The 56495-nt window shown below is 66.2% G+C and carries 53 protein-coding genes, 2 tRNA genes and 1 pseudogene (1 of these 56 running past the window's edge); 35 read left to right on the top strand and 21 right to left on the bottom strand.

The annotated features are described in order from the left end of the window. Window positions 1–585: the beginning of a chromosomal replication initiator protein DnaA gene (dnaA, locus tag ACNQQL_RS27540; RefSeq protein ID WP_347067086.1), read on the bottom strand. Its footprint begins 993 nt before the window's first position; only the first 585 of its 1578 coding nucleotides appear in the window; it begins with the start codon at window positions 583–585; its stop codon lies off the left edge, out of view. Between the two features lie 421 nt (window positions 586–1006). Here dnaA and rpmH point away from each other — a divergent pair, with 421 nt between their 5' ends. The 4 genes from rpmH (at window position 1007) to yidC (ending at window position 3633) form a co-directional block, all read left to right on the top strand. Next, on the top strand, window positions 1007–1141 hold the full coding sequence (gene rpmH, locus ACNQQL_RS27535) for a 50S ribosomal protein L34 (RefSeq protein WP_004198824.1): 135 nt from the start codon (window positions 1007–1009) through the stop codon (window positions 1139–1141). Between the two features lie 15 nt (window positions 1142–1156). Then, the gene (gene rnpA, locus ACNQQL_RS27530) at window positions 1157–1618 is read left to right on the top strand and encodes a ribonuclease P protein component (protein ID WP_021157986.1); all 462 of its coding nucleotides are present in this window, start codon (window positions 1157–1159) and stop codon (window positions 1616–1618) included. Between the two features lie 75 nt (window positions 1619–1693). Then, complete coding sequence (yidD, locus tag ACNQQL_RS27525) at window positions 1694–1960, top strand: membrane protein insertion efficiency factor YidD (protein WP_009694594.1); 267 nt, start codon at window positions 1694–1696, stop codon at window positions 1958–1960. 8 nt (window positions 1961–1968) lie between these two features. Then, entirely contained in the window at window positions 1969–3633 is a 1665-nt protein-coding gene (yidC, locus tag ACNQQL_RS27520; protein ID WP_072437638.1) for a membrane protein insertase YidC, read from the top strand. Window positions 3634–3763: 130 nt separating this feature from the next. On the opposite strand, the gene ACNQQL_RS27515 is transcribed toward yidC, so the two are convergent. After that, entirely contained in the window at window positions 3764–4198 is a 435-nt protein-coding gene (locus ACNQQL_RS27515) for a transcriptional regulator (RefSeq protein ID WP_347067111.1), read from the bottom strand. A 338-nt stretch (window positions 4199–4536) separates the two neighbouring features. On the opposite strand from ACNQQL_RS27515, the gene mnmE reads away from it, so the two are divergent. After that, window positions 4537–5931 carry a tRNA uridine-5-carboxymethylaminomethyl(34) synthesis GTPase MnmE gene (gene mnmE / locus ACNQQL_RS27510; RefSeq protein ID WP_347067083.1) on the top strand — a complete coding sequence of 465 codons (1395 nt, stop codon included), beginning with the start codon at window positions 4537–4539 and terminating at the stop codon, window positions 5929–5931. Between the two features lie 495 nt (window positions 5932–6426). Here mnmE and ACNQQL_RS27505 read toward each other — a convergent pair whose 3' ends face one another. Both ACNQQL_RS27505 and ACNQQL_RS27500 read right to left on the bottom strand, forming a co-directional pair. Then, complete coding sequence (locus ACNQQL_RS27505; protein WP_347067081.1) at window positions 6427–7344, bottom strand: DUF6402 family protein; 918 nt, start codon at window positions 7342–7344, stop codon at window positions 6427–6429. Beyond that, complete coding sequence (locus ACNQQL_RS27500; protein WP_347067079.1) at window positions 7341–7646, bottom strand: hypothetical protein; 306 nt, start codon at window positions 7644–7646, stop codon at window positions 7341–7343. The genes ACNQQL_RS27505 and ACNQQL_RS27500 overlap by 4 nt, the downstream gene beginning before the upstream one ends. Before the next feature lie 472 nt (window positions 7647–8118). On the opposite strand from ACNQQL_RS27500, the gene ACNQQL_RS27495 reads away from it, so the two are divergent. Next, the gene (locus ACNQQL_RS27495; RefSeq protein WP_204425118.1) at window positions 8119–8646 is read left to right on the top strand and encodes a hypothetical protein; all 528 of its coding nucleotides are present in this window, start codon (window positions 8119–8121) and stop codon (window positions 8644–8646) included. A gap of 489 nt (window positions 8647–9135) precedes the next feature. On the opposite strand, the gene ACNQQL_RS27490 is transcribed toward ACNQQL_RS27495, so the two are convergent. The 3 genes from ACNQQL_RS27490 to ACNQQL_RS27480 form a co-directional block, all read right to left on the bottom strand. Beyond that, window positions 9136–10494: a sensor domain-containing diguanylate cyclase gene (locus ACNQQL_RS27490; RefSeq protein WP_347067077.1), complete on the bottom strand. Its 1359-nt coding sequence runs from the start codon at window positions 10492–10494 to the stop codon at window positions 9136–9138. 110 nt (window positions 10495–10604) lie between these two features. Beyond that, complete coding sequence (locus ACNQQL_RS27485; protein ID WP_034179394.1) at window positions 10605–10853, bottom strand: DUF2795 domain-containing protein; 249 nt, start codon at window positions 10851–10853, stop codon at window positions 10605–10607. Between the two features lie 115 nt (window positions 10854–10968). Continuing rightward, window positions 10969–11139, bottom strand: a complete 171-nt coding sequence (locus tag ACNQQL_RS27480; RefSeq protein WP_034179470.1) for a hypothetical protein — start codon at window positions 11137–11139, stop codon at window positions 10969–10971. A 151-nt stretch (window positions 11140–11290) separates the two neighbouring features. On the opposite strand from ACNQQL_RS27480, the gene speG reads away from it, so the two are divergent. The 3 genes from speG to ACNQQL_RS27465 all read left to right on the top strand — a co-directional run bounded on the left by speG (window position 11291) and on the right by ACNQQL_RS27465 (window position 13417). Continuing rightward, on the top strand, window positions 11291–11833 hold the full coding sequence (speG, locus tag ACNQQL_RS27475) for a spermidine N1-acetyltransferase (protein WP_034179469.1): 543 nt from the start codon (window positions 11291–11293) through the stop codon (window positions 11831–11833). 491 nt (window positions 11834–12324) lie between these two features. After that, a complete protein-coding gene (gene sap1, locus ACNQQL_RS27470) occupies window positions 12325–12672 on the top strand; it encodes a surface attachment protein Sap1 (RefSeq protein WP_072437634.1) in 348 nt (115 codons plus the stop codon). 190 nt (window positions 12673–12862) lie between these two features. Beyond that, window positions 12863–13417 carry a YaeQ family protein gene (locus tag ACNQQL_RS27465; RefSeq protein WP_072437633.1) on the top strand — a complete coding sequence of 185 codons (555 nt, stop codon included), beginning with the start codon at window positions 12863–12865 and terminating at the stop codon, window positions 13415–13417. Window positions 13418–13438: 21 nt separating this feature from the next. On the opposite strand, the gene ACNQQL_RS27460 is transcribed toward ACNQQL_RS27465, so the two are convergent. Next, entirely contained in the window at window positions 13439–13852 is a 414-nt protein-coding gene (locus ACNQQL_RS27460) for a VOC family protein (RefSeq protein WP_034179392.1), read from the bottom strand. A gap of 431 nt (window positions 13853–14283) precedes the next feature. On the opposite strand from ACNQQL_RS27460, the gene ada reads away from it, so the two are divergent. The 3 genes from ada (at window position 14284) to gshA (ending at window position 18240) form a co-directional block, all read left to right on the top strand. Beyond that, a complete protein-coding gene (ada, locus tag ACNQQL_RS27455; RefSeq protein WP_347067073.1) occupies window positions 14284–15375 on the top strand; it encodes a bifunctional DNA-binding transcriptional regulator/O6-methylguanine-DNA methyltransferase Ada in 1092 nt (363 codons plus the stop codon). Continuing rightward, entirely contained in the window at window positions 15372–16331 is a 960-nt protein-coding gene (locus ACNQQL_RS27450) for a DNA-3-methyladenine glycosylase family protein (RefSeq protein WP_347067071.1), read from the top strand. Before ada ends, ACNQQL_RS27450 begins: the two co-directional genes overlap by 4 nt. Before the next feature lie 295 nt (window positions 16332–16626). Continuing rightward, window positions 16627–18240 carry a glutamate--cysteine ligase gene (gene gshA / locus ACNQQL_RS27445; RefSeq protein ID WP_347067069.1) on the top strand — a complete coding sequence of 538 codons (1614 nt, stop codon included), beginning with the start codon at window positions 16627–16629 and terminating at the stop codon, window positions 18238–18240. Window positions 18241–18344: 104 nt separating this feature from the next. Here gshA and ACNQQL_RS27440 read toward each other — a convergent pair whose 3' ends face one another. Beyond that, a complete protein-coding gene (locus ACNQQL_RS27440) occupies window positions 18345–18656 on the bottom strand; it encodes a DUF4148 domain-containing protein (RefSeq protein ID WP_204425106.1) in 312 nt (103 codons plus the stop codon). Window positions 18657–19094: 438 nt separating this feature from the next. Here ACNQQL_RS27440 and ACNQQL_RS27435 point away from each other — a divergent pair, with 438 nt between their 5' ends. Then, window positions 19095–20735, top strand: a complete 1641-nt coding sequence (locus tag ACNQQL_RS27435) for an L-lactate permease (protein ID WP_347067067.1) — start codon at window positions 19095–19097, stop codon at window positions 20733–20735. Window positions 20736–20835: 100 nt separating this feature from the next. Here the strand turns inward: ACNQQL_RS27435 and ACNQQL_RS27430 are convergent, their stop codons facing one another. Continuing rightward, a complete protein-coding gene (locus ACNQQL_RS27430) occupies window positions 20836–21735 on the bottom strand; it encodes a LysR family transcriptional regulator (RefSeq protein WP_347067065.1) in 900 nt (299 codons plus the stop codon). A 229-nt stretch (window positions 21736–21964) separates the two neighbouring features. Between ACNQQL_RS27430 and ACNQQL_RS27425 the strand changes: the two genes are divergently transcribed. Beyond that, a complete protein-coding gene (locus ACNQQL_RS27425) occupies window positions 21965–24136 on the top strand; it encodes a phosphocholine-specific phospholipase C (protein WP_347067063.1) in 2172 nt (723 codons plus the stop codon). 195 nt (window positions 24137–24331) lie between these two features. Continuing rightward, window positions 24332–25060, top strand: coding sequence for a phosphonate utilization associated transcriptional regulator (locus tag ACNQQL_RS27420; RefSeq protein WP_072437625.1), 729 nt, complete (start codon window positions 24332–24334; stop codon window positions 25058–25060). Between the two features lie 94 nt (window positions 25061–25154). Here ACNQQL_RS27420 and ACNQQL_RS27415 read toward each other — a convergent pair whose 3' ends face one another. Both ACNQQL_RS27415 and ACNQQL_RS27410 read right to left on the bottom strand, forming a co-directional pair. Continuing rightward, window positions 25155–26543: an FAD-dependent oxidoreductase gene (locus tag ACNQQL_RS27415; protein WP_347067061.1), complete on the bottom strand. Its 1389-nt coding sequence runs from the start codon at window positions 26541–26543 to the stop codon at window positions 25155–25157. A 113-nt stretch (window positions 26544–26656) separates the two neighbouring features. Then, a pseudogene (locus ACNQQL_RS27410) lies at window positions 26657–26869 on the bottom strand (2-aminoethylphosphonate--pyruvate transaminase); the annotation flags it as partial. 205 nt (window positions 26870–27074) lie between these two features. Between ACNQQL_RS27410 and phnA the strand changes: the two are divergent. Further along, window positions 27075–28313 (top strand): phosphonoacetate hydrolase, encoded by a 1239-nt coding sequence (gene phnA, locus ACNQQL_RS27405; protein WP_347067060.1) that lies wholly within the window; start codon window positions 27075–27077, stop codon window positions 28311–28313. 29 nt (window positions 28314–28342) lie between these two features. Next, on the top strand, window positions 28343–29797 hold the full coding sequence (gene phnY / locus ACNQQL_RS27400) for a phosphonoacetaldehyde dehydrogenase (RefSeq protein WP_347067058.1): 1455 nt from the start codon (window positions 28343–28345) through the stop codon (window positions 29795–29797). 89 nt (window positions 29798–29886) lie between these two features. Here phnY and ACNQQL_RS27395 read toward each other — a convergent pair whose 3' ends face one another. Next, window positions 29887–30165: a hypothetical protein gene (locus ACNQQL_RS27395; RefSeq protein WP_072437623.1), complete on the bottom strand. Its 279-nt coding sequence runs from the start codon at window positions 30163–30165 to the stop codon at window positions 29887–29889. Window positions 30166–30525: 360 nt separating this feature from the next. Further along, entirely contained in the window at window positions 30526–31341 is an 816-nt protein-coding gene (locus tag ACNQQL_RS27390) for an alpha/beta hydrolase (protein WP_347067055.1), read from the bottom strand. Window positions 31342–31422: 81 nt separating this feature from the next. Between ACNQQL_RS27390 and ACNQQL_RS27385 the strand changes: the two genes are divergently transcribed. Beyond that, the gene (locus tag ACNQQL_RS27385) at window positions 31423–32037 is read left to right on the top strand and encodes a CGNR zinc finger domain-containing protein (RefSeq protein ID WP_347067053.1); all 615 of its coding nucleotides are present in this window, start codon (window positions 31423–31425) and stop codon (window positions 32035–32037) included. A 49-nt stretch (window positions 32038–32086) separates the two neighbouring features. Here the strand turns inward: ACNQQL_RS27385 and ACNQQL_RS27380 are convergent, their stop codons facing one another. Beyond that, a complete protein-coding gene (locus ACNQQL_RS27380) occupies window positions 32087–33136 on the bottom strand; it encodes a DUF3592 domain-containing protein (protein WP_347067051.1) in 1050 nt (349 codons plus the stop codon). Window positions 33137–33322: 186 nt separating this feature from the next. Beyond that, window positions 33323–33398: transfer RNA gene (locus tag ACNQQL_RS27375), tRNA-Lys, on the bottom strand. A gap of 190 nt (window positions 33399–33588) precedes the next feature. Here ACNQQL_RS27375 and ACNQQL_RS27370 point away from each other — a divergent pair. Both ACNQQL_RS27370 and ACNQQL_RS27365 read left to right on the top strand, forming a co-directional pair. Further along, a complete protein-coding gene (locus ACNQQL_RS27370) occupies window positions 33589–33993 on the top strand; it encodes a PaaI family thioesterase (protein ID WP_044847342.1) in 405 nt (134 codons plus the stop codon). Window positions 33994–34001: 8 nt separating this feature from the next. Next, on the top strand, window positions 34002–34868 hold the full coding sequence (locus ACNQQL_RS27365) for a patatin-like phospholipase family protein (protein ID WP_072437619.1): 867 nt from the start codon (window positions 34002–34004) through the stop codon (window positions 34866–34868). 46 nt (window positions 34869–34914) lie between these two features. Here ACNQQL_RS27365 and ACNQQL_RS27360 read toward each other — a convergent pair whose 3' ends face one another. Beyond that, entirely contained in the window at window positions 34915–35928 is a 1014-nt protein-coding gene (locus ACNQQL_RS27360; protein ID WP_347067048.1) for a D-2-hydroxyacid dehydrogenase family protein, read from the bottom strand. Window positions 35929–36354: 426 nt separating this feature from the next. Between ACNQQL_RS27360 and ACNQQL_RS27355 the strand changes: the two genes are divergently transcribed. Continuing rightward, the gene (locus ACNQQL_RS27355) at window positions 36355–37404 is read left to right on the top strand and encodes a LysR family transcriptional regulator (protein WP_034179362.1); all 1050 of its coding nucleotides are present in this window, start codon (window positions 36355–36357) and stop codon (window positions 37402–37404) included. Between the two features lie 129 nt (window positions 37405–37533). On the opposite strand, the gene ACNQQL_RS27350 is transcribed toward ACNQQL_RS27355, so the two are convergent. The 3 genes from ACNQQL_RS27350 to dprA all read right to left on the bottom strand — a co-directional run bounded on the left by ACNQQL_RS27350 (window position 37534) and on the right by dprA (window position 42096). Beyond that, window positions 37534–40158, bottom strand: coding sequence for a DNA topoisomerase III (locus ACNQQL_RS27350; RefSeq protein ID WP_072437617.1), 2625 nt, complete (start codon window positions 40156–40158; stop codon window positions 37534–37536). Between the two features lie 192 nt (window positions 40159–40350). Next, complete coding sequence (locus tag ACNQQL_RS27345; RefSeq protein WP_072437616.1) at window positions 40351–40731, bottom strand: thioredoxin family protein; 381 nt, start codon at window positions 40729–40731, stop codon at window positions 40351–40353. 36 nt (window positions 40732–40767) lie between these two features. Further along, the gene (gene dprA, locus ACNQQL_RS27340; RefSeq protein WP_347067043.1) at window positions 40768–42096 is read right to left on the bottom strand and encodes a DNA-processing protein DprA; all 1329 of its coding nucleotides are present in this window, start codon (window positions 42094–42096) and stop codon (window positions 40768–40770) included. A 185-nt stretch (window positions 42097–42281) separates the two neighbouring features. Here dprA and def point away from each other — a divergent pair, with 185 nt between their 5' ends. The 14 genes from def to ACNQQL_RS27270 all read left to right on the top strand — a co-directional run bounded on the left by def (window position 42282) and on the right by ACNQQL_RS27270 (window position 55096). After that, on the top strand, window positions 42282–42785 hold the full coding sequence (gene def, locus ACNQQL_RS27335) for a peptide deformylase (RefSeq protein ID WP_034179358.1): 504 nt from the start codon (window positions 42282–42284) through the stop codon (window positions 42783–42785). A gap of 34 nt (window positions 42786–42819) precedes the next feature. Next, window positions 42820–43803 carry a methionyl-tRNA formyltransferase gene (gene fmt / locus ACNQQL_RS27330; RefSeq protein ID WP_347067041.1) on the top strand — a complete coding sequence of 328 codons (984 nt, stop codon included), beginning with the start codon at window positions 42820–42822 and terminating at the stop codon, window positions 43801–43803. A 120-nt stretch (window positions 43804–43923) separates the two neighbouring features. Then, on the top strand, window positions 43924–44559 hold the full coding sequence (locus tag ACNQQL_RS27325; protein WP_347067039.1) for a LysE family translocator: 636 nt from the start codon (window positions 43924–43926) through the stop codon (window positions 44557–44559). Between the two features lie 99 nt (window positions 44560–44658). Continuing rightward, entirely contained in the window at window positions 44659–45516 is an 858-nt protein-coding gene (htpX, locus tag ACNQQL_RS27320; protein WP_006485774.1) for a zinc metalloprotease HtpX, read from the top strand. Between the two features lie 236 nt (window positions 45517–45752). Then, window positions 45753–47144: a 16S rRNA (cytosine(967)-C(5))-methyltransferase RsmB gene (gene rsmB / locus ACNQQL_RS27315; RefSeq protein WP_347067037.1), complete on the top strand. Its 1392-nt coding sequence runs from the start codon at window positions 45753–45755 to the stop codon at window positions 47142–47144. Further along, window positions 47141–47731: a DUF4390 domain-containing protein gene (locus ACNQQL_RS27310; RefSeq protein ID WP_347067036.1), complete on the top strand. Its 591-nt coding sequence runs from the start codon at window positions 47141–47143 to the stop codon at window positions 47729–47731. The genes rsmB and ACNQQL_RS27310 overlap by 4 nt, the downstream gene beginning before the upstream one ends. Further along, window positions 47721–50135, top strand: a complete 2415-nt coding sequence (esaS, locus tag ACNQQL_RS27305) for a sensor histidine kinase EsaS (protein WP_347067034.1) — start codon at window positions 47721–47723, stop codon at window positions 50133–50135. The genes ACNQQL_RS27310 and esaS overlap by 11 nt, the downstream gene beginning before the upstream one ends. Then, on the top strand, window positions 50136–50837 hold the full coding sequence (esaR, locus tag ACNQQL_RS27300) for a response regulator transcription factor EsaR (protein WP_034179352.1): 702 nt from the start codon (window positions 50136–50138) through the stop codon (window positions 50835–50837). A 60-nt stretch (window positions 50838–50897) separates the two neighbouring features. Beyond that, a tRNA-Phe gene (locus ACNQQL_RS27295) sits at window positions 50898–50973 on the top strand. 337 nt (window positions 50974–51310) lie between these two features. Beyond that, window positions 51311–52045 (top strand): 7-cyano-7-deazaguanine synthase QueC, encoded by a 735-nt coding sequence (queC, locus tag ACNQQL_RS27290; RefSeq protein ID WP_175963287.1) that lies wholly within the window; start codon window positions 51311–51313, stop codon window positions 52043–52045. A 75-nt stretch (window positions 52046–52120) separates the two neighbouring features. Continuing rightward, a complete protein-coding gene (gene queE, locus ACNQQL_RS27285) occupies window positions 52121–52753 on the top strand; it encodes a 7-carboxy-7-deazaguanine synthase (RefSeq protein WP_072437609.1) in 633 nt (210 codons plus the stop codon). A gap of 18 nt (window positions 52754–52771) precedes the next feature. Next, on the top strand, window positions 52772–53224 hold the full coding sequence (queD, locus tag ACNQQL_RS27280) for a 6-carboxytetrahydropterin synthase QueD (RefSeq protein WP_006477472.1): 453 nt from the start codon (window positions 52772–52774) through the stop codon (window positions 53222–53224). A 313-nt stretch (window positions 53225–53537) separates the two neighbouring features. Beyond that, a complete protein-coding gene (locus ACNQQL_RS27275) occupies window positions 53538–54323 on the top strand; it encodes an HpcH/HpaI aldolase family protein (protein WP_347067030.1) in 786 nt (261 codons plus the stop codon). Beyond that, window positions 54320–55096 carry a tetratricopeptide repeat protein gene (locus ACNQQL_RS27270; protein ID WP_347067028.1) on the top strand — a complete coding sequence of 259 codons (777 nt, stop codon included), beginning with the start codon at window positions 54320–54322 and terminating at the stop codon, window positions 55094–55096. Before ACNQQL_RS27275 ends, ACNQQL_RS27270 begins: the two co-directional genes overlap by 4 nt. A gap of 81 nt (window positions 55097–55177) precedes the next feature. Here ACNQQL_RS27270 and rodA read toward each other — a convergent pair whose 3' ends face one another. Further along, window positions 55178–56326, bottom strand: coding sequence for a rod shape-determining protein RodA (gene rodA / locus ACNQQL_RS27265; protein ID WP_347067026.1), 1149 nt, complete (start codon window positions 56324–56326; stop codon window positions 55178–55180). Between the last annotated feature and the right edge of the window lie 169 nt (window positions 56327–56495).

Here is a 56495-nt window from a genome sequence, read left to right as displayed (position 1 = left end):
CGTGAGCACGGGGTTCAGCTTCGAGCGCTCGTACATCGAGTCGGCTTCGCCGCCGTTGGCGGGCGCGGCACCGGGGCCCGGGCGCCACGTGCGGCGGCCGGCGGCCGCTTCGTGCGCGGGCAGGCTCGGCAGGTCGATATCGGCGTCGTCGGCGTTCAGGTGGTGCGCGGCAGCCGCCGACGGCGTCATCGGCACGTCGGCTGGCGCGGCGGGCGCAGCCGCGGCATGCGCGGTCAGGTTGGCGGCGATCGCAGCCACCGCGGCGGCCGGGCCGCCCGGTTGCAGCGGCGCGCGCGGGGCGGCCGACGTGGCGCCCGTAGCGGCGCTGCGCATGCCGGCTTTCGGATCGAGGACGAACTGGACTTCGATCGGCGCATTCCAGAAATCCCGGGCCAGATCGGAGATCCGGCCCGAAAACTGGCTCTTGACCCAGTCCAGCTTGAAGCGGTTCGGCGCGGCGATGGACAGCGTGTTCGCCGACGCATCGAAGGCCACCGGGGCCAAGGGTTTGATCCACGTCACGTACTGCTGGGGCGTCAGCTCGCGCTCCAGCAGTGCGGAACAGTGTTGCCAGAAATCGTTCATCAAGTAGCTGTCGTTTTTTGCATGCACAGCGCGGCTCGCCGGCGCCCTTGTCGCGATGGCGCAACAAGGCCCGAAGCGGTCGTGCGAGCGTGCCTCGGACGCCTGCGTCACAGTCGTGGAGAGGCAGGCGGGAGCCGAAGCGGCGTGCGGGATTCTTGGAGATAAGGCGAGATTCTAACGCCAAACGCGGCCACAGCGGGACTTATCCACAGGCTGCGTTTGTGGGTCGCGGGGCCGGATCGGCGCGGGCCGGCACAGGCGCGTGACTCGTAAAGTATTGACCGTCAAGAGAAAAACAGTTTAAATAGCGGGTTCCGCGAAAACCAATCCTGTATTCCCGGCGATTGCGTTCGCCCGAATGCCTCCGGTTAAGGGCACGCGGTCCCCTGAATTTCGACATTCTCGAACAAGTGAGAACATCATGAAACGTACTTACCAACCGTCCGTGACGCGCCGCAAGCGCACCCATGGCTTCCGTGTCCGCATGAAGACGGCAGGTGGCCGCAAGGTCATCAACGCTCGCCGCGCGAAGGGCCGCAAGCGCCTCGCCATCTAAGGCAGGTTGCGCGCTGTGTCCGCCGTCCGCAGTCCTGCGGAAGGTGCCGTCGAGCCGGGTGCGAATCCGTCGCAGACGAAAGCCGCCTTCCCGAAAGCTGCGCGACTTCTGAAAACGGATGAATTTTCATCCGTTTTTCGTTTGCGCCCCTGGCGGCGTTCCGCGCACTTCGTGATTTACGGCAAGCCGACCGGTCAGCCCGCGCGTCTGGGGCTCGTCGTCGGCAAGAAGTATGCGCCGCGTGCAGTCACGCGTAACCTCGTGAAGCGGCTGGCGCGCGACGCGTTTCGCTTGCGCCGGGCCGAGTTCGCCGGTTACGACCTGCTGCTGCGGCAGCACACGCGCTTCGACAAGAAAGCGCTGCCGAGCGCGGCTTCCGCCCCGCTCGCGGCGATGTGCGCGGCCGAAATCCGCGAGCTGCTCGACAGGGCAGTCCGGGAGATCGCCCGCCGTGCGTCGAAGCCCGCGTCCGAGTGACGCATCCGTGCCCGGTGCGGCGTTCGCGCCCGCCCGGCCGGTTTTGACGCGGCGCCGAACGGCGCCGCCCAAGGTATGGAAACGGTCTTGATCGCGTTGCTGCGCTTCTACAAGGTTGCCGTGAGCCCCCTGCTCGGCAACCGTTGCCGTTTTTATCCTTCCTGTTCGGATTACGCGCGCGAGGCAATCCAGTATCATGGCGCCGCGCGCGGTACGTATCTCGCCGTCAGGCGCGTGTGCCGATGCCATCCGTTTTCCGCGGGCGGCATCGACCTCGTCCCGCCGCCCAACTCCGACACTCGCGCTCGCGGCGAAGCCGACGCGCGGTCCCATCGACTCTGAGACAACGCATGGATATCAAACGCACCGTCCTATGGGTGATCTTCTTCATGTCAGCTGTCATGCTGTACGACAACTGGCAGCGGTCCCATGGACGCCCGTCGATGTTCTTCCCGAGCGCCACGCAGACGGCCCCCGCGGCCGCGGCCGGCGGCGCATCGGGCACGGGCGCGACGACGACCGCAGGTGAAGCGCCTGCCGCCGCAGCCGGCGCCGCACCGTCTACGACGGCACCGGCCGCGCAGGCGCAGCTCGTGAAGTTCTCGACCGACGTCTACGACGGCGAAATCGACACGCGCGGTGGCACGCTCGCGAAGCTGACGCTGAAGAAGCAGGGCGACGGCAAGCAGCCCGACCTGTACATCACGCTGTTCGACCACACGGCCGGCCACACGTATCTCGCACGCTCGGGCCTGCTCGGCGGCGATTTCCCGAACCACAACGACGTCTACACGCAGGTGAACGCCGGCTCGACGTCGCTGACGGGCGACCAGAACACGCTGAAGCTGTCGTTCGAATCGCCGGTGAAGGGCGGCGTGAAGGTCATCAAGACCTACACGTTCACGCGCGGCAGCTACGTGATCGGCGTCGATACCAAGATCGACAACGTCGGCACGGCGCCTGTCACGCCGACGGTCTACATGGAACTCGTCCGCGACAACACGGCCGTCGAAACGCCGATGTTCTCGCACACGTTCCTCGGGCCGGCGGTCTATACGGACGCGAAGCACTTCCAGAAGATCGACTTCAGCGACCTCGACAAGAACAAGGCGAACTTCGAGAAGTCCGCCGACAACGGCTGGGTCGCGATGGTGCAGCACTACTTCGCGTCGGCATGGATTCCGCAGTCGGGCGTGAAGCGCGACATCTACGCTGAAAAGATCGACCCGGCGCTGTACCGCGTCGGCGTGAAGCAGCCGGTCGCCGCGATCGCCCCGGGCCAGTCGGCCGACGTGCAGGCACGCCTGTTCGCCGGTCCGGAAGAAGAGCGCATGCTCGAAGGCATCGCGCCGGGCCTGGAGCTCGTGAAGGACTACGGCTGGGTGACGATCATCGCGAAGCCGCTGTTCTGGCTGCTCGAGAAGATCCACGGCTACGTCGGCAACTGGGGCTGGGCGATCGTGCTGCTGACGGTGCTGATCAAGGCCGTGTTCTTCCCGCTGTCGGCCGCGAGCTACAAGTCGATGGCGCGCATGAAGGAAATCACGCCGCGCATGCAGGCGCTGCGCGAACGCTTCAAGAGCGATCCGCAGAAGATGAACTCCGCGCTGATGGAGCTGTACAAGACCGAGAAGGTCAATCCGTTCGGCGGCTGCCTGCCGGTCGTGATCCAGATCCCGGTGTTCATCTCGCTGTACTGGGTGCTGCTCGCGTCGGTCGAAATGCGCGGCGCGCCGTGGATTCTGTGGATTCACGACCTGTCGCAGCGCGATCCGTTCTTCATCCTGCCGGTGCTGATGGCCGTGTCGATGTTCGTGCAGACGAGCCTGAACCCGACGCCGCCGGACCCCGTTCAGGCGAAGATGATGAAGTTCATGCCGATCGCGTTCTCGGTCATGTTCTTCTTCTTCCCGGCCGGCCTCGTGCTGTACTACGTCGTGAACAACGTGCTGTCGATCGCGCAGCAGTACTACATCACGCGCAAGCTCGGCGGGGTCAAGAAGAAACCGGCCTGACGTCCTTGGCACACGCGGGTGGCGAGCCGCTCGCGATGCGCGCAAAAAAACAAAGCCGCATGGTTCGCCCATGCGGCTTTGTTGTTTCTTGGCGGCGGCGCGCGGGGTGCGATGCGCGAGCCGCTCCCGGTCAGGATTTCTTCGCTTCGATTTTCGGATCGCCGTAGAACTGCTCGACCAGTTCCTGAACGAGGTAGCGGTGATGCGGAGACAGTGCCTCGATCTTCGACGCGAGTTCGATCGTTTCGGGCGTCGGCGGATAGCGTTCGTCGCGCGGCAGCGGTTGCGGTGTCGGGTGTTCGATCACGCTCGGCGACGGCCCGTAATGCAGCCAGTGCAGTTCGACGCGCAACCATTCGGCGAGCGTTTCGAGTTTGTCCGACGTCGGAATCGTGCGGCCCGTCAGCCACTTGTGCGCGGTTTGCGGCGAAACGGGATGCGTTCCGCGGTGGCGCAGATTGAACTTGTTCGCAAGCTCCGTCGCGCCGGTGATCTTCTCCGGACTGCGCCGCAGGGCGAATTTCAGGCGTTCCGAGAACGCGGCTTTTTCTTCGGATGTCGGCATGGGGGAGATTGTGCAATTCCACCGACGTCTTTCAGACAACCGCATGAGATAAACATATCTCGTTCGGACTAATCTCGGACTTGCACAGGATGAGCAGCGGAATTGAGGGACGCAGTGTCAGGCCGCTCCGGCAGGCAGACTAGTCCGAAATGGTGGCTGTGTCATCGCGCTGGACTGATACTCGACTTATCCCCGGTGGGATAAATTCGGGCAAGTCCGAATCCCGTGTGGCGTCCGGTGGCGTATGAGCGGGCACGCTACAATGCCGGCGTTCCGATGCCCGAACTGTTGCGCGGGCGCACCACTCATTGCCTGATCACCCGATTCATCCGATTCCCATGCTCGCTACCGATTCCGACCCGATCGTCGCCATTGCCACTGCTGCCGGCCGGGGCGGCATCGGCGTCGTCCGCGTGTCGTTCGGGCGCGGCGGCGAGGCGGCCGCGCTGCCGCTGATCGACGCGTTGTGCGGGCAGAAGCTCGCGCCGCGCCATGCGAGCTACGTGCCGTTCCTCGACGAGCACGGCGCGCCGCTCGACCGCGGGATCGCGCTGTATTTCCCGGCGCCGCATTCGTACACCGGCGAGCACGTGCTCGAGCTGCAGGGGCACGGCGGGCCGATCGTGATGCAACTGCTGCTGCAGCGCTGCCTGGATGCAGGGCGCGGCTTCGGGCTGCGGCTCGCGGAGCCGGGCGAGTTCACGCGGCGCGCGTTCCTGAACGACAAGCTCGATCTCGCGCAGGCCGAGGCGGTTGCCGACTTGATCGAGGCAAGCACCGAGGCCGCTGCGCGGTCGGCCGGGCGTTCGCTCGATGGCGCGTTCTCGCGGCAGATCCATGCGCTCGTCGAAGACGTGATCACGCTGCGGATGCTGGTCGAGGCGACGCTCGATTTTCCGGAAGAGGAGATCGACTTCCTGGAGGCTGCCGATGCACGCGGCAAGCTCGCGAAGATCCGTGCGCAGCTCGCGCACGTGCTTGGCGATGCGCGACAGGGTGCGCTGCTGCGCGAGGGATTGTCGGTCGTCCTTGCCGGACAGCCGAACGTCGGCAAGTCGTCGCTGCTGAATGCGCTGGCCGGCGCGGAACTGGCGATCGTCACGCCGATCGCCGGGACGACGCGCGACAAGGTTGCGCAGACGATCCAGGTCGAAGGGATTCCACTGCACATCATCGATACGGCCGGGTTGCGCGAGACGGAGGATGAAGTCGAGCGGATCGGGATTGCGCGCACGTGGAGCGAGATCGAGCGCGCGGAAGTCGTGCTGCATCTGCTCGATTCGCGCACGGGGCTGACGCCGGATGACGAGACGATCGCCGCGCGGTTTCCGGGCGGCGTGCCGGTGGTGCGGGTGCTGAACAAGACGGATCTGACCGGCGTGCCGGCTTGCGTCGAGCATCCAGCGGCGGAAGGGGATCTGACCGAGGTGCATCTGTCGGCGAAGCGCGGCGACGGGATCGACATGCTGCGTGCGGAGTTGCTGCGGATCGCGGGGTGGCAGGCGGGAGCCGAAGGCGTGTATCTCGCACGCGAGCGGCATTTGATCGCGTTGCGAGCGGCGCAGGAGCATCTGGCGCAGGCGGCGGATCATGCGGAGCAACGGGCGCAGTCGCTGGATCTGTTTGCCGAGGAACTGCGGCTCGCGCAGGAACAGCTCAATGCGATTACCGGGGAGTTTACTTCGGATGATCTGCTGGGGGTGATTTTCAGCAGGTTTTGTATTGGGAAATAGAAGCGAAAAGGATTGCAGGGCGGGAATGGCACAGCCATCGCCCGGCAATAGAACGTGCCTGCATCCGCGTGACGACTGCAAGTCAGATTGACACTGTGGTTTTACAGATGCGGACGGGCCGCTAGCATCCGATCGATAAACGATGGCGGCAGCGATATATATACAGAATCATCTCCGCCGTCACCTTTTGAAAAGGACACGTAGGCCTCGCTATAACTATTCCAGGAAATTTCGGGAATCGGTGTGCTGAATGTGTGCTGGGCTATTAACCTCCCAGTTTGTGCGATGTATACGCGACCAACATACCGCGAATCTCCACCAGGAACCCAAGCTAAAAGGCACAGGTCGGCAAGGTACATCCCATTTGGAGATGTCGACGTTCTACACTCTTCCCCTCGAGGCGTTCGGTCAAAGGCAAAGGTACCAATCAGTGCCATGATGAGCAGTGTATGAGTAATTTTCAAAGAAATCGTCATGATTTATTGTTGAATTTGATCATAGTGAAATTTCTATGGGAGGGGAGATTGGGATGAATTTTTTGTCAGAGTAGATGATAAAGTCGCCGCCTCTGTCATGTATCTTAGACCATTTTCTAAAATCGATATTTTCTACCGGATAGTGGACGTTCCCCTTGATGAGTGAGTCGCCTCTGGCGACGGCGTATTTGACATATGGGATATGCTCGGAGTTCGAGAATGCAGCGATTGCACTATATGGAACAATGATGACGCCGTCGCTACTCCAATGCCCTAAGTATTGGGATCGCTCATTAGATTCATCGGTGAATGTATAGTTGTCTTTCACATACACCCACACTCCGGTCACTTCAGCTATTGTTCTGTGTGAATTCACGTCCCACGAGAAGCGCGCGCTTCCGAGCGCCACATAGATGTTGAAGGACCCGAGTGCTCCGGATAGGTCGTCAGGCACACCATTGTTGCGAAGTTGTGCATCTAGTTGAGTTTCGATTTTCTGCCCAAACGTGCTGTCTACTTTTGAGTATTGAAATTGGAATCTTCGGTGTAAATCGCGAAGATCATTGCCACATATGTCGTCGGTGTAGAGTCGCGCTGCGCAGTCTTTATGCGGGATCAGTAGTTTGTAAAGCTGGATTCTGGATTTTGGTGAGCGAATCATTTCATTAATAAGGTAGTTGAATTGCCGCTTCGCTCGGGGGAAGCGCAGAATCCAATCCAATTTAATGGTAGACATGTCATACATGTCGGATGGATATGGTTTTCCATATTGATTGATTTCTAACGACTCATCCGAAGAAGTTCGTGAATAATTTAATTTTCCAGAGAACCATCGCTCCATAAGTTTGGCAGATGTCGGAAGGTGCATTTTACGCATTGCTGCGGGAATCTCTTGAATATCGAACGCTGGTACGGGATCGCCCTTTTTTAGTTTCACGATGGCGGGTTTGGGAGGGGGGGGCAGGAATTTAGCCAAACTTGAAAGCGTGCTAGCGCCTTGCCGGCCCTTTCCAAGTCATCCACCATTTTGTCAAGTGAATCGCGCTTGGGCGTGGCGGAGGAATGTTTGAGTTCAGTTGCGTTCGATTTTTGTTGCATCGGAAGCGGTGGCGCAGGTTTATCCATGGATAACGAGATGTTTGGAACAATCTTGCATCCATCAGCACCGTCATGGAGTTTCCACTTCCAAAAAATTTTATTTATCGTGAAATAGGGAATTTTTTCCTTGTTTGATGGCATTTCTATTTTAGATCCGGTGATGTTGGGCGGTTTGCGCGATGCCTGTTACGCTAGCGTGATCGCACCCGTAAAATCAATCGGACTAGTTCGAAATCGTTGTTAACGTGACTGGGTTTGGGGTCAAATATTCTTGGGGTTTTCTTGGCCGTCTAAGCGCGCCGGGATCGTGAGGCCATCGATAGGTATGCAGATATTCAAAGGAGTTGCGACTTTTTATTTTTCTCGGCAAGGTGGCGGGTCGGGCGTTAGCTATCATTGTGCTGGCGTCAACGGTGGCCGGCGCAGCGGGTATTCCACGGGTGGAATATCCCGTTGCGGTCGGTGATATGCGAGTCGCGGGGAATGTCTATTACCCGGTCCGGAATGGCTCATTTCGCGAGTGGTAGCGGCGTCATCATCGAGGCGGCGATTTTGTTATTTTTTCGGACTACTGCTAAGTGACGTTGCAGGAACCCAGCAAACTTCGGCTCACATGAATCTTCGTATTAATGATTCGGGCGTGTTGTTAATGATAGCCCTCCTGACGATAATATTGCCCGTTGTCGTGCTCGCTTCGGCAGTGAGATTGCTGAATGCTTTCTTATCTGGCTCAAGCGGTTGGGCTGATGTTATTGCGAGTGAGATTAGGATTTTCATTCGGCGCGCATTCGTTTCGGCTGCCGTCGTCACTGTCCTCGGGTTTGGCTGGGGCTACTGGAAAGACGTACAACTGCGCGCGATTTGCGATTCACGCGAACAAAAGATCGAGCGTTCTTCGCACGGTGGCTATTGGGCACGGTACTGTTATTTTGGAGATACGATCGTTCTCAGGCTCTACGACAGGGGGGGCGAGCACCTCGTCGCCGAGCGAACGTATCGGGACGGGTCTCGCTTACCTGTTGAGCTTCATTGGGCGAAGGAGGCATTGATGTACCCCCAAGGGCTCGAGTTCGGCGCAACATTTGGCGAAATCAGTTTGCCGCCGACTTTTCTTGACCGGATGTTGGCGCGGCTTCCCTAGCAGACCACGTTCGGCGCTTATGCTTGGCAAGCACGTCGCGCTCAAGGGAGTGGGGCTCCGATTGGGCGGCGGTCGATGCAAATGCGATCGACAGCGTGCCAGGTGAATGTAGCTGCTGGCGTGCAGAGTGACTACGCTGGCCTGATTGAGTTGCGGTCCGGATCATCGATCCAGCATGGGCGAGCATACTGATCGACTCGTCCGGACCCCCACCCGCATCAATCCCAATGACGGTGATGGTAATACCCGCCACCACCGTAATACCCACCGTCAGGCACGACGATACAGCCGCTCAGCAACACGGCGACGCCGGCAATCAGCAAAAGGGTTTTCTTCATGGCGCTCACCTGCTCGGGTTCGATATGAAACCGAGCATAGCGAGCGCCCGCAACACGGGCTGTAAGCATTGGTATCCCTGCCCCGCATTGCGTAACGGCGCATTATTCCGGTCAAAATGACCGTAACAGATACCCCAAACAGCAGACGTATTCAGGCGACCACAACCCTGTTCCGCCCCGCATCCTTCGCACGATACAGCGCGGCATCGGCGGCTTCGATCAACGCATCGGGCGTGGACAAATCGTCGGCCGACACGGTCGCACAGCCGACGCTGACGCTGACGCGTCCTGCCGGCGAAGCAGGCATCGCGAGGTCCAGCCGCAGCACCGCTTCGTGCGCTTCCTCGGCAACGACCCGCGCGCCGCGCGTACCGGTGTTCGGCAACACGATCGCGAATTCCTCGCCGCCGTAACGCGCGACGATATCCGCTGGCCGCCTCACCGCGCCGGCCAGCGCATTTGCGATCGCGATCAGGCACGCATCGCCCTTCACGTGACCGAACGCGTCGTTGTATGCCTTGAAGTGATCGACGTCGACCATCAGCAGCGACAGCGGTTCGCCTTGCCGTCGCGCCTGCAGGAACAGCGTGTGGAAATGATCGTTGAAGTGGCTGCGGTTGAACGCGCCCGTCAGCCCGTCGCGAGCGGAAGAGCGAATCAGCGTTGCATGCGCCTCGAACAGCTGCTGGTAAAGCATCGTCACTTCCCACGCGAGCACGCACACGAGCACACCGGGCGTGAACATGCTGAACACGCGCGCGACATACCAGCCGACCGTGAAGCGGTTCGTGGTCAGCAGGTTCAGCGTCGTGTCGGTGAGGCACGCGAGCACCGCGATCGCGAGCCAGAGGTCGAGCGTCGTGCGCAGCCGGCCGGTGGCCAGCACGGCCACGAGCGCAAGCGCATTGAGTATCCACACGGCGAGCGCGACGCCATTGAAGGGCAGCACGGCCGCGTCGCCGGGCGGACGGAACGCGGGCGGCAGCGACACGTTCAGCGCGAGCGCGCACAGCAGCGCGGCCGCGATGGCCGGCCCGCCGACGAGCGCGACGGTCCACCGGCGCGTCTGCTGTTCGCCGACCGGTGCGCGCGTCAGTCGTTCGCGCGCGAGCAGCGCGGCCATCACGAAGCACGGGAAGCCCGCATGCCAGAAGATCCACATCCACGCGGCGCTTTGCGGGCGTGCGCCGAGCAGGCCATGCGGCGCGAACACGCCCGGAAAGGTGAGCAACTGCAGCGCGACGGCGAGCGCGGTGAACGCATAGGCGCCGCCGAGCGCGCCGAGCACGGGCTGGCGCGTCACGGTGAACTGCGCACCGAGGAAAAACGCGGCGATGCTCGCGGTCGTGAACACGGTGAGCGCGCACATCGGCATGAACGGCTCGACCGCCGGCAGCGTGACGTTCGCGTGCGGCGCGGCGATTCCGAGCGCGAGCAGGATGACGAGCGCCGTCAGCGCGCCGAACCAGAGCTGACGACGCGACGTGTGCTGGATCAGGATGCCTTCCATGGAGTCCCCCGGACACGCGTGCGCAAACGCCCGGTCTTGCGCCGGGCGGCGCGCATCCCGGCCGCGGCGCGACCGGTGCGGCCCGATCCTATCGCGTTATTGGCGCGCGCTCAAATGCCGAGCCCCGGACCGAAGTTGCCGGCGACCCAGTGCGTGACGGCGTCGACGTCCGCGTAGTCCTGTTCGGGCAGGCCGTCGAGCATCGACAGCACCTCGTTGCTGGCGCCGGCATCGCGCGCGGCATCGACGATCGCATCCTTGTTCGCCGGGTAGCGGACGGCCGCCAGCACGTCGGCGATCTGCAGGTCGATCGTTTCGTTGGGAATATCGTGCGGAGGGAGGGCGGGCTTGTCGTTCACGTCGGCGTCTCGCGGGTTGGGCGGGAATCGGTTCGAAGCGGAATAAGGCTGCATCACGCGTTGCCCGGCCCGGAGTGGCCCGGCCGGCGCGTGACGCGGATCGACGGAGATCGGCTCAATGCCCGCGTCGCACGCGGCGCCACGGATGCTTCCAGTCGATGTGCGGGGCGTTTTCGTCGCGCGGATGCTGGCGCCGATGTTCCTGCCAAAGTTCGTCGGAAAACAGCGCCGTGACGATCACGAGCGGCAGTACGAGAAAAATACCGAGTATGACTTGCTCGATCACGATAGCCTCCTTGCGGTGGCAGGAACCCTTGCTCACATTCTAGGCTCTGAACTTCGCCCGCGTTCAACTTCTTACAGTGCGGAACGGGCCCGAGCGCGGCCGAGCCGCGCGGGTGTGCCGCACGTGCGCCGGCATCAAAAAGGACATGAACATGCAACTCCAGAACGATACCAACACGCTTGCGCTGCGGCCGCTGGAGCGCCAGGACCTGCGCTTCGTCCACGAACTGAACAACGACGCGAAGATCATGCGCTACTGGTTCGAGGAGCCGTACGAAACCTTCTCGGAACTGTCGCAACTGTACGATCGCCACGTGCACGACCAGCGCGAGCGCCGTTTCGTCGCGGTCGATGCGCAAGGCGAACTGGTCGGTCTCGTCGAATTGATCGAGCTCGACTACATCCATCGCCGCGGCGAGTTCCAGATCATCATCGCGCCGCAATGCCAGGGGCGCGGCTATGCAGGCCAGGCGACGCGCCTCGCGATCAAGTACGCATTCAACGTACTGAACATGCGCAAGCTGTACCTGATCGTCGATACGACGAATGCGGCGGCGATTCACGTGTACGAAAAATGCGGGTTCCAGCACGAGGCTGAATTGAAGGAAGAATTTTTTGGCAACGGTGCGTATCACAATGCTTATCGCATGTGCATCTTCCAGCGCGATTATTTCGAGCGCCAGCAATCGGCCTGAATAAGGCAGGGTAAACACGCTGACGAAAGACGCCTGCGGCACGGCCTCCGCGGGCGCAGGATGCATGCGGGGAAACACGGATAAATACGGATGCGCTTATATCTGGCATTTTTTTTGTATCAGGTAAATGCGATTCCGCGCTGCGGTAAAGTCGGATCGTTTCGAATGACTTTATGTGCGGCGCATCAAAATGATCCGGATATCGAAATGGATTATCCAAACCGTTCAATCGCCGCCTTGTAACTTTGCTGAAAGTCTTGCCGGGTAATGCTTTCCGCCCGGCGCCACGAGCCTGTCCGCCACGCGGCAGGCGTGGTCCCGCACGGAAAACGGGCTGCGCACGGGGTGCGACAATCCGCCGCTATTGCGGTCGCACAACAAATGTGCTTGCTATCACTTGCCGGTCTTCTAAAGTAAAAAACGCGGGTTCACGATCACCTTTAAACACATAGCTAACCCAAGCCTGGTGCCCGCAAGCCTGGAGACAAAAAATGAAGAAGCGTACCGGTATCCTTTTTGCCCTCGTCGGCGCATTTTGCGCAGTGTCGATTGCCCAGGCCGGCGGCGATTCGGCCGTCAAGCCGAAGCAGGAAATCCAGCTGACGAAGAATGCCTGGGGCTGCCTGTCGAAAGACAATCTGGATTCCGTACTGAATCACGAGCGCGACGGCAAGTCGCAGGCGAAGCAGCAGTACTTCGACGACTACCGCTGCCTGTCGGTGCCGGAAGGCCAGCGCTTCCGCGTGGTGTCGGTCGACCAGGGCGACGTGCAGTTCGTCAGCGCAGACAACAGCGACCAGCAGGGTCTCTGGGCCGATTCGCGCTTCGTCAAGCAATAACCGCACAGTCACCGCGCAGTCGCACGACGCGCGAGCGCGCCGGCCCGATCAACCGGCGGCGCGAACCGAACACGGCCCGGTGCATGCCGGGCCGTTGCGCTGTGAGGGCACACATGACACGCGCCGGACGGCGCGCATTCGGTATCATCACGGCCCGACCGAACCGAATGCCCGCCCGGGCCGCATCCGCATGGCGCTGAAATCCACGATCTACAAAGCCGAACTGCAAATTGCCGACATGGATCGGCATTACTATGCCGATCACGCGCTGACGGTGGCGCGCCATCCGTCGGAAACCGACGACCGGATGATGGTGCGCATCGTCGCGTTCGCACTGTTCGCGCACGAGCGGCTCGAATTCTGCAAGGGGCTGTCGGACGTCGACGAGCCCGATCTGTGGCAGAAGGACCTGACGGGCGCGATCGACGTGTGGATCGAGGCCGGCCAGCCCGACGAACGGCGCATCTCGAAGGCGGCCGGCCGCGCCGGGCAGGTCACGGTGATCGCGTACGGCGGCAAGACGTCGGATATCTGGTGGCAGGGCGTGCGCAGCAAGGTCGAGCGGCTGCGCAACGTGCAGGTGCTGTCGCTCGCCGATGGCGTCGCGGCCGAGCTCGGGCAGCTCGCGGAGCGCACGATGCGCCTGCAGTGCACGGTGCAGGACGGCGCGGCGTGGATCTCGAGCGCGGACCACGATCCGGTCGCGGTCGAATGGACGGTGCTGAAGGCGCGCGCGGGCGCGTGACGGCCCGCACACCGGCCGTGCTCAGCCGATCGCGGCCGGCGGCCCCTTGAATTCCAGCATGTTGCCTTCGGGATCGAACAGGTAGATCGACGGCCCGTAGCCGCCGGCGCCGTAGCGCTCCGCGGGGGCGCCCGGCCGCGCGCCATGCGCGGCGAAATGCGCGATCAGCGCGTCGGGGTCGAACGGCTCGACGCGCAGGCACAGGTGATCGAGGTTGCGCCCCGTGCCGGGCGGGCCGCTGTCGGGACGGTCGATCGGGCCGCCGACCGACAGCAGGTCGATCAGCGCATCGCCCGCGCGCAACTGCACGAGGCCCAGATCGGGCTGTTCCTTCTCCACGTGGCAGCCGACGGCGTCGCAGTAAAAGCGCGTCATCGCCGCCATGTCGGTCACGCGCAGCACGATGTGATCGATCGCGCGGATGGTGGGTTTCATAAGCCGATACTCCTTCGCAGTCGACGAGCATCGAGTGTAGACGCATCGCGCCTGCGCTGCCGGCCGGAACGCGGCACAATCGACAGACGAAAAAAAGCCCGTTCACGCAGAGCGGAACGGGCTTAATCCATATCAGGAGGAGACATGGAGGAGACAGTTCCAACTATACACACGGCGATGGTGCGACGCAATATTCAGAATGCAAAAAAACGTCAGGACGGCGATTTGTCGCATCTGCACTGCAGCAAATTGGTGACGGGACGATGACGAAAACCGCGCCGGATCAGCTGGAGCGGGCGTTTTGTCCGATTTATTTCGAGGTGATCCGCCCCCGGTTCGCCGACGCGAATCACAGAGCAAGATTCAGGGCGCGACGGCACGTGCCGATGTCTAGAGTAGGCACCATCTACACTAGAGAGTGCGAGGTTCAGATGAAAACCGCCTATCCGACCGACGATGCCCGCTGGGGCGCCGTGACCGAGCGCGATCCGCATGCGGACGGCGCGTTCTTCTATGCCGTGAGCACGACCGGCGTGTTCTGCCGCCCGACCTGCGCGTCGCGGCTGCCGCGCCGCGAGCATGTGTCCTTCTTCGCCGATCCGGCGGCCGCGCGTGCGGCAGGCTTCCGGCCCTGCAAGCGGTGCCAGCCGGAAGGGCTGCCGCGCGAGCTCGAGATCGTCAACCGCGCGTGCGCGGTGCTCGACGCGCATGCCGAGCGGCTCACGCTTCAGCAACTGAGCGATGCCGTGCACGTGAGCCCGTTCCACCTTCAGCGGCTCTTCAAGCGCGTGGTTGGCGTGTCGCCGCGGCAGTACCAGGCCGCGCAGCGCGGCGCAGCGCTGCGGCAGGCGCTGCAAAGCGGGCAGCCGGTCACGCAGGCGGCCGTCGATGCGGGCTTCAACTCGCCGTCGCGGCTCTATGCGTCGGTACCGCGCGAGCTCGGGATGGCGCCGTCCGCGTTCCGCCGCCAGGGCGCCGGCCTGCGGATCGACTATGCGACCGCGTCGACGTCGCTCGGCACGGTGCTCGTCGCCGCGACCGAACAGGGCATCTGCCGGATCGCGTTCGGCGACGAGCCGGCGTTGCTGGTCGGCGAGCTGAAGGACGCGTTCGCGCGCGCCGAACTGGTCGAATCGTCCGCGCGGCTCGCGCCGTTCGTCACGCAGATCCGCGCGTACCTGGACGGCGCGCGGCACGCATTCGACCTGCCGCTCGACATCGCGCCGACCGCGTTCCAGCAGCGCGTGTGGGAAGCGCTGACGCATATTCCGTACGGCGAAACGCGCAGCTACTCGGAGATCGCCGAGGCGCTCGGCTCGCCGCGCGCGGTGCGCGCCGTGGCGTCCGCGTGCGCGTCGAACCCGGTCGCGCTCGCGATCCCGTGCCACCGCGTCGTGCAAAAGGGCGGCGCGCTCGCCGGATATCGCTGGGGCGTGCGCCGCAAGGCGACGTTGCTCGCGTCCGAGGCGCGCCATGCGCATCACGATGAAACCGAAGCCGTGACGGAGGGAAGTGCGGTTTGAGCATTGCTAAAACAACAATCACGTCAACCGTGAACGGCGGCCATGTGCCGCCGTCCGCGCAGATGGAACTGCGCTTCAACGCGCCCTACGACTGGGCGCGCGTGCTGCGCTTCTTCAGCGGGCGCGCGATTCCGGGCGTCGAGCAGGTCGCGGACGGCGTGTATCGCCGCATCGTCGACCTGCATGGCGATTCGGGCCGGCTCACCGTCATGAAACATCCGCGCAAGCATTGCCTGATCGCGACGGTCGAAGGGGCGGTCGCGCGTCATGTCGACGATGCATTCGCCGCGCGCGTCGCGACGATGTTCGACCTCGGCGCCGATCCGGCCGCGATCGGCGATGGGCTCGCGCGCGATCCGTGGTTCGCGCCGCTCGTCGAGGCCGCGCCGGGGCTGCGCGTGCCGGGCGCGTGGTCGGGGTTCGAGCTGGCCGTGCGCGCGATCGTCGGCCAGCAGGTGAGCGTGAAGGCCGCGACGACGATCGTCGGCCGGCTCGTCGAACGCGCCGGCGAGCGGGTGGTGCATATCGACGACGGCGCGCCCGCTTGGCGTTTCCCGACGCCCGACGCGCTCGCCGCGTGCGATCTCGACAAGATCGGGATGCCCGGCAAGCGCGTTGCCGCGCTGACGGGCGTGGCGCGCGCGGTGGCGGCCGGCGACGTGCCGGTCGATCGCGCGCATGCCGATCTCGCGACGCTGCGCGGCGCGTGGCTCGATCTGCCCGGCATCGGCCCGTGGACCGTCGAATACATCGCGATGCGCGCGTGGCGCGACCCGGACGCGTGGCCGGCATCCGATCTCGTGCTGATGCAGTCGATCGCCGCGCGCGATCCGTCGCTCGACCGGCTGTCGAGCCAGAAGCGCCGCACCGAAGGCTGGCGGCCGTGGCGCGCGTATGCGGCGCTGCATTTGTGGAACGAAGTGGCCGACCGGGCGGGCGGCGCGCGCGGCGGGTGACGGCGGCGGCCCGCGCTCGGGTGCGACCGGACGAGGCCGCGACGCGCTTCACGATCCGTCGGACGAATTCACGTGACCGACGTGCCGATCGGTGCCGCCCGAATCCGGTAACACAAGCCGTGACAGCCGCGATCGGCCCGTCCGGCGGCCCGCTCCGGCCCGCGAGCCATGCCTGCGGCCACCTCAAGCGCGTGTTCCGGCGAGATGTTAAAGTGCCCGCTACCAACGAAGCGACCAACAATCCAGCCGGCCGCGCGCGGCGTTCTGCGCGCGGCCGTCACGCACTTGCGTCTCCATGTCGAACACCATGACTCACCGCCAGTCCGAACTGCTGCTGAATCGCCTCGAAGCGCTGAGCTCGGGCCCGACGCGGCAGCATCTGCCCGACGGCCTGCGCGGCATCGAAAAGGAAAGCCTGCGCGTGACGCGCGACGGGATGATCGCGTTCACGCCGCATCCGCGCGCGCTCGGTTCGGCACTCACGCACCCGTCGCTGACGACCGACTACTCCGAAGCGCTGATCGAGCTGATCACGCCCGCGGAAGCGGACGCGTCGATCACGCTCGAACGCCTCGACGAGCTGCATCGCTACGTCTATGCGTCGCTCGGCGACGAGATGCTGTGGAACGACTCGATGCCGGGCCTGCTGCCGGCCGACGACCAGATTCCGATCGCCGACTACGGCACGTCGAACATCGGCCGCCTGAAGACGGTGTACCGGCGCGGCCTCGCGTATCGCTACGGCCGCACGATGCAGTGCATCGCCGGCATCCACTACAACTACTCGCTGCACGAGGAAGTGTGGCGGCGCCTGCACGCGGAAGAAGGGTCGACGGCCACGCTCGTCGATTACCAGTCGGAGCGCTATCTCGCGCAGATTCGCAACTTCCGCCGCCGCAGCTGGCTGCTGATGTACCTGTTCGGCGCGTCGCCCGCGCTCGACACGAAATTCCTGCGCGGCAAGCCGCACAGGCTCGATACGTTCGACGCCGATACGCTGTACCAGCCGTATGCGACCAGCCTGCGGATGAGCGATCTCGGCTACTCGAACACGACGGCCCAGGCCGCACTGCACGTCGACTACAACACGCTGCCCGGCTATCTCGACGCGCTGTCGAAGGCCGTCAGCGAGCCGTATCCCGCCTACGAGGCGATCGGCACGCATCGCGACGGCGAGTGGATCCAGATCAACACGAACGTGCTGCAGATCGAGAACGAGTTCTACTCGACGATCCGGCCGAAGCGCGTCACGTATTCGGGCGAACGCCCGCTGCATGCGCTCGCATCGCGCGGCGTGCAGTACATCGAGGTGCGCTGCCTCGACATCGATCCGTTCGAGCCGACCGGCATCGCGCTGGAGACCGCGCGCTTCATCGACGCGTTCCTGCTCGCGTGCGCGCTCGACGACAGCGCGCCGCTCGACTGCGACGCGTACAAGGAAGCGAACGCGAACTTCGGCAGCGTGACGATGGAAGGCCGCAAGCCGGGGCTCATGCTGTCGCGCGACGGGCAGCCGATCACGCTGCAGGCGTGGGCGGACGACCTGATGGCCGATATCGAAACCGTCGGCCGCCGCCTCGACGAAATCCGCGGCGGCGACGAGCATGCGCGCGCGATCGCCGCGCAGCGCGAAAAGCTCGCCGATCCGGAGCGCACGCCGTCCGCGCGCGTGCTGCGCACGATGCGCGAGAACGGGCAGTCGTTCCTTGCGTTCGCGCTGGCGCAGAGCGAAGCGCATGCCGCGCATTTCCGCGCGCATCCGCCGTCGGCCGACACGCTGCGCACCGAGCAGGCGCTCGCCGCGAAGTCGCTGGCCGAGCAGGCCGAACTCGAAGCGAAGGAGGCCGGATCGTTCGACGCGTTCGTCGCGGCCTATCGCGCGTATACGCTGAACCGCTTCAGCGTCTGAGGATCGCGCACGCGGACCGCGCCCGTTGGCGTGCGTGCCGCGTGCGTGTCGGTCGGCGCTGGTCGCGCCGCGCCGTTACCCGTTCAATCCGGTTCGGTCAGCAATCAGTGATGCGCGTACGTGCCGCGATCGATCGCGTGCGGCAGCGCCGGCTTGCCCGATTCAACGTGTGCCCGGCCGTCGTTGCCGTAACCGGCATCGTCGCCGCGCGCCTGCGCGGCGCGCCGCATGATCGCCTGCATGTTCTCCGGAAAGTCGGGACTGCTCGCGAGGCTCGTCCGGTAGCCGGCGGCCTCCAGTTCCGCGAGTTCCTGGCGGACCTCCGCGCGCGTCAGCGTCGATGCGGCCTGCGCGTGGGCGGCGAAAGCCGCGCCGATCAGCAGGAATGCGCATGCCGCCTGCTTTATCGTCTTCATCGTGTTCGCTCCGTGAGGTTCCGGTGCCGTGCCGTCGTCGGCGCGGGCGGAATCGATGCGGCCAGTCTAGGCTTCGGATGCCAAACGAAACATCCCGCGTGCCGGTAGTCTCCTTTGTCGCGCGCGCAACATTGCGCAGGTGATGACGTCGCGCCCGCCGATGGGCCGTTCGCGACGGGTTTCCTGTCGGGTGCGACAGCGGCCCGCCAACTGCCGGTCATCGTGCGTCGGATGGTCCGTATCGGGTTGCTGCATTTCGGGCTTGTCCCCCTTGTACAAGCGCCGTACGCCTCCTAACCTCTTTTAAGCGACCGATCGGTTGGCCGTGCAACGTAGTTGCGTGCACAAGTGCCCGATCGTTGTCGCGACTGCAGAACGTCGCTTTGCACCGAATCCGGGGGCGCTGACGCGCCAACCCGGGTCGCCTTTGGAGACACGATGAATCCCACCGACGCCCTACCGCCCGGCATCGTCTTCGCGCAGCCGCTGACGCCGGTCGCCAACTCGCTGTTCCTGTCCTTCCTCGTCGCCGTGATCCCGATCGCGGTCGCACTGATCGCGCTCGGCGTGCTGCGCCGCCCCGCTTGGCAGGCGTCGCTCGCCGGGCTCGTCACCGGCCTCGCGGTCGCGATCGGCGCGTGGGGCATGCCGGCCGGGCTCGCGTTCAACGCGGTCGGCGCGGGCATGGCGCTCGCGGTCGTGCCCGTGATGTGGATCGTCTTCAACGCGCTGCTGCTGTACAACATCGCGGTGAAATCGGGCCGCTTCGACCAGTTCCGGCAGTGGATGCTCGACAACCTGCCCGACGACCGCCGCCTCGTGCTGCTCGTCGTCGCGTTCTCGTTCGGCTGCCTGCTGGAAGGGATCTCCGGATTCGGCACGCCGGTCGCGATCACGAGCGCGCTGTTGATCGCGCTCGGCTTCCCCGCGCTCGAAGCGCTCACCTATACGCTGCTGTTCAACACGGCACCGGTCGCGTTCGGCGCGCTCGGCGTGCCGATCACCGTGCTCGGCGCGGTCACGTCGCTGCCGCCCGCGACGCTCGCGCAGATGGTCGGCCGCCAACTGCCGTTCTTCGCGCTGCTGCTGCCGTTCTATGTGGTCGGCGCGTATGGCGGGCTGCGTTCGATCAAGCAGCTGTGGCCCGCGCTGCTCGTGTCGGGCGCCAGCTTCGCGCTCGCGCAGTTCGTCACGTCGAACTTCCTCGGCTACCAGCTCACCGACGTGCTGTCGTCGCTCACGTCGCTGATCGTCACGATCGGCTTCCTGCAGCTGTGGAAGCCGCAGCCCGATCCGCAATACGCGCTCGCGCGCAGCGTGCCCGCGGCGGCTGGCGCCGCGCGCGCGGGCTTCGGCGGCTGGCTGCCGTGGCTCGTCGTGTCGGTGGTCGTGATCGTGTGGGTGCACGCGAACGTCGCGGCGATCGGCGACGTGAAGATCAAGTGGCCGGGCCTGCACAACGCGGTGTTCGTGTCGCTGTACCACAAGCCGTACGCGGCGGTCTGGGACTTCCAGCCGCTCGGCACGGGCACCGCGATCCTGCTCTCGGCGATCATCACGGCCGTGCTGACGCGCACCGGTGCCGGCGCGTTCCTCGAATGCGTGGTCAAGACCTGGCGGCAGACGTGGATCGCGATCGTCACGGTGATGATGATCGTCGGGCTCGCGTACCTGCTGAACTACTCGGGGATCAGCTACACGCTCGGCACCGGCGTCGCGTCGACGGGTGCGCTGTTCCCGCTGGTGTCCGCGTCGCTCGGCTGGATCGCCGTGTTCCTGTCCGGCAGCGACACGTCGGGCAATGCGCTGTTCGGCAACCTGCAGGTCGTCGCCGCCAGGCAGCTCGGCCTCGATCCGGTGCTGATGGCCGCGACCAACTCGTCGGGCGGCGTGATGGGCAAGATGATCTCGCCGCAGAACATCGCGACGGGCGTGTCGACGACGGACCTGAAGGGGCAGGAAGGTGTCGTGTTCGCGCGCACCTTCTGGCACAGCGTGATCCTCACGCTGCTGCTCGGCGTGCTCGTGTTCCTGCAGCAGCACGTGTTCACGTGGATGATCCCGGCGCTGCCGAAGTGACGCGTGGCCGGATGCGACAAGGGAGGCACGAGGAAATAACGAGGGAAGGCGCGGCGAAAAGCGCCAGGAAATGCGCAAAAAGCGGCGAACGCGCGGCGACTCAGCGCGCGTTCGCCCGCCGCGTCGCGTCGCGCGTTGCGTGTTCCGCGGGCAGGATGCAGGCGAGGAACGCGTCGATCGCCGGGCTCTGGCGGCGCGCCTTCAGGTAGTACACGTATTCGTCGATCGTCGTGTCGATGCCGCGCAGCGCGATCACGCGCAGGTCCGGATGGCGCTCGGCTTCGCCGAGCGGAAACAGGCTGCCGCCCACGCCATGCAGGATCGCCTCGCGGATCGCTTCGCGGCTGCCGATCTCGGCAACCGACGCGGCCGCGACGCCGGCCGCCGCGAGGATCGTCTCCGTGCAGCGGCGCGTGACCGAGCCTTCCTCGCGCATCAGCAGCCGCACGTCGGCGAGGTGCACCGGGTCGATCGTGTCGAAACGCGCGAGCGGATGGTTGCGATGCACGACGAGCACGAGCGGATCGGTCGAGATCACCTTGCGTTCGAGGCCGTCGGCGTCGTTGCGCTGCGACGAGACCGCGAGATCGATGCGGAATTCCTGCAGCGCCTGCAGGATCTCCTCGGAGTTGCCGATCCGGCACGTGAGCGCGATCGACGGATGCGCGTTCGAGAAGCGGCCGACCGCGTCCATGATGTAGTACGGGCCCGTCGCGCCGATCCGCAGGTGGCCTTCGAACAGGCCGCCGACGTTGCGCAGCATGATGTCGGCCTGCGCCTCGAGCGCGATCATCTTCTCGACGAGCGGCAGCAGCTCGATGCCCGTCTCGGTGACCTCGAGCTTGCGGCCGCTGCGGTAGAACAGCTCGACGCCGTACACCTGCTCGACCTGCCGGATCTGCGCGGCAATCGTCGGCTGGCTCACACCCAGGTGGCGCGCGGCGCGCGTGATGCTGCCTTGTCGGACGGTCGCGTGGAACGCCTTCAACTGATCGAACACGACTCGGCTTCTCCCCCTCTTGATCGCGCGTCAGCGTAGCGCATGCGTGTGTCGGCCGCATGAAAGGCGCGTCGTATGCCGCTTCGAAAAAAAGCTGGGGGTCACCGCAAGAAACCTGCTGGAACCGGTCACGGCCGGGACATGCCGGTGCGGGGTAATAACGGCAACGCACCGACCGCCGGCCCCAATCGACCGGCGCCCCACTCCTACCGACCACAGGGTCTTCTTCATGTCCTCGAACAATCGACGCGATTTCCTGCGCCTCGCCGCGCAGTCGGCCGGCGCGATGGCCGCCTACGCGGGCTTCCCGCCCGCGATCCGCAATGCGCTGGCGATGCCGGCCGCCTATCGCACCGGCACGATCCGCGACGTCGAACACGTCGTGATCTTCATGCAGGAAAACCGTTCGTTCGACCATTACTTCGGCGGCCTGCGCGGCGTGCGCGGCTTCAACGACCCGCGCCCGCACCTGCTGCCGAGCGGCGCGCCGGTGTGGCAGCAGCCGCCGGCATCGGTGTTCACGAAGAACTACCATTCGCGCGGCCTCGATCCGTCGGCGCCGTACGTGCTGCCGTTCTACCTCGATCCGAAGCAGACGACCGAATTCCAGCCGGGCACCAACCACGGCTGGAGCAGCGGCCACCTCGCCTGGAACAACGGCCAGTGGGACCAATGGGTGAACCAGAAGCAGGACGTGCTGACGATGGGCTACCTGAAGCGCCAGGATCTCACGTACCACTACGCATTGGCCGACGCGTTCACGATCTGCGATTCGTACTTCTGCTCCGCGCACGCCGACACGGCGCCGAACCGCATCTACCTGTGGACCGGCACGGTCGACTCGCGCAACATCTACGGCAACCCGCCGAACGGCCCGGGCATCGGCGAGCGCGACGACGTGAACGGCTACACGTGGACGACCTACGCCGAGCGCCTCGAAAACGCGAAGATCAGCTGGAAGGTGTACCAGGGCGGCACGGGCATCCCGGGCGACCCGACCGACAACTACACCGACAACTCGCTGATGTTCTTCAAGCGCTTCCAGGTGAAGGAAGGCGCGAGCGGCCCGCTGGTCGACAAGGGCGCGTCGGACCACACGCTCGCCGAGCTGAAGGCCGACGTGCAGGCGAACCGGCTGCCGCAGGTGTCGTGGATCGTGTCGCCGTACAAGTACAGCGAGCACCCGCAGGCATCGCCGACCGACGGCGCGTTCTACATCAACATGGTGCTCGAGGCGCTGACGTCGAACCCCGAGGTGTGGGCGAAGACGGTGTTCATCCTCAACTACGACGAGAACGACGGGCTGTTCGACCACGTCGTGCCGCCGGTGCCGCCGGTGACGAGCGGCGTGGGCGGCCAGGGCATCGTGTCGTCGAACCTGCTGTCGAACCTCGGCGACGAGCTGCTCGACCTGAACAAGTACCCGGGCGAGATGAGCCCGCTCGTGCCGGGTGCCGACCCGGGCGGCATCCAGCCGATCGGCCTCGGGCCGCGCGTGCCGCTGATCATCATCTCGCCGTGGACGAAGGGCGGCTGGGTCTGCTCGGAGACGTTCGACCATACGTCGGTGCTGCGTTTCCTCGAAGCGCGCTTCGGCGTGAAGGAGCCGAACATCAGCGCGTGGCGCCGGTCGATCTGCGGCGACCTCACGTCGGCATTCGACTTCTCCGCGCGCCCCGACACGCGTACGGTGAGCTTCACGGTGCCGCAGCACATCGCGACGGCCGGCCAGGCGTACCAGGTGCCCGCGCAACAGTCGATGCCGGCGCAGGAGCCCGGCACGCGGCCCGCGCGTGCGCTGCCGTACGAGCTGTTCGTGCACAGCCGCGTGAGCGGGCACGACGACAGCGTGTCGCTCGACTTCGCGAACTCGGGCGACGCGGGCGCGGCGTTCTACGTGTACGACCGCCGCAACCCGGCGACGCCGCCGCGCCGTTATGCGGTGTCCGCGCACGACCGCTTCGTCGATACGTGGAGCACGTCGGCCGCGCACGGCGAGTACCATCTCGCCGCATACGGCCCGAACGGTTATCTGTGCGAGTTCCAGGGCAACACGCGGCTCGCCGCGGACGGCCGCCACGCGAACCCCGAAGCGAAGATCGGCTACGACGTGCGCAACTGCCACGTGTACCTGCAACTGCGCAACAGCGGGCGCGCGACGTGCCGCGTGACGGTCGACAACGCGTACAGCCATGCGCATGCGCGCACCTACACGCTGGAGCCGGGCGAACGCGTCGAGGATCACTTCGAGCTGTCGTCGAGCCACGGCTGGTACGATCTGACGATCACCGCGACGACGCTGCGCGGCGGCGACGACAAGGTCGTGCGCCGCTTCGCGGGCCACGTAGAAACGGGCCGGCCGAGCCACAGCGACCCGGGGCCGGTGAAGCACACGGCCTGACGGTCGTCACACGTCGCGCGGTTCGGGCAAGCTTCGCCCGCCGTGCGACGGCCGCCTGCCGGATGCATCCCGGCAGGCGAAATTGGTTTTTGGAAACTGAAGACTGTTGACAATGTGTCGGGCCGAGGGTATAGAAGGATCATTCGCCGATCTGGCGCCCTCGTTTTCACCCGCAGCTCCGCTGCCTGCCCGACCATGACTGCCCCGAACACGCTCAGTGCCATCGAACTCCTGCAAAGCCAGTCGCTCGCGATGATCGTCCAGGACATGCTCGAGCGCGCGATCGTCTCCGGCGAATACGTACCTGGCGAGAAGCTCAACGAAGTCGAGATCGCGACGAAGCTGAACGTGTCGCGCGGCCCCGTGCGCGAAGCGTTCCGCGCGCTGGAGCAGGCCGGACTGCTGCGCAACGAGAAGAACCGCGGCGTGACCGTGCGCGTCGTGCCGCTGCGCGAGGCCGAGGAGATCTACGAAGTGCGCGCGATGCTCGACGAGTCGGTCGCGCGCGCGCTCGCGAAGCGCATCTCGCCCGACACGCTGAAAGTGCTGAAAGGCATCATCCAGTCGATGAAGGGCGCCGCGAAGTCGCACGACGTCACGCGCTATACCGAGCTGAACGTGCAGTTCCACGACGCGATGGTCGTCGGCGTCGGCAATACGCACCTGACCGACACCTACCGCCGGCTCGTGCGTCAGCTCGGGCTGCTGCGCCAGGCCGCGATCGAGGCCGAGGAAGATGCGATCGCGGTGTCTGCGGCCGAGCACGACAAGATCGTGCAGGCGCTCGCGAGCGGCGACGAGGAGAAGGCCGTCGCGCTGGTGCGCGAGCACGTCGCGCATGGCCTCGCGCGGATGCGCCGCACGCACGAGCAGGGGCTGCCGGTAGCGGGCAAGGCGGCGCGGGAGAAAACCGCGCGCGCTTGACGCAGCCGCAAGAATCGCCGGATAAAACGCAAAGGGACGCCTTGCAGCGTCCCTTTTGCATTGCGTCGTTATCGTCGTCACGTCGAACGCATCGTCACGCCTTGTCGGCCTTCCCGGCCGCGCTCGCGAACTTCGCGAGCCACGTATCGACGGCCGACGGCTGCCGGTTCTCGTCCTCCGCGCGCTCCTTGCGGCGGATCGCATTGCGCACGACGTGCGCGCCGACATAGCGGATCGGCTCCGGCGGGAAATGGCCGAGCGGGCCGCGCACGATCGGGCTGCGCGTCCACGCGTTGTCGAGGCCGAGCACGAGTGACGACAGGATCTGCCCGCCCATGTAGGTCGGCCCGACGCCGTTGCCCGAATAGCCGAAACCGTAGAACACGTTCGGCGCGCCGTCGAGGCGGCCGAAGAACGGGAAGCCCGTCACCGAGCGATCCGACGGGCCGTTCCAGCTTGCGGTGACCGGCACGCCCGCGAGCGACGGGAAGAACTCGCGCAGGCTTTGCGTGAGCTGCGCCTCGTACGGCGAGCGCCGGTCGAACACCGGCGCGATGCGGCTGCGCCACGAGAACGTGTTGCCGCCCTTGCCGAGCATCAGCCGCCCGTCGGCCGTCGTGCGGTAGTAGTAGACGAAGATCCGCGAATCGAGCACCGACACGCCGTCCACGAGCCCGGTCTTATCGAGCAGCTCCGGGCATTTCTCGGTGATGACCATGTCGCTCGACACGACCGCGATCGTGCGCTCGAACTGCGGGAAGCGGCTCGCCATCCACGCGTTGATCGCGAACACGAGCTTGCCCGCCGTGACGCTGCCGGATGGCGTGCGCACGACGGCCGGCTGCCCGGGCGTGAAGTCGAGCATCGGCGTGCGTTCATGGATCTGGATGCCCATCGCGAGCGCCACGCGGCGCAACCCTCGCACGAGCTTGCCGGGATGCACGGTCGCGGCGATCGGCGAATAGACGCCGTCGAGATTGCGCGCGGAGCCCGAGCGGCGCGCGACTTCGGCGGGCGGCAGCGGCTCGTAGCTGTGGATGCCGCATGCGGCGAGCGCGTCGAGCACCGGCGCGAGGGTGCCGACCTGCGCGCGCGAAGTCGCGGTGTACAGCGTGCCGTCGAGCCGCAATTCGGCGTCGATGTCGTGTGCGCGGCAGAAATCGGCGATGTGCTGGACGGCCGCTTCCGACGCCTTCACGAGCCGGATCGCCTCGGCTTCGCCGAACAGGCGCCGCAGCGTCAGGAATTTCGCGGACCACGTGAGCAGGCAGCCGCCGTTGCGGCCGCTCGCGCCGGCGCCGCACAGGTCGGCTTCGAGTATCGCGATGTCGAGCGCCGGGTTCTGCTGCTTCGCCTGGATCGCGGTCCAGAGCCCGGTGAAGCCGCCGCCGACGATGCAGACGTCGGCCTGCGTTGCGCCCTGCAGCGCGGGGGCGAGATCGCCGTCGTTGAACAGCGCTTGTTCGATCCAGAAGGGTCGCATCGGATGGTTCTTCAGTAAGGGTCGGTATCGTGCACGGCCGGAAAACCTCGCCGCCGCGTGGCGACACACCGCGGGTTAGCTGCGCGCACGGGCACGTGGCCGGGTGCGTCGCGTCAGGCCGCCGCTCCGGCCGACACACGGCTCACGCCCATCGCCCGCAGCATGTCGGCGTTCGCGGCGACGGCGCCCGGAATGCCGGCCTCGTCGAAGTGGCCGATGCAGCCGGCGCGGAACGTCTCGACTTCGGTCAGCTTGCCCGGATACGGAATGTAGTCGCGCTTTTTGACCTCCTGATAAAACCGCTTGAAGTCGGAGTTCGGTTCATCTTCGGACTCCTTGACCGAGATGCCGCGGCACGCGGCGGATGAGTCGAGCCCCCTCTTTTCACTGTGCTGCTTTGCTTTCCGTTTTCTGCATGTTGTTGACAATCTACAAATCATCAATTTTAATGTCAAGCATCGAAAACACCTCCCTTCGGCGCGGCGCGGGCGCCGACGGCTCAATCCCGTCGAACTGAAAGGAATGAACGTCATGACTGGAACGCCTGTTTCCGTCGAAGTGAACGGCCGCCGCTACAACTGGATGAGCCGGCCCGTGGTGGTGATCTGCGTCGACGGCTGCGCATACGAATATCTGGAAGAAGCGGCCGAGGCCGGCGTCGCGCCGTTCCTGCGCACGCTGCTGAAGCCCGGCACGGCGCTCAAGGGTGAATGCGTGGTGCCGAGCTTCACGAACCCGAACAACCTGTCGATCGTCACCGGCGTGCCGCCCGCGATCCACGGGATAAGCGGCAACTACTTCTACGATCGCGACACCGGCGCCGAGGTGCTGATGAACGATCCGAAGTACCTGGTCGCGCCCACCGTGCTCGCGACTTTCGCCGAACAGGGCGCGCGCGTCGCGGTCGTCACCGCGAAGGACAAGCTGCGCCGCCTGCTCGGCAAGGGGCTGAAGGGCATCTGCTTCTCGTCGGAAAAGGCAGACGAAGCGAGCCTCGAGGAAAACGGTATCGACAACGTGCTTGAGCTGGTCGGCAAACCGGTGCCGAGCGTGTACAGCGCGGATCTGTCGGAATTCGTGTTCGCGGCCGGCGTGCGCCTGCTCGAGACGCGGCCGATCGACCTGATGTACCTGTCGACGACCGACTACGTGCAGCACAAGTGCGCGCCCGGCACGCCCGGCGCGAACGCGTTCTACGCAATGATGGACAAGTACCTGCAGCGCCTCGACGCGCTCGGCGCGATCGTCGCGATCACGGCCGACCACGGGATGAACGCGAAGCACGACGCCATTACCGGCGAGCCGAACGTGATCTATCTGCAGGAACTGTTCGACGAATGGATCGGCCACGACGCGGCGCGCGTGATCCTGCCGATCACCGATCCGTACGTCGTGCACCACGGCGCGCTCGGCTCGTTCGCGACCGTCTACGTGCCGGCGTCGGCCGATGTCGATGCGCTGCGCGCGCGTCTTGCGGCGGTGGGCGGTATCGAGATCGTGCTGACGGGCGCCGAGGGCTGCGCGCGCTTCGAATTGCCGCCGGCGCGGATGGGCGACCTGATCGTGATCTCGAAGCGGGACGTCGTGCTCGGCACGCGCCGCATCAAGCACGACCTGTCGGGGCTCGACGTGCCGCTGCGCTCGCACGGCGGGATCTCCGAGCAGATCGTGCCGCTGATCTTCAGCAAGCCGGTCGCCGCCGACGTCACGGGCCGCGCGCGGCTGCGCAACTTCGACATCATCGACATCGCGCTCAACCATTTGCAGTGATGCGCATGCATCCGCAAGGGAACACCCTCATGAACGTCATTGCGGCCTCGACGGCCGTCCGCGAGATTCGTCGCGAAGCACTGCGAATCGACGGCGAACGGATTCACCGGGATGCGGTGATCGACGTGCGCAACCCGTACGATGGCTCGCTGGTCGGCACCGTGCCGAAGGCGACGCTGGAAGACGTGCGGCGCGCATTCGCGGTCGTGCGCGCGTACCGGCCGACGCTCACGCGCCACGAGCGTGCGGCGATCCTGCGCCGCGCGGCCGACATCGTGCGCTCGCGCACTGCCGAGATCGCGGCGCTGATCACGGCCGAGGCCGGGTTGTGCATCAAGGATTCGACGTACGAAGCGGGCCGCGTGGCCGACGTGCTGACGTTCGGCGCCGGTGAAGTGCTGAAGGACGACGGGCAGATCTTCTCGTGCGATCTGACGCCGCACGGCAAGAAGCGCCGCGTGTACACGCAGCGCGATCCGCTGCTCGGCGTGATCTCCGCGATCACGCCGTTCAACCACCCGATGAACCAGGTCGCGCACAAGATCGTGCCGTCGGTCGCGACCAACAACCGGATCGTCGTCAAGCCGTCGGAGAAGGTGCCGCTGTCGTGCTACCTGTTCGCGGATATCCTGTACGAAGCCGGCCTGCCGCCGCAGATGCTGCAGGTGCTCACCGGCGACCCGACGGAGATCGCGGACGAACTGATCACGAACCCGGCGATCGACCTGATCACGTTCACCGGCGGCGTGTCGATCGGCAAGTCGATCGCCGCGCGGATGGGTTACCGGCGCGCGGTGCTCGAACTCGGCGGCAACGATCCGATCATCGTGATGGAAGACGCCGATCTCGACGAAGCGAGCACGCTCGCGGTGTCGGGCTCGTACAAGAACTCGGGGCAGCGCTGCACGGCGATCAAGCGGATGCTCGTGCACGAAGCGGTGGCCGATCGTTTCACCGAACTGGTCGTCGAGAAGACGCGCGCGTGGTCGTACGGGAATCCGTCGGATCCGTCGGTCGACATGGGCACCGTGATCGACGAAGCGGCCGCGAAGTTCTGCGAGCAGCAGGTGAACGACGCGATCGCGCGCGGTGCGCGGCTGCTGGTCGGCAACGTGCGCGACGGCGCGCTGTATTCGCCGACGGTGATCGATCGCGTGACGCCCGACATGCCGCTGGTGAAGCATGAAACCTTCGGCCCCGTGTCGCCGATCATGCGCTTTCGCGACATCGACGAAGCGATCCGGATGTCGAACAGTACCGACTATGCGCTGTCGTCGTCGGTGTGCACGAACCGCTTCGACAACATCACGCGCTTCATCACCGAGTTGGAAGTCGGCAGCGTGAACGTGCGCGAGGTGCCGGGCTACCGGCTCGAGCTGACGCCGTTCGGCGGCGTGAAGGATTCGGGGCTCGGCTATAAGGAAGGTGTACAGGAAGCGATGAAGAGCTTCACGAATACGAAGACGTATTCGCTGCCGTGGTGAGCGACGCGTGATGCGGACGCGCCGGCTCGAAGGCCGGCGCGCGGAATTTCCCCCGGCGGGACGCGGCCGCGACGGCCGCGAGGCGACGGTCAATCGCCATCGTCGTGGTGGTGATGACGCCAGCCGCGATGCCAGCCGTTGTCGTGCCGGTAGTAGCGGTAACGGTAGTCGCCATAGTACGGGCCGTAATAAACGGGTGCCGGCTCGTACACGACGGGCGGTGGCGGCGCGTAGTAGACCGGTGGCGGTGCTTCGATCACGGGCCCCGGCACGCCGAAATACACGCCGATGTCGGCACGTGCGAATGCGCTTGCCGACAGGCAGGCGGCCGCGATGCCGAGGGCGCAGGACAACAGGATGCGTTTCATTTGCCGTTCCCTCCGTTCGCGGGCGGCAAGGCCCGCGAGCAATCGGTTCACCTGTCTTCATGGTATGTAGCGTGCGCCGAATGGGTGATACCGCGTTGTCGTTTCTGTAACCGCCGGTAACGAATCGTCGGACGATTGCCGCGCTGCATCGCGACGGATTTCGTCTGCGGAATGCGTGGCTGGCCGGCGCGTTATTCGACGCGCTCATATCGTCAGCGGATTTGCGTTTTTGCCGGGCATCGGCGCGTCCGTAGAATTCGCGGACTCGGCCGGTCGCGCGACCCGCGCACCGCGAAGTTCATCGCGACGCTCGCGCAAGGCGTGCCGGCGTTCTGACGCGATATACGATTCCGGCGGTGCTCAGCCCTGCGCTTGCCCGTCGAGCACCGCTGCGACGATCGCCTCCGGCGCATCTTCCTGTACGAGATGGCCCGCGCGCGGCACCCGGATCAATTCGCCGTTCGCGATGCGATCGGCGAGCGCCTGCCCCTGTTCGAGCGGAATCCACGCATCGTCCTCGCCCCACACGATGCGCACTGGAAAGTCCGGCGGCGCGTATCGAGCCTCCGCTTCCTCGATGTAGCGCTGGCGCATCTGCGCGATCTGGCGATAGAACGCGGATTGTCCGGCCGGCGTGAGCCACGGCGAACGGTAGATCGACAGCGCATCGTCGCTCAGTGGCCGTGCCACGGCATTGCCGATGTAGGCCGATACGAGCGCGTGATGCGCATACGCCGGCAATCCGGTGAACGCGGCCTCATGCTGCGCGACGTGGCGCACGAACGGCGAACCCTGCGGCGCGATCGCGACCGGGTTCACGAGCGTGAGGTCCGCGTACGGGATGCCGTCGAGGAAGTGCGCGCGCAGCACGGTCGCACCGCCGTAGTCATGCGCGAGCACACGCGGGCGCGCAATTTTCCATTCATCCAGCATCGCGCCGAACAGCACGTTCTGGCGGCCGAGCGACACATCCGCGTCCGGCATGTCGGACTGGCCATAGCCGAGCAAGTCGTAGAAATACACGCGATGACGCCGCGCGAGCCACGGTGCGATCCGGCGCCACACCTGCGATGAAAACGGCGTGCCGTGCACGAGCACGAGCGGCGGGCCTTCGCCGAGCGTGCCCCACGCAATCCGGTGGCCTTCGAACATGAAGCGGTTGGCGAGTTCGAGCATCGGCATCTCCGTGATAACCTGTTTTTGCTGTAAACAGGTTACTCCGGATTGCCCGGACATGAAACCGATAGGTGAAAATAAATGGTTACTCGATACGAGCCTGCGCGACACGCGCACGAATGGGGCGCGGCCGATTTCGTCGGCGGCCATCCGGCGCTCGACTTCCTGAACACGGTGGCCGATACGGGCAAGACGCGCGACGAGGACAAGCTCGTCGACTGGCCGGCCGTGCGCGCGTGGGTCGAGCAAGCGGGATTGCTGGCGCCGGCCGATCTGGCGCGGCTTCTGCGTCATGCGCGGCAGGACGGCCCGGACGAGCTGGCGGCGCTGCATCGTTTTCGAGAGGATGCATACGCCGCGATCGCGCACCTGACGGTCGGAGGCGGCGGCAGCGCCGGTATGCGCGCGGCGGACCGGCTCGCCGTCGCGATCCGCGATGCGATCGGGCGCAGCGCGTTCGACGCGGTCGACGGACGGTTCGCGTGGCGGCCCGATGCGCGCGCCGCGTCGCGCTGGATCGATGCGGCCGCGCTCGGTTTCGAGCATCTGCTGCGCAGCGACGATTTCGCGCGCGTGCGGCAGTGCGGCCGTTGCACGTGGTTCTTCGTCGATCGGGGCCGCGGCGTCGGGCGGCGCTGGTGCGACATGCGCACGTGCGGGAATCGCGCGAAGGTGGAGGCGTTCAGGGAGCGGTGAAGCGCGCGCCGTTACGGTTGCCGCGCCGCGCGCGGCCGACGCGCGAGCGTCATTGAGCGGCTTCGTGCGGCCGATGGTCTGGCCATAGCGTTGCGGCGACGAACAGCCCGGCCGCGAGGAACGGCGCGCCGATCGCGAACAGGATGGCCGTGAGGCCCCAGCGATCCCAGAAGCGGTCGACGACTGCGCGTTCTGGAGTGACGGGGTCGTACAGCACGTTGACCGCTTCGCCTTCGCGCAGGCCCGGATGCGACGACGCCGCGCCCTGGGCGAACGTGATCTGGCGCCCGCTGTCGGTCGTGAACGCGACGATTGCCGAATACAGCGACGCGCGCGCCCGGGACGACCGCGCGTTTTTCGCGATATCGACGACGTGGCCGGTCGAGTGCGCATAGTGGCGGACGATCTGCCACTGACGCAGGCCGGCCGCGCCGGCACCGGCGAGGAAGCCCGTGCCGATCGCGATCGGAATCAGCACGATCGCGATATCCCAGCGGCGCCGCGCCTGCTTGCGTGCGGCGCGGGCCGGCGGCGGGTCGGACGGCCGGCGGCGGCGCTCGCCGGCGATCAGCAGGCCGCCGATCGCGAACGACGCGATGGCGAGCAGCGTGGGCACCGCAACCGGAAACCAGCGTTGCGCGAAATCGTCGATCAGTGCGAGGCGGTCGGGATGGGCGGGGTCGAGCAAGATGTCGACGCTCTCGCCGATGTCGTACGCGGGGACGGTCGACGCGGTATTGCCGGCGATTTCGCGGCGCTGGCCGTCGTTCGCGAGGTAGGCGACGATCGGCCGGTACGCGCGCATCGCGTCGCTGTCCTGCACGATGCGCACGACCGTGCCCGGCGCGCGGACCAGATGGCCGGTCGCGCGGCCGGTCGTGACCGCGAGTACGGCTGCGAGCACGAGCAGCACGACGCCGAGCGCCAGCGCGGCGAGCGCGTCCTTACCCGGCATGACCGGATCCGGCTGGTGCGTCGCGCGGCGGATTCGGGTGCGATCGGGTGAATGGCGTGTCCCGACGGACAGGCCGATATCGGCGCAACCAGGCCCTCTGAATGGTCGCGTCTCGTTCACATGCTTCCATGTATGACGTCCCATGTTCTCTCTGTGCCGGCGGGCAAACGACAGTACCTGCGCCGGTCGTGTGATATTTGTCGGACGATTCTAGCGGAAACGGTGCGGAAGGGGCGTGCGGATGTGCGCGCGCGAGGAGGCGCGCCACGAACGTGGCGCGCGGAAATGAAAAAGGCCGGTCAGCTTTCGCTGACCGGCCTTTTGAAATCCTGGTGGGGCGTGAGTGACTCGAACACTCGACCTACGGATTAAGAGTCCGCTGCTCTACCAACTGAGCTAACGCCCCCAACAGAAGAAAGATTATGCATGGGTTTTCAGGACATGGCAAGCCATTTGTGCAAATTTCCTGAAAATATTTCGTCGCGCCAACGGCGGCTGTCGACACGGTAACGAGCGGTCGCAGTTTGCGCGCTCCCGGTATGATGACGCCACACGCGTTGCGCGGCGGTCGCGCAACGTTTTCTGGACATTCGAAGATGGACGAAAACGCAGTCCGCGAATTGCTGGATCGCCTGCTGGCCCCGTGGGTCCGCTCGCTCGGTCTGGTCCCCGTGTCGATCGGTGACGACAGCGTCACGATGCGCCTGCCGTTTTCCGGCGAATTCCGCCATTCGGGCGGCGTGATCTGCGGCCAGGTGTTCACGGCGGCCGCCGACACCGCGATGGTGGTCGCGATCTCGGCCGCGCTCGGCGAGTTCCGGCCGATGACGACCGTGTCGCTGAACACGAACTTCATGCGCCCCGTGCGCAAGGGCGACGTGCTCGTCACCGCGCGCGTGCTGCGGATGGGCCGCAACCTCGTGTTCGGCGAAGTCGAGCTGTTCGACGAGGACGGCAAGATGGCCGTCCACGCGACGTCGACCTACGCGCTCGTCAGCTGAGCGGCGCGATGTTCGACCAGATCGTTTTTGCGGGCGGCGGCAATCGCTGCTGGTGGCAGGCCGGCTTTTGGGACGTCGCGCAACCGGCGCTCGGGCTGCGCCCGCGCGTGATCACCGGCATCTCGGCCGGCGCGGCGACCGCGTGCATGCTGTATACGCGCGACGCCGCGTGGGTGATGCGCTATTACGAAGAGGCGCTGCGCCACAACCGGAAGAACGCTTACTGGGGCAACCTGTTCGGGCGCGAGCCCGTGTTTCCGCATTACCGGATTTATCGCCAGGCATTGCTCGACATCTACGGCGAACCGTTCGCGAAGCTGGCCGAGGCGCCGGAGATCCGCATCGGCGTGTCGCACGTGCCGCGCTGGCTCGGCGCGCGCAGTGCGGTCGCCGCCGGCCTCGTCGCGTACAACATCGAGAAGTACGTGCGCAAGACGCTGCACCCGACGCTCGGGCGCGCGCTCGGCTTTCGGCCTGAATTCGTGCGGGCGCAGGCCTGCACGCAAGTCGACGAACTCGCCGACCTGATCCTGCAGTCGTCCTGCACGCCGCCGTTCACGCCGGTGCTGCGCCGCGGCGGCCGGCCCGTGCTCGATGGCGGGATGGTCGACAACGTGCCGGTCGACGCGCTCGACGCGTCGCCGGGCGACGTGCTGGTGCTCGTCACGCGGCTGTATCCGCGCCCGCAGATGTTCACGGTCGCGCACGGCGACCAGCGGCGGCTGTACGTACAGCCGTCGAGCAAGGTGCCGATTTCGAGCTGGGATTACACGAGCCCGTCGCAGATGCGGCATGCGTACGACCTCGGGCGGCGCGACGGCGAGCATTTCCTCACGCGCGTCGGTGCGATGACAGGCGGCCGCGTGGCCGCCTGATGGCGGGGAATGGAGCAGGGGCCGCGCGGGTGCGTAGCCCGCGCGATCAGCGCTTGCGGATCGGCGTCAGCGCTTCCGGATTGGCGACGCTCGATATGTCGCCGTCGTCGAACGCGAGGATGTTCCTGAACGCCGCACTGAAATAGAGCTCGTAGCTTTCGCGTTCGACATAGCCGATGTGCGGCGTGCAGATCACGTTCTCCATCCGCAGCAGGCTGTAGCCCTGCAGGATCGGCTCGCTCTCGAACACGTCGATCGCGACCATCCCCGGACGGTTGTGCGACAGCGCGTTGACGAGCGCGTTTTCCTCGAGCAGCTCCGCGCGGCTCGTGTTGACGAGCAGCGACGTGGGCTTCATCCGCATCAGGTCTTCCTGCTTGACGATCCCGCGCGTGTCGTCGTGCATGCGCAGGTGCAGCGACAGCACGTCGCTCTGCTCGAACAGCGCCTCGCGGCTCTCGGCGGCCGTGTAGCCGTCGGCGCGCGCGGCTTCGAGCGAATGCTCGCGGCCCCAGATCAGCACGTTCATTCCGAACGCCTTGCCGTAGCCGGCGACGAGCCGGCCGATCTTGCCGTAGCCCCAGATGCCGAGCGTCTGGCCGCGCAGCACCTGGCCGAGGCCGAAGTTCGGCGGCATCGCCGACGTCTTCAGGCCCGACTGCTGCCATGCGCCCTGCTTCAGGTTCGCGACGTATTGCGGAATGCGGCGCTGGGCGGCCATCACAAGCGCCCAGGTCAGCTCGGCGGGCGCGACCGGCGAACCCGTGCCTTCGAGCACCGCGATGCCGCGGTCGGTACACGCTTCGAGGTCGATGTGGCTCGAGACGCGGCCGGTCTGGCTGATCATGCGCAGGTTTGGCAGCTTGGCAAGCAGTTGCGACGAAATCGGGGTCCGTTCACGAATCAGCACGAGCGCCTCGACTTCCGCCAGACGGCTTGCGAGCTGCCCCAGGCCGCGCACCGTATTGTTGAAGACCTTCACGTCGTGGTCGGCAAGCATCTCGAAGCAGTTCAGCTTGCGGACGGCGTCCTGGTAGTCGTCGAGGATGGCAATTTTCATGGTGAACGGGTGTCGCGCGTTGAAAGCGGCAGTGGCGGCGGCGCACGTCGCGCACCCGTCCCGCCCGGCCGGGGCCGACATGATGCTACGTCGGTCGCGTTCGTGGTGTCTTTTTAACAGGTTGTTACGCTCCGCCGCAATTGGCGGCAGCCACACCCGGCGCCGCTTGCGTGCGGTGCGCAAGGGTGCGCTGTTGTGTCGCATCAAATACGTCCTTCCTGATTCGGCCGCTTACTCGACGAGGTTCACCCAATTGTTGCTTCAATCAGAATAGTTGGATCAACTATCCGCAAATGGCGAGGATTTTTGACTATTTTTATCGTCAACCGGTGCCTTGTTGAGCAACTCTGCATCATTTCCGCTGTCGTAGGAGAATTACGCATTTGCTTCATCTTTTTGAAGTTGTAACAGCGGCAGGAGTCGTTTATGGATCATTTGCAGTCGATGCGCGTGTTCGTCAAGGTTGCAGATCTCGGCAGTTTTGCGCGGGCCGCGAGTGCAATGGATATTTCCAACGCGGTCGCGACGCGTCACGTCGCCGATCTGGAAGGCAGGCTCGGCACGCGTTTGCTGAACCGCACCACGCGCAGCCTTTCCCTGACGGAGTCGGGCCAGGTCTATCTGGAGCGTGCTCGCCAGATCCTCGATGAGCTCGAGGATGTCGAGCAGATGGTCGTTGCGCGCAATCACGAGCCGGTCGGCACGCTGCGCATCGTCGCGCCGGTCGTGTTCGGCCTGCATAACCTCGCGCCCGTGTTGCAGACGTACACGGAGAATTTCCCGAAAGTGGTGCCGGATCTCACGCTGGTCGACCGGCAGGTCGATCTCGTCGAGGAAGGCTTCGATGTCGGCATCGTCGTCACGCGACAGATGCGCAGCGCGAGCATCGTCACGCGGCGGCTGACCACGGGCTGCATGACCGTGTGCGCGACGCCGAGCTATCTGGAGAAGCACGGCGTGCCGACCCATCCGGAGCAGCTCGTCGCGCACCCGAGCCTGAGCCTGCCGGCCGAATACTGGGGCGACGAGCGCGTGTTCACGGGGCCGGACGGCGAAGTGCGCGTGCGCCCGACCAACGTGATCGTCGCGAACAACACCGCGATGCTGCGCCAGTTCGCGCTGCTTGGGATGGGCGTCGCGATCCTGCCGAGCTACCTGATCGGCAGCGACATCGCGCGCGGCGCGCTGGTGCGGCTGCTGCCGGATTTCCGGCTGCCGCAGGTCGAAATCAATATCGCTTACCCGAGCCGGCGCCATTTGCCCGCGAAGGTGCGCACGTTCATCGACCACCTCGTCGAATATTTCAGCCACTCGACCGATGCGACGATCGGCGAGCAGTGGGCTGCGCAGGGTGCGACGCTAGCGCCGATCGGCGTAGAGACGCGTGCGGAGCAGCCCGAATCGGCCGACCCGAACCTGTCGCCGCGCCTGCCGCGTTCGACACGCACGCGCGTCGCGGTGCCGTCGCCGCTGTAACCGCGCGACGGCCGGGCGGCGGTTGCCGCCGGCACAAAGAAAAAACGCGGATCGAGCGATCGATCCGCGTTTTTTTTATGGCTGTATGCCGGAGCCCGATGCGCCGGGGGAGCCCCGGCGACCTGGCCGTTACGAGCCCGTCTTGCGCGCCGTCGTCTTGCGGGCGGCGGTCTTCGTCGCTGCGGTCTTGGCGGCGGTCTTGCGGGCCGGTGCCGGTTTCTCTTCGGCACCCTCCGTCACGGTTTCGGCATCCTTCGTCGCCGATTTTGCCGTCTTCTTCGCGGCAGCGGCCTTCGGTTCCTTCTTCTCGAACTCGAAGCCGATCTTGCCGTCCGGCTGCTTCACAAGGAACGCCTTGAAGTTGCGGCCGGTGCGCGACGACTTGAAGTTCGGCAGAAGGTCCGTGCGGCCGTCGGCAAGCAGCTTGCCCATCTGCTCGCGCGTGATTTCCTGCTGCAGGATCACCTTGCCCGAGCGGAAGTCGCAGGTCTTCGGGTTCGCAACCGAGTGCTCGCACACGTAGCTCATCCCGTGCTCGAACACGCGGCCCTTGCACTTCGGGCACGCGCCGACCGGCTCCTGCGCGGAGAAGTCGGGCGCTTCGCCTTCCTCGCCGCCCTGGTCCTGGCCGAAATCGAACTCGAGCTTGTAGTTCTTCGTCTCGTCGTCGAAGGACAGCTTGAGGATCGCCGAGAACGGGCGGCCCATCTTGCTGCGGAACCCGGACAGCGGACCGATTTCCTTCTTCTGCAGCAGTTCCTCGACTTCGGGGATCTCGAACTGCCGGCTGCCCGGGATCTTCGAGATCGAGAACTCGCACTTCGTGCACGCGAAGCGGCGGTAATTTTCCTTCACCTGGCCGCCGCAGTTCGGGCACGGCGTCTCGAGCGTCGCGTAGTCGCCGGGAATCGTGTCGGAATCGTATTCCTTCGCGCGCTTGACGATCTGCTGCGTCATGCGGGCGATTTCCTGCATGAACGCGTCGCGCCCGAGGTTGCCGCGCTCCATCTGCGACAGCTTGTATTCCCATTCGCCGGTGAGCTCCGGCGCGGTCAGCTCCTTCACGCCGAGCCCGCGCAACAGCGTCATCAGCTGGAATGCCTTCGCGGTCGGGATCAGTTCGCGGCCTTCGCGCAGCAGGTATTTCTCGCCGAGCAGGCCTTCGATGATCGCCGCTCGAGTGGCCGGCGTGCCGAGGCCCTTCGCGGCCATCGCCTCGCGCAGCTCGTCGTCCTCGACGAGCTTGCCCGCGCCTTCCATCGCGGACAGCAGTGTCGCTTCCGAGTAGCGTGCGGGCGGTTTCGTCACGAGCGCGACGGCGGCGATTTCGTCCGTCTTTACCTTCTCGTTCTTCTGCACCGGCACGAGGTTCGCGTCCGCGCCTTCGGCGTCGCGGCCATACACCTGCAGCCAGCCCGGCTCGACGAGCACCTTGCCCTCGGTCTTGAAGTGATGGCCGGCGACTTCGGTGATCCGCGTCGTGACGCGGAATTCGGCCGCCGGGAAGAACACGGCGAGGAAGCGCTTCACGACCAGGTCGTACAGCTTCTGCTCCGGCTCGGACAGCGACTTCGGCGCCTGCAGCGTCGGGATGATTGCAAAGTGGTCGCTGATCTTCGAGTTGTCGAAGATCCGCTTGTTCGGCTTCACCCAGCCCTTGTCGAGCACCTGCTTCGCATGCGGCAGGTAGTTGTTGCTCTCCTTGAGCATCTCGAGCGTGGACTGGACCGTCGAAATGTAGTCTTCCGGCAGCGCGCGTGCGTCGGTACGCGGGTAGGTCAGCACCTTGTGCTTTTCATACAGCGCCTGCGCGAGGCCGAGCGTGTTCTTCGCGGAGAAGCCGAAGCGGCCGTTCGCCTCGCGCTGCAGGCTCGTCAGGTCGAACAGCAGCGGCGACAGCTGTGTCGACGGCTTCGATTCCTCGGAGACCGTGCCGACCTGGTCGCGACATGCGGCGACGATCGTTTCGGCAGCCGGCAGGCTCCACAGGCGGGAGTCGCGTTTCTCCGGATCGAATTCGTCGCGCTTGAATTTCGGGTCGTACCACTTGCCTTCATAGAAACCGCCCGCACACGCGAATGCGGCCTTCACTTCCCAGTAGTCGCGCGGGATGAAGCGGCGGATTTTCTCTTCGCGTTCGACGACGATCGACAGCGTTGGCGTCTGAACGCGGCCGACTGTCGTCAGGAAGAAGCCGCCGCCCTTGCTGTTGAACGCGGTCATCGCGCGGGTGCCGTTGATCCCGACGAGCCAGTCGGCTTCCGAGCGGCAGCGTGCGGCGTCGGCGAGCGGCTGCATGTCCGTGTCGCTGCGCAGGTTCGCGAAACCGTCGCGGATCGCCTGCGGCGTCATCGACTGCAGCCACAGGCGCTGGACCGGCTGCTTCGCCTTCGCGTGCTGCGCGATCAGGCGGAAAATCAGTTCGCCCTCGCGCCCCGCGTCACATGCGTTGATCAGGCGGTCGACGTCCTTGCGCTTCATCAGCTTGGTGAGCACCTTGAGGCGCGACTCGCTTTTTGCGATCGGGTTCAGGTCGAAATGCGGGGGGATGACGGGCAGATGCGCGAAGCTCCATTTCCCGCGCTTGACCTCGTACTCTTCCGGGGCGGCGATTTCGAGCAAGTGGCCGACAGCGGACGAAAGGACGAATTCGTCGCTCTCGTAGTATTCGTCATGCTTTGTAAAGCCGCCCAAAGCGCGCGCGATGTCGTTCGCGACAGAAGGCTTTTCCGCAATGATCAGTGCTTTGGACATGACAGGTGTGTGATGGTAGACCGGGTTCGCCGGTTGTGGGTCCCTTTTACGACCGCTTTATAGCACACGCCGAAGCGACGGCGGCTCGGCGTGTAAAAAGCGGCTCATCATAGAGGGGGGCTGCAACGGCGGCAAGCGCCCGGCGCGGCGGGGCGCGCAAATGCGCGAAAAACCGCCGGGCGGGGCGCGAATTCAGGCTTCGACGTTCAGGACGTTGCGCAATTTCGGTGCGTGCGGCGCACCGGGTACCGCGCTCAGGTCGGACAGCATTCGTTCGACGATCGCCGCGTGCGGCAGCACCGTGCCGAAGAAGCGTGCGGTGTTGGCATCCTCGATCAGGATCGTCGGGAAGTTCTCGACGTCGAGATCGTCGAGGCGGTCGGCATGCGTTTCGATGTCAATCCAGGCGAAGCAGGCGTCGGGATGCGCGTCGGCGAGCTGGTCGAAGGCCGTCCGGTAGTCGCGGCACGTGCCGCACCACTCGGCGCACAGGCAGGCGACGAGCAACGTGCCGGGATCGGCGAGGCGCTCGGCGATCCGATCCGCATCGGTGTCGAGATTCAGCGCGGGCATGGATTTCCTTGAGTATCGTCGGCGGCGCGGCCGCCCCTATTCGGGGAAATGTAGCACGCCGCGCGCAGGCGGGGTGGGGGCCGCGTCAAGCCGCGCGAAGCGCCCGCCGGGGAGGCTCGCGACGCGACCGGCCAGTTCGAGCGCGAGCAGCGCGCGGTGCAGCATGTCGTCGGACAGGCTGCTGTGCTCGGCGAGCCATTCGAATGTGACGGGGCCGTATCCCAGTGCGGCGAGCACGGCCTGTTCGGACGGGGTGCGGGGCGACGGAGGCGGTGATGCTTCGATTCGGGCTGGCGCGGCGGCCGAACCGGCGGGGGGCGCTTCCATGATGGCGGCGCAGGCACGCTGGCCGGAGGCTTCGGTTTCGCGAACCTCGTCGGGATTCGCGCGCCGAATTCCGGGGCACGCCGCACCGGTCGTCGGTTCGCCCAGCCCGTATTCCTCGAGAATATCGAGCGGCGCTGCCGTGAGCTTCGCGCCGTCGCGGATCAGCGCGTGGCAGCCCTGCGCGAGCGGTGCGTGGATCGAACCCGGCATCGCGAACACATCGCGCCCCAGTTCGTTCGCGAGCCGCGCGGTGATCAGCGAGCCGGAGCGCGGGGCGGCTTCGACGACGAGCGCGCCGATCGCCAGCGCCGCGATCAGCCGGTTGCGCTGCGGGAAATGCGCTGCGCGGGCCGGGGTGCCGAGCGGCCATTCCGACAGGATCGCACCGTGCGCGGCGATCTCGTGGGCGAGTGCGCGGTGCCGCGCCGGATAGACGAGATCGGCACCCGTCGCGATCACCGCGACCGTGCCCGACCGGCCGTCGAGCCCGCCGCGATGCGCGGCGCCGTCGATCCCGAGCGCGAGGCCCGACACGATCGGGAGCCCCGCGTCGGACAGCGCGCGTGCGAAGCGCGTCGCGTCGGCGAGCCCCTGCGGCGTCGCGTGGCGGCTGCCGACCACGGCGAGGCTGCGTGCGTGCAGCAGGTCGAGCCGGCCCTTTACATATAGCAGCGGCGGCGGGTCGTGCAGGTCGCGCAGCCGCGGCGGGTAGGCCGGATCGCTGAGCGTGACGAGCGCGTTGCCCGGCGCATCGAGCCACGCGAGCGCGGCGTCGGTGCGCGCATCGAGATCGTCGCGTTCGCTTGCGCGCACGGCCTGCGCGGCGGCGGGGCTGCTCACGGCGGCAATGGCCTGGTCGGACGCGCGCAGCAGCGCCGCCGGCGAGCCGAACGCGTCGAGCAGCGCCTGCAGTACGGCGGGTGCGAGGCCGGGCGTATGCCCGAGCTGCAGCCACGCGCGCAACGCGGAGGTGGTCAGCGCTTGAGGCGACATGAGGCTGCCCTCGAACGCGACGGCCAGCGGACCGCGTGGCGCCATGATAAAATTTTCATCATCCGAAATACTCGACAGGGCCGCGCGCGCAGGCGCCCGGCCAATTGCAGGAGGCGCGATCCGCGGCATTGATACGCCGCGCATCCGCCTCATCTTCATTGCATCGCGGCGGCGGCGCCAGCCGGCCGGATGGCCGATGCCGCACCCTGCTCTACCGAATACCGAACGCCATGGCTTTGCTCAACATTCTTCATTACCCCGACAAGCGGCTGCACAAGGTCGCCAAGCCCGTCGACAAGGTCGACGACCGGATCCGCAAGCTCGTCGCCGACATGGCCGAGACCATGTACGCGGCGCCCGGCATCGGCCTTGCGGCCACGCAGGTCGACGTGCACGAGCGCGTGATCGTGATCGACGTTTCCGAGGAAAAGAACGAGCTGCGGGCGTTCATCAACCCCGAGATCGTCTGGTCGAGCGACGTGAAGCAGATCTATGAAGAGGGCTGCCTGTCGGTGCCCGGCATCTACGACGAAGTCGAGCGTCCCGACCACGTGCGCGTGCGCGCGCTCAACGAGCAGGGCGAGGCTTTCGAGCTCGACTGCGAGGGCCTGCTCGCCGTGTGCGTCCAGCACGAGATGGATCATCTGATGGGGCGCGTGTTCGTCGAATACCTGTCGCCGCTCAAGCAGACGCGCATCAAGACGAAGATGAAGAAACTCGAACGCGCGATGTGACGCGCGTTCATCCTGCCCGACCCCGAACGCTGTCATGACCCATACGTTGCGCGTGATTTTTGCCGGCACGCCGGAATTTGCCGCGGCTGCCCTCGCCGCGATCCACGAGGCCGGTTTTCCGGTGCCGCTCGTGCTCACCCAGCCCGATCGCCCGGCCGGCCGCGGGATGAAACTGCAGGCGAGTGCCGTGAAGCGCTACGCCGTCGAGCACGGCATGCCCGTCGCACAGCCGCCGTCGCTGCGCCGCGCGGGCAAGTACCCCGCGGAGGCGGCCGACGCGATCGAGCTGCTGCGCACGACGCCGCACGACGTGATGGTGGTCGCCGCGTACGGCCTGCTGCTGCCGCAGGAGGTGCTCGACATTCCGCGCAGCGGCTGCATCAACATCCATGCGTCGCTGCTGCCGCGCTGGCGCGGCGCCGCGCCGATCCACCGCGCGATCGAGGCCGGCGACGCCGAGACGGGCGTCACGCTGATGCAGATGGACGTCGGCCTCGACACCGGCGCGATGATCGAAGAGGCGCGCATCGCGATCGCGCCCGACGACACGACCGCGACGCTGCACGACCGGCTGGCCGCCGACGGCGCGCGGCTGATCGTCGACGCGCTCGTGCGGCTCGAGCGCGACGGTACGCTGCCGGCGACGCCGCAGCCGGCCGACGGCGTGACCTATGCGGAAAAGATCGGCAAGCACGAAGCGGCGCTCGACTGGCGCAAGCCTGCCGACGTGCTCGCGCGCCAGGTGCGTGCGTTCGATCCGTTCCCTGGCGGCGTCGCGACGCTCGACGGCGCGGCAATCAAGCTGTGGGCTGCCGAGCCGGTGGCGGCGCGCGGCGACGCGGCGCCTGGCATGATCGTCGAAGCCGCGCCGGAAGGCGTGGTCGTCGCGTGCGGCAGTGGCGCGCTACGCGTCACGCAGTTGCAGAAGCCGGGCAGCAAGCGGCTGCCCGCGCGCGAATTCCTCGCCGGCTCGCCGCTCGCCGCGGGCCAGCGTTTCGCGCTGCCTGACGTTGCCTAACGTGACCTGACCGCCATTCGACACGGCCTGCCGGCCCTGCGCAATCGGCCGAACGGTCGAGTCGCGCAGCGCGGCAGGCGCGCGTAGAATTTCCCTGCGCTCTCCGGTTTCGAGGTTTTCATGTTCGGCATCACCCATTTCGGCTTCTTCGTGCTGGCAGTTTTCCTGCTGAACGTCACGCCCGGCCCCGACACGGCCTACATCGTCGGCCGCAGCGTCGCGCAGGGCCGCGGCGCGGGGCTGATGTCGGCGCTCGGCATTTCGGCCGGCTGCTGCGTTCATGCACTCGCGTGCGCATTCGGCCTCACGGCGCTGCTTGCGGCGTCGGCTGCCGCGTTCACGGTGATCAAGCTGGTCGGCGCCGCGTACCTGATCTATCTCGGCGTGCGGATGATCGTCGCGAAGCCGGCCGCCGCGCCGTCGGGCGCCGAGGCCGCCACGGCAGCAAAGCCGCTGCGCCAGCTGTTCATGCAGGGCTTCTGGACCAACGTGTTGAACCCGAAGGTCGTGCTGTTCTTCGTGTCGTTCTTCCCGCAGTTCGTGTCGGCCGACAGCCCGCACAAGGCATTGGCGTTCCTGACCCTCGGCGCGGTGTTCGTCGCGATGAGCACGGTCTGGACCAGCCTGGTCGCATGGGTCGCGGGCAGCGTCACGCAGCGCTTTTCCGACAAGCCGGGCGTCAGGAAGTGGCTCGACCGCACGGTCGGCAGCGCTTTCGTCGGCCTCGGCCTGCGTCTTGCAACATCGCAACGCTGAGATTGAATTTTTCCGGTAAGACCTTATCTAACAAATAGCTTACAATTTTCCGCCGCCCTTGTGATGCGCGGCGGGTCCCCTGACGGATAAGGAGTGGGTATGTTCAATTGGGTCAAAACGGCGATGCTGATGGCCGCGATCACGGCCCTGTTCATCGTGATCGGCGGAATGATCGGCGGCTCGCGCGGCATGACGATCGCGCTGCTGTTCGCGCTCGGCATGAATTTCTTCTCGTACTGGTTCTCCGACAAGATGGTGCTGCGCATGTACAACGCGCAGGAAGTCGACGAGAACACGGCGCCGCAGTTCTACCGGATGGTGCGCGAGCTGGCCACGCGCGCGAACCTGCCGATGCCGCGCGTCTACCTGATCAACGAGGATGCGCCGAATGCGTTCGCGACGGGCCGCAACCCCGAGCACGCGGCCGTCGCCGCGACGACTGGCATCCTGCGCGTGCTGTCGGAGCGCGAAATGCGCGGGGTGATGGCGCACGAGCTCGCGCACGTGAAGCACCGCGACATCCTGATCTCGACGATCACCGCGACGATGGCGGGCGCGATCTCGGCGCTTGCGAACTTCGCGATGTTCTTCGGCGGGCGCGACGAGAACGGCCGGCCGGCCAATCCGATCGCGGGTATTGCGGTCGCGCTGCTCGCGCCGATCGCCGGCGCGCTGATCCAGATGGCGATTTCGCGGGCACGCGAGTTCGAGGCCGACCGCGGCGGCGCGCAGATTTCCGGCGATCCGCAGTCGCTTGCGACCGCGCTCGACAAGATCCATCGCTATGCGGCCGGCATCCCGTTCCAGGCGGCCGAAGCGCATCCGGCCACCGCGCAGATGATGATCATGAACCCGCTCCACGGCGGCGGCCTGCAGAACCTGTTCTCGACGCACCCGGCCACCGAGGAACGCATCGCGCGCCTGATGGAGATGGCGCGTACCGGCCGCTTCGATTAAACCTCGGCGCACCGCGCGGCCGTTGCCGCGCGGCGTCCGCGCCGCCACCCCGCACGCTTCGCGCTGCGGGGTGTTTCATTTGTGCGCGCCGTAAAGGGGCCAAAGGGGCCGCATGGTCGCACGCTACAATGCGCGGTTTGGGATCGCAGGGCCGCGCGGCCGCCGCAATCCCGCCGTTTGCCGCATTCGCCGTTTGCCGCATTTGTTAGCTGCGCCTGTTTGCCGATTCCGCTCCAATGACACGAACCCGTTCTTCCGCTCAGTCTTCTTCCGGCCGCCCGGCGCGCCTGTCCGCGCCGCATCTTGCGCCCGATTCGCTCGGCTTCGCACTCGACGCGGCCGCGCAGGCGGTCGACGCGGTACGGCGCGGCACTGCGCTGCCGGCAGCGCTCTCGGCGGTATTCGCGCAGATGGCGTCCGGTGCGCAGGCGCTCGCGCGCGGTGCGACGCAGGACGTCGCGTACCGGACGATGCGTCGCCTCGGCAGCGTGGACTGGCTGATCGGCCGGCTCGTCAGCAAGGCGCCGCCCGCGCACGTGAACGCGGTGCTCGCCGGCGCGCTCGCGCTGCTGCTCGATCCGGCGGACGATGCTGCATACTCGGCGTTCACGGTGGTTGACCAGGCCGTGACCGTGATCGGCGCGCGCCGCGAATACGCATTCGCGAAGGGGTTGGTCAACGCGGTGCTGCGCCGCTTCCTGCGCGAGCGCGACGTGCTTGTCGCGGCGATGCAGGACGACGCCGTTGCGCGCTGGAATTACCGCGCATGGTGGGTCGATGCGGTGAAGCGCGCATGGCCCGACGCATGGCAGGCGATCCTCGCGGCCGGCGAGCGCCAGGGGCCGCTGACGCTGCGCGTGAATGCGCGTCGCGCGAGCGTCGACGCGTATCTCGACACGCTGCGCGCGAGCGGGATCGACGCGACTGCGATCGGCCGACATGCGGTGCGGCTCGCATCGGCGCTGCCGGTCGAGCGCATTCCGGGATTCACCGACGGCGTGGTGTCGGTGCAGGACGCCGGCGCGCAGCTCGCGGCCGAATGGCTCGGCGCGCGCGACGGCATGCGCGTGCTCGACGCATGCGCGGCGCCCGGCGGCAAGACCGGCCATATTCTCGAGCTGGCCGATGCGGAAGTCGTCGCGCTCGAAAGCGACGCGACGCGCGCGGCGCGCATCGGCGAGAACCTCGTGCGCCTGTCGCTCGCAGCGGACGTGCGTGTCGGCGATGCGGGTGCGCCCGGCGCGTGGTACGACGGGCGCCCGTTCGACCGCATCCTGGCCGACGTGCCGTGCTCGGCATCGGGCATCGTGCGGCGGCATCCCGACATTCGCTGGCTGCGCCGCGAGGCCGACATCCCGGCGCTCGTCGCGGAACAGCGCCGCATCCTGTCGGCGCTGTGGCCGCTCGTGAAGCCGGGCGGCGAACTGCTTTACGTGACCTGCTCGATCTTCCCCGAAGAAGGCGAGTTGCAGGCCCGCTGGTTTGAAGCGGTCTGTGAAGATGCGGTACGATTGGACGCCCCCGGCCAGCTGCTGCCGGGCGCAGTGCAGGGAGGGGCTGCCGCCGGCGCACTCGACCAGAACACCGATCACGACGGATTTTTCTACGCGCGGTTTCAGAAACGGTGACGATCAAACACCTTTTTCCACTTCGGCTCGCGGCCGTCCTGATGGTCGCGTTGACGCTGTGCCTGGCCGTCGCCCGGCCGGCGCATGCCCAGTCGATCGCCGTGCAGCGCGCGTCGCTCCAGGCCGACGGAAGCGGCTGGAGCCTCGATGCCCGCTTCGATTTCGAGCTGAATCCGAACCTCGAGGATGCCGTCAACAAGGGCATCCCGCTTTACTTCACGACCGACTTCGAGCTGAGCCGCGCGCGCTGGTACTGGTTCGACGAGCAGCCGGTGTCGGTGACGCAGACGATCCGCCTGTCGTTCCAGCCGCTCACGCGCGAATACCGCGTGTCGACGGGCGGCCTGCAGCTCGGCTTCCCGTCGCTGAAGGATGCGCTCGCGGTCGTCAGGCACATCACGTCGTGGCACGTGATCGACCGCAACCAGGTGCGCCTGGGGGAAACCTACATGGCGTCGGTGCGGATGCAGCTCGATACGGCGCTGATGCCGAAGCCGTTCCAGGTCGACGCCGTGAACAATCGCGACTGGACGCTCGGGTCGGACTGGAAGCGCTTCAACTTCACGGTGACCGAACGTGCTAAATAAAGTGCGCCGCGCGGCCAGCGGGAAGAGCCTCCTCGTTCGCGTGATCGTCTCGACCGTCGCGTTCACCGCGTTGCTGCTGCTCGTGCTGCTCGCGGCCGCGAGCGCGAATACCGAATTCTTCGATCGCTACTACTCGTGGCTGTACGCGACCAACATCGTCGTCGCGCTCGTGTTCCTGCTCGTGGTGCTCGGGCTGATCGGGATGATCGTCGTGCGCCTTAGGAAGGGCAAGTTCGGCACGCGGCTGCTCGCGAAGCTCGCGGTGTTCTTCGCGCTCGTCGGCGTGGTGCCGGGCGGGATCATCTACATCGTGTCGTACCAGTTCGTGTCGCGCAGCATCGAGTCGTGGTTCGACGTGAACGTCGAGACGGCGCTGACGGCCGGCCTGAATCTCGGCCGCGGGATGCTCGATGCGTCGCTGTCCGATCTGCAGACGAAGGCGCGACTGATGTCCGACCAGCTCGCGAGCGTCGACGCGAACACGAACGGCACGACGCTCACGCTGCTGCGGCTGCGCGACCAGTTCGGCGTGCAGGACGCGACGATCGTCGAGCCGAGCCGCGGCGGTTCGGGCGCGGCGCCCGACCTGCACATCGTCGCGCAGGCGTCGGGCAATTTCGCGGCGCTGATTCCGGACGACCTGCCGACGCCGCTGATGCTGAGCCAGGCGCGCGAACACGGCACATACGCGGCGATCGAAGGCGAAGTCGACGGCGACCCGCGCGCGCACGGCGCGAAGGGCGCGCTTCGGCTGCGCGTCGTGCGGCCGATTCCCGATGCGACGACGTCGCTGCTGCAGCCGGCCGAACGCTTCCTGCAGCTCACGCAGCCGGTGCCGCCGACGCTCGCGCACAACGCGGACGCCGTGCAGCGCGCGTACCGCGAGTATCAGGAAAAAGCGCTCGGCCGCACGGGCCTGCGCAAGATGTACATCGGCACGCTGACGCTCGCGCTGTTCCTCGCGACCTTCATCGCGATGATGCTCGCGCTCGCGCTCGGCCAGCAGCTCGCGCGGCCGCTGTTCCTGCTCGCGCAGGGCACCAAGGAGATCACGGAAGGCGACTACACGCCGAAGCGCGAGATCAAGACGCGCGACGAGCTCGGCTTCCTCACGCAGTCGTTCAACGCGATGGCGCGCCAGTTGTCCGAGGCGCGTCTCGCGGTCGAGAAGAACCGCATCGCGCTCGAGCATTCGAAGACGTATCTCGAGAGCATCCTCGCGAACCTGACGGCCGGCGTGTTCGTGCTCGACCGCCAGTTCCGGCTGACGACGGCCAACCGCGGCGCCGAGCGGATCTTCCGGCAGCCGTTCAACGCGCTGATCGGCACGACGCTCGACCAGATCGGCGTTGCGGCGGGATTCGGTGCGATGGTGCGCAAGGCGTTCGCCGATCGCGAAGCGGCATCCGACGGCGGCAGCGGCGATCGAGGCCACTGGCAGCAGCAGTTCGCGATCGAGATGCCGGGCGAAACTGAACCGCTGACACTGCTCGTGCGCGGCGCGCGCCTCGTGTCGACGGTCGAGGGGCAGGCCGACGATCCGCAGACGTCCGGTTACGTCGTGGTATTCGACGACATTTCCGACGTGATTTCCGCGCAGCGCTCGGTTGCGTGGGGCGAGGTCGCGCGGCGGCTCGCGCATGAGATCAAGAATCCGCTGACGCCGATCCAGTTGTCGGCCGAGCGGCTGCAGATGAAGCTGTCCGACAAGCTCGCACCGTCCGACGCGGATGTGCTCAAGCGCGGCGCGACGATGATCGTCAACCAGGTGGCCGCGATGAAGCGGATGGTCGACGATTTCCGCGAATACGCGCGCACGCCGCCGGCGGTGCTCGCGAACCTGCAGTTGAACGAACTGGCGAGCGAGGTGCTCGGGCTGTACGGCGTCGGCGAAGGCAAGAGCCCGATCGTCGCCGAGCTCGCGCCATCGCTGCCGGTGATTCGCGGCGACGCGACGCAATTGCGCCAGGTGATACACAACCTGCTGCAGAATGCGCAGGATTCGGTCGCGGAAGCCGAGCATCCGCGTGTGTTGATCGAAACCAAGACAGTAGAATATGGCGATCCCGACGCCGAGGGCAAAACGCGCGTCGCGGTACGTCTTACCGTGTCCGACAACGGGCCCGGTTTTCCGGCACGCATCCTGACCCGCGCGTTCGAGCCTTACGTGACGACGAAGGCGAAGGGCACGGGGCTCGGGCTGGCCACGGTCAAGAAGATCGTCGACGAGCACGGTGCGCGGATCGATCTGCGCAATCGCATGCACGGCGAGACCGTCGAGGGTGCGCAGGTGTCGATCCTGTTCCTGCAGATGGCGAGCGATGCGCCAGGCGCCGAACCGGGCGCGCAGGGCGGGACGACCCCCGCTAAGACAAAAGCAAGTGAGCAGACAAGGGCAGCGTAAATGGCAACCATCCTGGTGGTAGATGATGAAATGGGCATCCGGGAATTGCTCTCGGAGATCCTCAGCGATGAAGGACATGTCGTCGAGGCAGCGGAGAACGCGCAGGCCGCGCGGGAATACCGGCTGAATCAGGCGCCCGATCTCGTGCTGCTCGATATCTGGATGCCCGATACCGACGGCGTCACGTTGCTCAAGGAATGGGCGGCGCAGGGGCTGCTGACGATGCCCGTGATCATGATGTCCGGGCACGCGACGATCGACACGGCCGTCGAGGCGACGAAGATCGGCGCGCTCGATTTCCTCGAGAAGCCGATCGCGCTGCAGAAGCTGCTGAAGTCCGTCGAGCACGGTCTCGCACGCGGCGCGGCGCCGGTGTCCGCCAACGCGGCGGCGAAGGGCGGCGCCGGACAGGCAGCGGGGCCCGCGGCGGTTGCATCCGCGGCTGCGCTGCCGACGCTCGGCGACGACATGGCGGCGGCGCTCGGCCTCGCGGGGCAGACGGCCGCGATCCCGTTCGACATCCCGTTGCGCGAAGCGCGCGATGCGTTCGAGCGCGCGTATTTCGAATATCACCTCGCGCGCGAGAACGGCAGCATGACGCGCGTCGCGGAGAAGACGGGCCTCGAGCGCACGCACCTGTATCGCAAGCTCAAGCAGCTCGGCGTCGAGTTGGGCAAGAAGCCGTCCGAAGGCGCGGTATAAATTTTTTTGCGAAAACGCTTGAGCAGGTGGGGAAAGCTCGATATACTTTCATTCTTCGTTGGCCCGGTAGCTCAGTTGGTAGAGCAGCGGATTGAAAATCCGCGTGTCGATGGTTCGATTCCGTCCCAGGCCACCAGCAGTTCCAACCCCAAGAATCGGAAGGTTCTTGGGGTTTTTCGTTTGTGGTGGGCATCGCGTGCGCGGCAGCATTCGCGCAGGCATGATAAAATCCGTTCCCGCTCAATGACTTAGCGCATCGTTACATGCGCACGGCAGGCTGCCAGTGATGCGCCGCCGTGACGCGCGGCAACGATGCCGCGCGATGGGCGGTATAAGCGCTCCGCCGCGTTCGCGGCCGACCGCGCTGCCTATACTGGTCGAGCCGGCGCAGGCCGGTACGCGTCGGGCCGCCCGGCGGCAGCCGGCCCCGGGGCGCAGCGCGACGCGAGCCTACACATTCACGGAGTATCACGGTGATTCGGACAGACGCTAAAGACGGCGCGCTCGTGTTGTTTTCCGGCGGGCAGGACTCGGCCACGTGCGTGGCGTGGGCCCTCGAACGCTACCAGACGGTCGAGACCCTCGGCTTCGATTACGGCCAGCGACATCGTGTCGAGCTCGAATGCCGCGAAGGCGTGCGCGAAGCGCTGAAGCGCGACTTTTCCGCGTGGACGGACCGGCTCGGCGACGATCACATGATCGACCTGTCGGTGCTCGGCGCGATCAGCGATACCGCGATGACGCGCACGATCGAGATCGAGACGACGGCGAACGGCCTGCCGAACACGTTCGTGCCGGGCCGCAACCTGCTGTTCATGACGATCGCCGCGGCGATCGCGTATCGCCGCGGGCTGCGCGTGCTGGTCGGCGGGATGTGCGAGACCGATTTTTCGGGCTACCCCGACTGCCGCGACGATACGATGAAGGCGCTGCAGGTCGCGCTGAATCTCGGGATGGATACGCGCATCGTGCTCGAGACGCCGCTGATGTGGCTCGACAAGGCGCAGACGTGGCAACTCGCCGAACAGCTCGGCGGCGAGGCGCTCGTCGAACTGATCCGCGTCGAGACGCACACGTGCTACGTGGGCGAGCGCGCGGAACTGCACGACTGGGGCTTCGGCTGCGGCGAGTGCCCGGCCTGCAAGCTGCGCAAGCGCGGCTACGAGGCCTACCTGAAGGGCGAGCGGGTGACCGAAGCGCCGCTGTGACGCGGCTGCGCCGGCAGCGCTTGATGAATAACGGATTCTGATCGACAACGAGCGGCGCGAGCCGGACGACGGACGATGACTTACGCGGTCAAGGAAATTTTCTACACGTTGCAGGGCGAGGGCGCGAACGCGGGCCGGCCGGCCGTGTTCTGCCGGTTCGCCGGCTGCAACCTGTGGTCGGGCCGCGAAGAGGATCGCGAAGAGGCCGTGTGCCGCTTCTGCGATACGGACTTCGTCGGCACCGACGGCGAGAACGGCGGCAAGTTCAAGGACGCCGAAGCGCTCGTCGCGACGATCGCCGGCCTGTGGCCGGACGGCGAAGCGCACCGCTTCGTCGTCTGCACGGGCGGCGAGCCGATGCTGCAGCTCGACCAGCCGCTCGTCGACGCGCTGCACGCGGCCGGCTTCGAGATCGCGATCGAGACCAACGGCTCGCTACCGGTGCTCGAATCGATCGACTGGATCTGCGTGAGCCCGAAGGCCGACGCGCCGCTCGTCGTCACGAAGGGCAACGAACTGAAGGTCGTGATCCCGCAGGACAACCAGCGACTGGCCGATTATGCGAAGCTCGACTTCGAGTATTTCCTCGTCCAGCCGATGGACGGCCCGTCGCGCGACCTCAATACGAAGCTCGCGATCGACTGGTGCAAGCGTCATCCGCAGTGGCGCCTGTCGATGCAGACCCACAAATATCTGAACATTCCCTGAGCCACGGCCTTTGACATCGTGCTGATTACCCGAAAACTCGAATTCGACGCGGGCCACCGCATTCCCGATCACCGCAGCCAGTGCAGGAACCTGCACGGCCATCGCTACGTGCTCGAAATCACGTTGCGCGGCGATCTCGTCGATACCGAGGGCGCTCCCGACCGCGGCATGGTGATGGATTTCGCCGACGTGAAGGCGCTCGCGATGGAGCACCTCGTCAGCAAGTGGGACCATGCATTCCTGGTCTATGCGCGCGACGACGTCGTGCGCTCGTTCCTCGAACAGATGGCCGACCACAAGACCGTCGTGATCGACCGGATCCCGACCGTCGAGAACCTCGCCGCGATCGCGTTCGACCTCCTCGCGAACGTGTACGACGCGCACTACGGCGTGAACCTGCGCCTCGAGCGCGTGCGCCTGTACGAAACCCCGAACTGCTGGGCCGACGTCGAGCGCCAGCCCGGCCGCTGATCCTGCCTTCCCGGCAGCCCCGCCGGCCGGCGCGGGCTGCCCGTCACCGTGCCCTTCGGCCCTGTCCCGCGCCGGCGCTGCTCCCCGTCCGTTCCCACATTCCGCGCAACGCCGCGCTATGATCGTTGCGTGGCACCGTAAAACGCACCCTTGCGCGGTCGCGCGGCCCGCGCTGTCAGATCGGCCACCCACGGCCGACTGACGTTGAAGGGCGCGGTCTGGCGCCGCCGCGCTGTGCTGCCCGGCGTGTTGCGCCCCGCTTCGCCTGATGCTTGTCCCGTTCGATTGCCGTTCCGTCCAGGAGGCCGTATCGATGAGCACGCTCACCAATTCCCTCAAACAACGCCTGCGAGACGGCGACGAGCCGCTGTATGGCCTGTGGCTGTCGCTCGGCAGCGACTCGGTCGCGGAAGCGCTCGCGCACGCCGGCTACGACTGGCTCTGCATCGACATGGAGCACGCGCCGAACGACAGCCGCGACGTCGTGTCGCAGTTGCGCGCGATCGCCGCCGCGCACCTGCCGAGCGAACCCGTCGTGCGCGTGCCGGCGCGCGAGCCGTGGCTCGTGAAGCGCGCGCTCGACGCCGGCGCGCGCACGCTGATGTTTCCGTGCATCGAGACGCCCGACGACGCCGCGCACGCGGTGCGGCTCACGCGCTTCCCGTCGCCGGAATCGCCTGACGGGCTGCGCGGCGTCGCGGGCATGGTGCGCGCGGCGGCGTTCGGCATGCGCCGCGATTACGTGCAGACGGCGAACGCGCAGGTCGCGGTGATCGTGCAGATCGAATCGGCGCGCGGCGTCGACGAAGTCGAGCGGATCGCGGCGACGCCCGGTGTCGACTGCCTGTTCATCGGCCCGGCTGATCTCGCGGCGAGCCTCGGGCATCTCGGCGACATCCGCCACCCGGACGTCGAAACCGCGATGGCGCGCGTGCTCGCGGCCGGCAAGCAGGCCGGCGTCGCGGTCGGCATCTTCGCGGGCGACGCGGCGGGCGCGCGGCAGTACCGCGACGCCGGCTACCGGATGATCACGCTGTCGGCCGACGTGAGCTGGCTGCTGCGTGCGACGCGGCAAGCGCTGCAGGAGGTACGGTCATGAACGTCGGCGACGGCGCGTCTTGCGGGCGCGCGCAGGGTGCGGCCGGTGCGCGCGGGCGGCTCGGCGCGATGCTCGGCCTATGGGCCGTCTGTGTCGCGGCGGCCGCGCAGGGCGCGCCGCAAGCGAAGCCCGATCCGTCGCGCGAGACGCAATCGGCGGTCGCCGACTACAACGCCGGCGACTATCGCGCGGCGCTGGTGCAGTTCCACGACGCGGCCGAGCGCGGCGACCGTCTCGCGCAGTTCAACTACGCGATGATGCTGCTGACGGGCGAAGGCGTGACGGCGAGCGTCGACGAAGGGTTGCGCTGGCTGAAGCGCGCGGCCGACGCGAACATGTCGCATGCGCAGTACGTGTACGGCCGGATGTTCGACGACGGCGAGTTCGTCGCGCGCAATCCGGCCGAAGCGCATCGCTGGTTCCTGCGGGCGGCGAAGCAGGGGCACGTGCAGGCCGAGCTGTCGCTCGCGAACCAGTTCCTCGACGGGCGCGGCACGCCGCGCGACAACCGGCAGGCGTTCGCATGGTACAAGCAGGCCGCCGATGCGGGCGAGCCGACCGCGCAGTACGTGACCGCGTCGTTCTACGAGCGCGGCGGCGACGGCGTGGCGCAGAACCTGAACATCGCGCGGGCCTATTACGCGGCGGCGGCCGCGCAGGGCGACGAGACGGCCGGATTGAAATTCAAGGAGCTGAGCGCGCGGCTGAAGGCGCAGGGGCCGGCGTCGGGCGTCGGTGCTGAGCCGGGGAGCCCGCGCGCGGCACCGCAGTGAGCGGGCGACGCGCCGCGTTGCCGCGTTCGAAACGCACGATAAAAAAACGGCGCCGGGGCGCCGTTCTTCTTTGCCGCGCGGTCAGCTCTTCATCAGCCGCCGCTGTCGCCCGACGCTCATGATCATCCCGATCGCGATGCCGAGCGTCGCGAGCGCGGTGCCGCCGTAGCTCATGAACGGCAACGGCACGCCGACGACCGGCAGCACGCCGCTCACCATCCCGATGTTGACGAACGCATAGACGAAGAACGCGAGCGTGAGCGAGCCCGCGAGCAGGCGGCCGAACAGCGTCGCGCCCTGCGCGGCGATATAGAGCCCGCGCGCGATCAGCGCCATGTACAGCGTCAGCAGCACGATCCCGCCGACCAGCCCCCATTCCTCCGAGAACACCGCGAAGATGAAGTCGGTGTGCTTCTCCGGAATGAATTCGAGGTGCGCCTGCGTGCCTTTCAGGTAGCCCTTGCCGAGCACGCCGCCCGAGCCGATCGCGATCACGGCCTGGATCGTGTGGAAGCCCTTGCCGAGCGGGTCGGAGGTCGGGTCGAGCAGCGTGCACACGCGGTGCTTCTGGTAGTCGTGCATCAGCGGCCACTGCACTTCGGGCTGGCAGATGCGCTCCTCGAACACGGCGATCGACCCGACCGCGATCACGCCCGCGACGAGCACCGGCACGATCAGCTTGAACGACAGGCCGGCGAGGTAGATCACGAAGAAGCCGGCCGCGAACACGAGCAGGCCCGTGCCGAGGTCGGGCTGCTTCGCGATCAGTCCGACCGGCACCATCAGGATCCCGAACGCGGCGAGGAAGTCGTACCAGCGCAGCCCGCCTTCGCGGCGCTGGTAGTACCACGCGAGCATCAGCGGCGTCGCGATCTTGAGGATCTCGGACGGCTGGATCACGACGCCGACGTTCAGCCAGCGCTTCGCGCCCTTCTTCGTCATCCCGAACAGCGCGACCGCGATCAGCAGCGCGACCCCGAACGTATAGAGCGGGACCGCGAAGCGCATCAGCGTGGTCGGCGGGATGTTGGCGATCACCCACATCAGCACGAACGTCAGCAGGATGTTGCGCAACTGGTCCTCGACGCGGCCCGGCATGTCGATCGCCGCGCTGTACAGCGTGACGATGCCGACGCACAGCAGCAGGAACACGATGAGGGCGAGCGGGCGGTCGAAGCCCGCGAACATCTGCTTGATCTTGTCGAGCCAGGCGCGCTTGTCGAATTGCATGCCTTTCTCCGTTAATGAGCGGTGCCGGCGTCCGCCGCTTTCGCGGGGGCCGTCGCACGGTGGTTGTCGTCCCGCGGCGTGGCGACGAGCGGCTGCGCATCGCTGGCGGGCCGGCGCGGCCGGTGCGGGCGCCGGATCGGCGGCAGGCTCGCGGCCATCGGCGCCGCGG

This window comes from Burkholderia sp. LFS061, from assembly GCF_047978125.1.
In the GTDB taxonomy this organism is placed as follows: domain Bacteria; phylum Pseudomonadota; class Gammaproteobacteria; order Burkholderiales; family Burkholderiaceae; genus Burkholderia; species Burkholderia pyrrocinia_C.
This window is presented reverse-complemented; position numbering and strand designations above follow the sequence as displayed.

Coding starts and splice junctions, on each gene's coding strand:
- ACNQQL_RS27355 (WP_034179362.1), top strand. CDS start 36,355: ATGGATCATTTGCAGTCGATGCGCGTGTTCGTCAAGGTTGCAGATCTC.
- ACNQQL_RS27435 (WP_347067067.1), top strand. CDS start 19,095: ATGAATCCCACCGACGCCCTACCGCCCGGCATCGTCTTCGCGCAGCCG.
- fmt (WP_347067041.1), top strand. CDS start 42,820: ATGACCCATACGTTGCGCGTGATTTTTGCCGGCACGCCGGAATTTGCC.
- ada (WP_347067073.1), top strand. CDS start 14,284: ATGAAAACCGCCTATCCGACCGACGATGCCCGCTGGGGCGCCGTGACC.
- phnY (WP_347067058.1), top strand. CDS start 28,343: ATGAACGTCATTGCGGCCTCGACGGCCGTCCGCGAGATTCGTCGCGAA.
- esaR (WP_034179352.1), top strand. CDS start 50,136: ATGGCAACCATCCTGGTGGTAGATGATGAAATGGGCATCCGGGAATTG.
- ACNQQL_RS27420 (WP_072437625.1), top strand. CDS start 24,332: ATGACTGCCCCGAACACGCTCAGTGCCATCGAACTCCTGCAAAGCCAG.
- ACNQQL_RS27345 (WP_072437616.1), bottom strand. CDS start 40,731: ATGCCCGCGCTGAATCTCGACACCGATGCGGATCGGATCGCCGAGCGC.
- ACNQQL_RS27395 (WP_072437623.1), bottom strand. CDS start 30,165: ATGAAACGCATCCTGTTGTCCTGCGCCCTCGGCATCGCGGCCGCCTGC.
- sap1 (WP_072437634.1), top strand. CDS start 12,325: ATGAAGAAGCGTACCGGTATCCTTTTTGCCCTCGTCGGCGCATTTTGC.
- ACNQQL_RS27460 (WP_034179392.1), bottom strand. CDS start 13,852: ATGAAACCCACCATCCGCGCGATCGATCACATCGTGCTGCGCGTGACC.
- speG (WP_034179469.1), top strand. CDS start 11,291: ATGCAACTCCAGAACGATACCAACACGCTTGCGCTGCGGCCGCTGGAG.
- ACNQQL_RS27360 (WP_347067048.1), bottom strand. CDS start 35,928: ATGAAAATTGCCATCCTCGACGACTACCAGGACGCCGTCCGCAAGCTG.
- ACNQQL_RS27370 (WP_044847342.1), top strand. CDS start 33,589: ATGGACGAAAACGCAGTCCGCGAATTGCTGGATCGCCTGCTGGCCCCG.
- queE (WP_072437609.1), top strand. CDS start 52,121: ATGACTTACGCGGTCAAGGAAATTTTCTACACGTTGCAGGGCGAGGGC.
- ACNQQL_RS27490 (WP_347067077.1), bottom strand. CDS start 10,494: ATGGAAGGCATCCTGATCCAGCACACGTCGCGTCGTCAGCTCTGGTTC.
- gshA (WP_347067069.1), top strand. CDS start 16,627: ATGTCGAACACCATGACTCACCGCCAGTCCGAACTGCTGCTGAATCGC.
- ACNQQL_RS27380 (WP_347067051.1), bottom strand. CDS start 33,136: ATGGGACGTCATACATGGAAGCATGTGAACGAGACGCGACCATTCAGA.
- ACNQQL_RS27275 (WP_347067030.1), top strand. CDS start 53,538: ATGAGCACGCTCACCAATTCCCTCAAACAACGCCTGCGAGACGGCGAC.
- rpmH (WP_004198824.1), top strand. CDS start 1,007: ATGAAACGTACTTACCAACCGTCCGTGACGCGCCGCAAGCGCACCCAT.
- ACNQQL_RS27390 (WP_347067055.1), bottom strand. CDS start 31,341: ATGCTCGAACTCGCCAACCGCTTCATGTTCGAAGGCCACCGGATTGCG.
- ACNQQL_RS27385 (WP_347067053.1), top strand. CDS start 31,423: ATGGTTACTCGATACGAGCCTGCGCGACACGCGCACGAATGGGGCGCG.
- rodA (WP_347067026.1), bottom strand. CDS start 56,326: ATGCAATTCGACAAGCGCGCCTGGCTCGACAAGATCAAGCAGATGTTC.
- ACNQQL_RS27350 (WP_072437617.1), bottom strand. CDS start 40,158: ATGTCCAAAGCACTGATCATTGCGGAAAAGCCTTCTGTCGCGAACGAC.
- ACNQQL_RS27495 (WP_204425118.1), top strand. CDS start 8,119: ATGAATCTTCGTATTAATGATTCGGGCGTGTTGTTAATGATAGCCCTC.
- ACNQQL_RS27440 (WP_204425106.1), bottom strand. CDS start 18,656: ATGAAGACGATAAAGCAGGCGGCATGCGCATTCCTGCTGATCGGCGCG.
- yidD (WP_009694594.1), top strand. CDS start 1,694: ATGGAAACGGTCTTGATCGCGTTGCTGCGCTTCTACAAGGTTGCCGTG.
- ACNQQL_RS27425 (WP_347067063.1), top strand. CDS start 21,965: ATGTCCTCGAACAATCGACGCGATTTCCTGCGCCTCGCCGCGCAGTCG.
- ACNQQL_RS27515 (WP_347067111.1), bottom strand. CDS start 4,198: ATGCCGACATCCGAAGAAAAAGCCGCGTTCTCGGAACGCCTGAAATTC.
- htpX (WP_006485774.1), top strand. CDS start 44,659: ATGTTCAATTGGGTCAAAACGGCGATGCTGATGGCCGCGATCACGGCC.
- ACNQQL_RS27500 (WP_347067079.1), bottom strand. CDS start 7,646: ATGCCATCAAACAAGGAAAAAATTCCCTATTTCACGATAAATAAAATT.
- ACNQQL_RS27465 (WP_072437633.1), top strand. CDS start 12,863: ATGGCGCTGAAATCCACGATCTACAAAGCCGAACTGCAAATTGCCGAC.
- rsmB (WP_347067037.1), top strand. CDS start 45,753: ATGACACGAACCCGTTCTTCCGCTCAGTCTTCTTCCGGCCGCCCGGCG.
- mnmE (WP_347067083.1), top strand. CDS start 4,537: ATGCTCGCTACCGATTCCGACCCGATCGTCGCCATTGCCACTGCTGCC.
- def (WP_034179358.1), top strand. CDS start 42,282: ATGGCTTTGCTCAACATTCTTCATTACCCCGACAAGCGGCTGCACAAG.
- dprA (WP_347067043.1), bottom strand. CDS start 42,096: ATGGCGCCACGCGGTCCGCTGGCCGTCGCGTTCGAGGGCAGCCTCATG.
- ACNQQL_RS27415 (WP_347067061.1), bottom strand. CDS start 26,543: ATGCGACCCTTCTGGATCGAACAAGCGCTGTTCAACGACGGCGATCTC.
- ACNQQL_RS27365 (WP_072437619.1), top strand. CDS start 34,002: ATGTTCGACCAGATCGTTTTTGCGGGCGGCGGCAATCGCTGCTGGTGG.
- ACNQQL_RS27325 (WP_347067039.1), top strand. CDS start 43,924: ATGTTCGGCATCACCCATTTCGGCTTCTTCGTGCTGGCAGTTTTCCTG.
- ACNQQL_RS27270 (WP_347067028.1), top strand. CDS start 54,320: ATGAACGTCGGCGACGGCGCGTCTTGCGGGCGCGCGCAGGGTGCGGCC.
- yidC (WP_072437638.1), top strand. CDS start 1,969: ATGGATATCAAACGCACCGTCCTATGGGTGATCTTCTTCATGTCAGCT.
- phnA (WP_347067060.1), top strand. CDS start 27,075: ATGACTGGAACGCCTGTTTCCGTCGAAGTGAACGGCCGCCGCTACAAC.